The following is a 57,671-nucleotide window of genomic DNA, read 5'->3' on the forward strand; positions in this document are numbered from 1 at the left end:
TTCCCACATTCCCACACTTCTTGAAAATCTAAATAGGGATTTTCAGGTGTGGAAATATGGAAAACTCACGCCCTTCCTGTATACTTGACCTCAAACCATTCCTGTCCTAAAGATTGGGGAATGCTCATTTGTTTTCTTCAGCGATCTCAGCTTTGTCACAGGAGCATTCCAATTCTTGTGAATATGCCTGAAAGGACATTGAAATTAGTGTGAATATAAAAATTGCTGATTTCATTGAAAATGTAATTGGAAGCAGATTTGACCTCCACATTTCATACTTAGTATAAATTCTTTCTGTTGTAACGCTTCGGAATTGCAAATTCCGAAGAGCGGTGAGTAGTTGATAAATGGCTAAAGCCATTGACGAGATCGAATCGCCATGAATAGCCCCCGGCTTAAGCCGGGGGCTATTCATGGTTCGGATTTAAAATTCCAAGACCCCTAGTTCGGAATTGCAATCCCGAAGAGCGGGTACCTCAAAATCAGGCTTTGCCAATCTCAAATCTCAAATCTCAAATCCCCCTCACTTATAAATCAAATACTTCTCCCGCCTCATCTTGTACTGATCCAGTCCGGCCTTCCAGCTTTCGCGGATTTCGGACTCGGTCTTTCCGGCAAGGATCTGCTTTTTAAGTTCGTCGGTGCCGACTAGGGTGTTGAAGTAGTTGTTAAAAAACTTCTCCTTCATGCCTGACTTCGTGTACGCATCCAGGAGATAGCTCAAGGTGAAGTGATGATCCATGGATTCTCCCCTCAGATCCACGCCATAGCAGAGCTTGTCCTGAAGGGGCGGGGTCTTGGACATGCCGTCTATGCTGACGGGGGTAAAGGTGAAGTCGCCGAATTTGGGATCGGGATAGCCATAGACCTGGAAGGGGAAGTAAGTGCCTCTGCCCAGCGACACCACCGTGCCCTCAAAAAGGCAGGTGCTGGGATAGAGCTTGATCGCCAAGTCACTGGGCAGGTTGGGGGAAGGCTTTACGGGAAGGTTGTAGGGAGTCTGGTGCGTCCAGCCCGAGACCGGAATCACGGTGAGATCGGCCATGATGCCTCCCTTGAGCCATTTTTCTCCGTTGATCATCTGCGCCAGTTCGCCCACGGTCAGTCCATGGACGATGGGGATGTTGTGCATTCCGACGAAGGATTCGAACCCCTTCTTCAGCATGGGGCCATCGATGTAGTTGCCGTTTGGATTGGGGCGGTCGAAGATGATGACCTTTTTGCCCTGCTCGGCACAGGCCTCCATCACATAGTGCATGGTGGAGATGTAGGTGAAAAAGCGCGTTCCCACATCCTGGAGGTCAAAGATGAGCACGTCGAGATCGGCGATTTGGGCGGCGCTGGGTTTCTTGTTGTTGCCGTAAAGAGAGACTATCGGAAGCCCGGTCTTCTGGTCGATGCTGTTGTCCACCTTTTCGCCCGCATCCGCCGTGCCACGGAAACCGTGCTCGGGTACAAAGACCTTTTTCACCGCAATGCCTTTCTCCAGCAGAAAATCCACGACGTGCTTGTTGGCGGACTGGGGCAGGATGCTGGTTTGGTTGCCGACTAGGCCTACCTTTTTGCCCTCCAGCATAGGAAGGTACAGGTCTGGGCGCTCCGATCCGGTCAGAACGGTCTGTTGGGAAAAGGAGACACCCGTCGTGCAAAGTGTCAATGAGAAAGCCAAAAAGTAAATCAGGAATAAGTTTTTCATTTGCTTCATGCTATTTTGCGGGAAGATTTTGGAAGACGGGAGACAGAAGCCGCTACCGCCCCGGGAATCCCATTGACGCAAATTACTAGGATTATCCGATCCATTGCCACAAAGAGCGGTGTTAGTTGATGGGAGGTTGTGCCTTCGGCTTCGCGACTCTCGTCGCTCAGGTGCTCAGGCTGACATAGCGAGCGATCCTCAGTGGACTGTCGACCGTGGACCGTTGACCAAATTTATTGTCCTCAAAAAGTAAAAACATAAACGAAACAAAGCCCTTTTGAACCTTTCCTATTTCATCGCCAAGCGCATCAGTTTCAAGCAGGCCGGAGGGTTTTCGGGTACCATCCACCGCATCGCGGTCTGGAGCCTCGCCCTCGGGCTGGGAGTTTCCATCCTGGCATTCATGGTGTTGGGAGGCTTTCAAAACACCGTTTCCGAGCGGGTTTTTGGTTTCACGGGGCACTACCAAGTGCAGCGATTCCAGATGAGCAACGCCTTTGAAGAGGCGCCTTTTTCGCTCAACTCGGACTTTTTCCAAAACTCCCAGCAGCTCGACTTCATCACCAAAACCCAGTCCTTTGCACACAAGGCCGCACTGCTCAAGGGCGACGAGGAGGTCGAGGGCATCCTCATGAAGGGGGTGGGCCGGGATTTTGACACGCTCGCCTTTTCCAAATACCTCGTCGAGGGACGCATGCTCCACCTGCCGGACTCCGGCACGAGCAACGAAGTCGTCCTCAGCCGCGTGATCGCCAACAAGCTCCTGCTCAACGTGGGCGACAAGGTGACGGTGTATTTCGTGCAGAATCCGCCGAGATTCAGAAGGGTAGAGGTCGTGGGAATCTTTGAGACGTACTTGGAAAATTTTGACGAAAAGATCGTCATCGGCGAGCTCCAGACCATCCGAAACCTCAACGGCTGGACGGCCGACCAGATCGGAGGCCTGGAGGTCTTCGTGGACGATCCCAAGCAGACCGAGGCCTATTTCCCCCAAATCGAAAACGCCCTCGACTTTGACCTGAAGCTGGTCGAGAGCCGAGGCCGCTTTTTGGAGATCTTTGACTGGCTCACGCTGCTGGATACCAACGTCGTGGTCTTCATCTCCCTGATCGGCTTCGTCGCGATCTTCAATATGGGCGCGATCCTTTTCATCCTCATCATGGAGCGCACGCAGATGATAGGCCTGCTCAAGGCCCTAGGCACGAGAAATGCCCAGATCCGCCGCATCTTCTTCTGGAACGGGATGAAGATCCTCGGCCGGGGATTGATCCTCGGCAATGCGATCGGGATAGGGATTGGTTTTCTGCAGGACCGATTCAAACTCGTGCCACTGGACGCTGCCAGCTACTACATGAGCTATGTGCCGATAGAGTGGAACTGGCCGGTGTTTGTTTGGTTGAATATCGGGATCACCATCCTCACCGCCCTGGTGCTTTGGATTCCCGTGCTGGTGATCTCCCGCGTCGATCCGATCAAGTCAATCCGCTTCGATTGAGCTTGTAGGGGGAAAAAATACTTTTGATTTTCATCCAGATTACGCCGAGCACGGCTTCCTTGAAGATCTTGGGGCTCATCTTGGACGTCCCCTTGGTGCGGTCGGTGAAGATGATCGGCACCTCGATGATCTTGAATCCCAGCTTCCAGGTAGTGAATTTCATCTCGATCTGAAAGGCATAGCCGATGAACTTGATCTCATCCAGCTTGATCCCCTCCAGTACGGAACGGTGGTAGCACTTGAAGCCTGCGGTGGCGTCCTTCACCGGCAGTCCCGTGATGAAGTCCACGTACACGCTGGCAAAGTAGGACATCAGCACGCGTCCCATGGGCCAGTTGACCACATTCACGCCCGTGATGTAGCGAGAGCCGATGGCGAGGTCAAAGGCTCGGTCCTTCACGGCCTCGTAGAGCCGGATGAGGTCTTTGGGATCGTGGGAAAAGTCGCAGTCCATCTCGAAGATGAAGTCGTAGCTGCGCTCCAGGGCCCACTTGAAGCCGGCGATGTAGGCGGTGCCCAGGCCGAGTTTTCCCTCGCGCTCCATGAGGTGAAGGCGCTGGGGGTAGGAGGTTTGGAGGGATTTGACGATGGCTCCGGTGCCGTCGGGCGACCCGTCATCGATGATCAGGAGCTCAAAATCACCGGCCAGTCCCATCACCGCCTGCACCATGTCGCTGATGTTTTCCAGCTCATTGTAGGTAGGGATGATGACGAGTTTGCGGTGGCTCATGGCGGGTTTAAAGGCCAAAAGTAAGGTTTTGGGGCAATTTTTTAAGAGCGGTCTCTGTGAATTTTGCTTAAAAGCTAGTTTTGTGCAAAAAACGCCTATGTCCCTGCATGTCGCCATTGTCAGCTACCATTCCGTCGGTGCCTACGACACCGGCACGGTCAACGAAGACAAGATCCTTTCGTCCATCCTGAGCGGATTGGGTATCTCCCACGAGGTCACCGTCTGGTCGGACAGGGACTTGGACTGGAGCCGTTTTTCCCATCTGCTGATCAAGTCGCCCTGGGATTACTTTGACTACTACGTGGACTTTTTGCTTTGGATAGCCAAAATCAGGGCGCTCGGCATCCCCGTGCTCAACGATCTCGATACCATCCAATGGAACTCAAGCAAGGAATACCTGCTCGAAATTGCCTCCAAGGGCTTTCCAGTGGTCTCCGGACTCATCCTGGAGAAAGGCAGCCAGCCGGACTTAGCCCGGATCCAGGAGCAGGTCAAGGGCGACACCATCGTGGTCAAGCCCCTGGTCAGCGGTGGGGCAAAGAACACGCTGAGGATCCCCGTCTCCGACTGGGAAAATCAGTCGGCAAGGGTAGCCGAGCTTCTGCAAGCCGAGGACTTCCTTGCCCAGCCCTACATCCCCGAGGTGGCCGAGGTGGGGGAATATTCCGTGTTGTTTTTCAACGGGCAGTTTTCCCATGCCGTGCTGAAGACCCCGGCCAAGGCCGACTTCCGCGTCCAGCACTACTTTGGGGGGACTATCCAGGAGATACAGCCCAGCGCGGCGATGCTGGATTCCTGCCAGCGGCTTATGGATACCTTCGGAAAAGACACCCTCTACGGACGTGGGGACGGAGTGGAAATCGAAGGGGTCTTCCACCTGATGGAACTGGAACTGATCGAGCCTTACCTCTTTTTGGCTTTGTCTGAAAAAGCGATTCCGAACTACAGAGAGGCGCTGCGCAAGCGCTTGCTGGAGTAGGAGACGGGGAAGTGGGAAGTCGGGGAGTAGGAAGTACGGAAGTAGGAAGTCAGTTTGTTTTGGAGTAATTCTTCGAAAGCGGTTAGTCCAAAAGAACGAGCTTTTGGTTGGTGAGGGGATTTTCGCTAGGTGCTCATGACTGCGTCTAGCTGGAGGTGTTCTTTTGGTTTTTTTTCAACCAGATTTTAGAAGGGGAACTGGGTGGCGTGGACGAAATGGTTAATTTGGGAATGAAAAAAAGCGGGGAAGAAATCCTTCTTCCCCATAAACACGACACAGAGTAGGGAGCGGGACAAATACGAGGGTTATGGGCAAGATTTAAAATGACAGACGAACAGCAACGAACAGAAGAAAGAAATCTGCCCACAAAATCGTATAAAAGCAAAACTCTGGAGAGTGATGTGACAAACAGCAGTACTAGTGATAGAAGTTGGTTTTGGTGGAAAAGATTGTGGTCATAGATCCTTCACAAGCCCTATGCAAAGCCGCTTTTGAGGGATTAAAAAGAAAGACAATGAAGTACAAGAACTATAAATCAGCAATTCATAATTTTACTCACTCCTTCATTAGTGTTGATTATACGAGAAGTGGATGTCTAGCTGTGAATGTTTTAATTGATTTGTATAATCTTGGCCTTGACACTAAGTCAACTTTTGACTTTATAAGTAAGACAATTCTACCTAGACAAGCAGAGTCAGAAGAAAGTAATCAATTACTAAATGATTACTTGGAATGGCTACTAGATCATTTTGAATCACACAATTGCGACTTGAGTCAATTGGAAATATTAGAAGTAAGTATTTGGACTGACTTTGACAGGGCTATTTTTCCGACAGGAATGAATGACACAGGTGAATTTAAAATCAATGCTTTGACAAAATGGAAACCGCACGGACGAGAAGAAGAAACTATTGAGATTTCCCAGATTGAGTTAATTAAGAAGGATTTTTTGAAATTGAGAATTCCTGAGATGAAATATCGTGGCTAAAATATTTACGATTAGAAATATTTTGATTGGATTAGCTATAGCAATCTTCGATTTGATAGTCTATTTCGTTCTTGGTTTGTTGCTGATGAACTATGATGATTTTTATGATGCTAGTAAGGGCGAATATTGGAGTATGGAGAGTATGATCTTTTGGCAAAAAGTAAATTATATCGGTTTCAATCTTTGGATTTTCATTAACATTGTTGTAATTGGAATAGTGATCTATAGGGTTGTAAAAATAGTACAGAAAAGTGCCTTGCAACAATAATTGATACAGTAGATCCTGTACGGGATACGCACCATTTAAACGTTGATAGTAGTACTTCAGGACAATGACGATAGCTAGCATAGAGGAAAGACGACTGCCTTTTATGGTTATTACCAAAGCGATTAGGAGTGGTAACGAGCTTGGTTGGCGACAAAATGACGTCCTTGCCACAATTGAGGCCGCACGAAAATTGAAATTGGCAGTCACCGGTGGCCAAGTGCAATTGTTTTACCCGAGGGAACCTTTGAGCTGTATTGGTTGACATATGACCCGGACGAGAGACGAAAAGGAGAGAAATGGATTGATTACTGCAACAGGACAGCGGACGAGATGACAACTGGGTTTAAGACACTGGTCGCAAAAATAGACTTCGAAAAGGAAGCATTGGCTTCGTTCGACTTCCTCAGGGGTAAAAAAATGAAAGGAGCTAACATTGAGGATTACAGGGTTTTCATAATATACTTTGACGACATGGAGTCTGACTTGTGGTGTGGTGAATGAAGCACTTCTATCAACAACAGGCTATAACTTATTCGGCTGGACGGCTAACAGCAAACTTTTGTCTCCGTGTCCACTTTTGGTTTCGGTGGATAGGAAATTGATTCGATACTGACCTGAACTCAAAGCCCGAAACCGTCCACAGTAACTTTAAAAAACAAAAAAGATGAAAGTAACTCTCACAAGCATTCCAGTGCAAGACCAGGAAAAAGCATTGAGGTTTTATACCGAGAAACTGGGCTTTCTTAAAAAGAAGGACGAACCCTTAGGGGGTGGCAATAGATGGCTAACCTTGTTTGCGAAAGATTGGCAGGATGGGCCGGAACTCTTGTTGGAGCCTGGCCCCAACCATTTTGAACCATTGAAAGTTTTTCAAAACGCGCTGAAAGAAGCGGGGATTCCTTGGACGCAGTTTGACGTGGACAATGTGGATGCTGAATATGAGAGATTGACCGCGCTTGGTGTGGAATTTACCGTAAAGCCGACCGAAGAGGGAAAGGTAAAATATGCCATTATCAACGATACCTGCGGAAATTATATTCAATTAGTACAGGAATTGTAAAATCACCACTGCGAAAAAGGGCTATTCGTTATCGTCGAATGAACGTGCTTTTCTTCAGGAAATCCAAACATTTTTTTCCAAATTCGATTGATTACGAAACAGCTCTACAGATGAAAAAACTACTCTGCCTCCTTTTTTGGGTTCCCTTTCTTTCTTTTGGCCAAGACCAGATCCCTGCACAAAACGGGTCCATCGCCATACAGCCCATCCTACACGGGACTCTGGTGGTGTCCTATCAAGGGCTTACCCTCTACGTAGATCCTTATGGTGGTGCTAAAGGCTTCGAAGGACAGCAAGCTGCGGACCTAGTACTGATCACGGACATCCACGGGGATCACCACAATCAGGAGACGCTGGATGGATTGGAGCTGAGCCAAGCGACGATCATCGCTCCGCAGGCGGTCGCCGAGAAGCTTCCCAAGGACAAATACAAAGCCGTGGTCGTTTTGGCCAATGGCGCTTCCACCGACTTCTCCGGGGCTAAGATCACTGCCCTCCCCATGTACAATCTGCCCGAGACGGCCGACAGCCGCCATCCCAAGGGTAGGGGAAATGGCTATGTGGTGGAAATGGGCGGAAAGAAGCTCTACTTCTCGGGAGACACCGAAGACATTGCTGAAATGCGGGCTTTGAAGGGGATCGATGTGGCCTTTGTCTGCATGAACCTGCCCTATACCATGGATGTGGAGCAGGCGGCAAGTGCCGTGTCCGACTTCAAGCCCAAGGTGGTCTATCCTTACCACTATCGGGGAACAGAAGGCCTGAGCGATGTGGAAAAGTTCAAAACCTTGGTGAATGCCGCTGCGCCGGAGGTAGAGGTCAGACTGAGAAACTGGTATCCGGAAAATTGAGGGATCGTCCCTTCGACCAGCTCAGGGACCGTCTTTTCGATAGGTTTGGGGATCAGCTCGCCTTTTTACAGGCAATACTTCTCCAAGTGGCTTTCGGCGTAGTCGCTTCCTTTTTTGGCGGCTTCCTGGATCATCTGACAGCCTTCAGGGTTGCCCATGCGGGCGAGACAGATGCCTTTTTTGCCTAGGGCTTCGATGTGGTCTGGCTGGTTTTTCAGCACAAAGTCAAAGTCCTCTAGCGCCCAGGGCAGGTAGCCGATCTTCATCATGGCAAAGCCTCGGTTGTACCTGGCGACCAGGTTGTTGGGTTCTTTTTTCAGATAGGTATTGAAGGAAGCCGCGGCACCGTAGATATCCCCACGGCTGGCGCGGGCCATTCCGGTGTAGTAGTAGATCGGCGCAAACTCGGGATCCATCTTTTCGGCCTGCTTGAAGAAGAGCTCGGCGCGTTCCCAGTTTTGGATCATGAGCTGGCTGCGGCCGGTGAGGTAGATGATTTCGAAGTCCTCGGGATCCAGGCTAGCCGCCCTAAGGATGTGCAGTTCGGCCTCCCGGTACATTTCTTTTTCGAAAAGGATCTTGCCGATGGCTGCATGGGCTTGGGCATAGTTGGGGTCGATGTCCAGAATACTGCGGTAGTCGTCCATGGCCTCGCGTATCTCTCCCAGTTCCTCAAAGCAGCGGGCGCGGATGTGCAGGGACTTGACGTCGTTCACATGGAAAAAGAGCCGTCGATTGATGGCTGAGATGGCCCGTTCATAGCTTCCGTTTTGGTACATGGCCTCGATCTGGGCGGGGTCGGCAGCGCAGGAGAAAAGCAGCAGCGCGCATGAGATGATCGTAGCTATATTTAAAAATCGTTCCATGACTAAATAAACAAAAATGGAATCGAAATATAAAGTGGAGTGGGTTAAAAAATGTTCACTTCGACAAGCTCAGTGACAGGTTTGGAAGCAAGGAGGCAGGAGGTCGGGAAGTTGGAAGTCTATTACTTGGGGTTGCAAATTCCGAAGAGCGCAAAAAGCAAAAACACCTTCCCGATTTCAAGTCCGGAAGGTGTTTTTCTATCCATGTAGCCTCCTTTGCGAAGCTATGGGCTATGGACTAAAACAGCTATCAACCAGTCAAAGCACCCCCTTGGTGCTGGGAAGCTGGTTGATGTTTCGCGGATCGCGCATCACGGCCATCTTGATGGCTCGGGCGAGTCCTTTGAAAGTCGCCTCGATCTTGTGGTGCTCGTTGTCGCCTTCCACCTTGATATTCAGGTTGCACTTGGCCGTGTCGGAAAAGGACTTGAAGAAGTGGTAAAAGAGCTCTGTGGGCATGTCGCCGACTTTTTCCCGCTTAAACTCCGCGTCCCAAACCAGCCAAGGCCTTCCACCAAAGTCAATTGCCACGTTGGCCAGGGAATCATCCATTGCCAGGAGAAAGCCGTAGCGGTAGATGCCCTTTTTGTCTCCCAGTGCTTTCAGATAGGCCTCGCCCAGCGCCAAAGCCGTGTCCTCGATGGTGTGGTGCTCGTCGATGTGCAGGTCGCCCTTGACCTGGATCTCCAGATCGGTGCTGCCATGCTTGCCCAGCTGCTCCAGCATGTGGTCGAAGAAATGCAGGCCGGTGGAGATCTTACAGTTGCCGCTGCCGTCCAGATTGAGCTTGATGTAGATATCGGTCTCGGAAGTGGTGCGCTTCACCTCGGCCGCGCGGGGAGGCATTTTTAGAAAGTCGTAGATCGCATCCCAATCCGTGGTGGACAGTGCCGCATCCGGATTCGCGTCGCCGATGAAGATGGCTTTTGCGCCGAGGTTTTTTGCCAGCTGTACGTCTGTCGCCCGGTCGCCGATCACGTAGGAATTGGCGAGGTCGTAGTCCTCGGAGAAGTATTCGGTGAGCAGGCCGGTTCTCGGCTTGCGCGTTGGCGCATTTTCATGCTCAAAGGTCTTATCGACGTGGATGGCGGCAAAGGTGATATTTTCCTGTTCCAGCGTCTTGAGCATCTTGTATTGGGCTGGCCAGAAGTCTTTTTCGGGAAAAGAGTCGGTACCCAAACCGTCTTGGTTGGTCACCATGACCAGTTCGTAGTCGGTTTCCTCCGCGATCTTGCGAAGGTTGGAGATGGCCTTGGGCAGGAATTCCAGCTTTTCCAGGCTGTCAACTTGGTAGTCGGTGGGCGGTTCCTTGATGATGGTGCCGTCCCGGTCTATGAAGAGAACTCGTTTTTTCATGGTTGTATTTTTTGTCAACGGTCGACGGACTACAGTCCACGGCCGGCTAGTTAATTTTTTATGCTGCAAAGCGGTCGACTGTGGACTGTCGACTTTTCAACTATTTTTCAATTTTCAAATTCACCTTCACGAGCGCCTTGATGAGTACCTCGTTTTCTTCCCTCGTCCCAACCGTAATCCGCAGGCAATCCTCACAGAGCAGGACTTTGGCGCGGTTTCTCACGATCACTTTTTCCCCAATGAGGTCGTCATATACCTGCGTGGCATTTGGGATTTTCACCAAAAGGAAGTTGGCGTGGGAGGGATGGATCTTCTGCACAAAAGGCTGCTTTTCCAGCTCGCCTTGCAGAAACTCCCGCTCGTCGAGTATCTCACGGATCATGCGCTCCACTTTGCCTTTGTCCGCGATGGCCGCCAAAACAGTGTCTTGGGTAAGCCCAGAGATGTTGTAGGGAGGCTTGATCTTGTTCAGGATTCGGATGATCTCCTCGCTGGCAAAAGCCATCCCGAGACGCAGGGAAGCCAATCCCCAGGCCTTGGAGAAGGTCTGCATCACGAGCAGGTTTGGAAACTTGTCCAGCTCCGTAGTGAAGCTAGGCTCGTCGCTGAAGTCTATATAGGCCTCGTCCACCACGACCAATCCTTTGAAGTTTTGGAGAAGGAAAAGCACGTCTTCGCGCTTGGCCTTGTTGGCCGAAGGGTTGTTTGGAGAACAGATGAAAAGGATCTTGGAGTTTGCATCGGCGGCTTTCAATATCTCTTCAGGACGAAGTTGAAAATCTTCCGTCAGCGCTACTTTTCGGATCTCCACATCATTGATGCTGGCACTCACCTCGTACATCCCATAGGTGGGAGGCAGGAGGATGACGTTGTCTTTGCCGGGATTGCAAAAGGCGCGGTACAGCAGGTCAATCGCCTCGTCAGAACCGTTGCCCAAGAAGATTTGGCTGCTGCGAACTTCTTTGATCTTGGCGATCTCTGCCTTCAAGGCGCTTTGATACGGATCTGGGTAGCGGTTGAAATCCTGCTCGGTGATGGAGCCAAAAGGGTTTTCGTTGGCATCCAAAAAGACCCCTTCCTTGCCGGTGTACTCGTCACGGGCGGAGGTATAGGGCTGGAGTTTTGCGATGTGGGGACGCAAAAGTGAATTCAGGTCAAAGCTCATTTCTTTTTGCCTTTCAGGGAGTTGAGACGGATGGTGACGGCATTTTTGTGGGCTTGCAGCAGCTCATTTTCAGCCATGATTTCGACCACTGGGCCGATCTTTTTCAGGCCCTCCGCGGTGATTTTTTGGTAGGTGATCTTTTTCACAAAAGAGTCCAAAGACACGCCGCTGTAGTTGCGGGCGTAGCCGTAGGTGGGCAGGGTATGGTTGGTCCCGCTGGCGTAGTCACCGGCGGACTCGGGGGTGTAGTTGCCGATGAAAACCGAGCCTGCATTGACGATCCTGTCAACGACCTCTTCTGCGTCTTCTACGGCGATGATCAGGTGCTCGGGAGCATATTGGTTGATCAGGGCGATGGCGCTGTTGCGATCCTCCATGACCACTGCAGTGGAGTTGGCCAGGGCCTTGTAGGCGATGTCCTTGCGGGGCAAGTCCTCCAGTTGCTCGTTGATTTCCTTCAGGACTTTCTTGGCAAATTTCTCCGAAGGAGTCACCAAGACCACCTGGGAGTCGATGCCGTGCTCTGCCTGGGAAAGGAGATCCGCCGCGACAAAGGCCGGAACAGCCGTCTCATCCGCATAGACCAAGACCTCGGAAGGTCCGGCTGGCATATCGATGGCTACGCCGTAGCGCGTCACGAGCTGTTTGGCGGCGGTCACGTATTGGTTTCCGGGGCCAAAGATCTTGTCCACCTGCGGCACGCTGTCTGTGCCAAAGGTCATCGCGGCGATGGCCTGTGCGCCACCTACTTTGACGATTTTGGTAATGCCGATCAGATCAGCCGTAAACAGGATCGCTGGGTGGATTTTTCCCTCGCGGTTTGGCGGGGTGCAGAGCACGATCTCGGGGCATCCGGCCAGCTTGGCGGGGACGCCGAGCATCAGCACGGTGCTGAACAGGGGAGCAGTGCCTCCCGGAATGTACAGGCCTACGCGCTGGATTGCGACGCTTTTTCTCCGGCAAACCACCCCTGGCATCACTTCCTCCACCAGTTCGGGCGTGGCTTGCGCGGCGTGAAAGCGCTCGATGTTTTGCTTGGCAGCGACGATGGCTTCCTTGAGGTCCTTGCTCACCAAGTCTTTGGCGGATTGGATTTCCTGCTCGGAGACCAGGAGCGTTTCCAGGTGCACATGGTCGTATTCCTGGGCGAATTTCCGCAGGGCTTTGTCGCCGCTTTTCTCCACCTTTTTCAGGATGGGCTTGACGATCTTGTTGATCTGCTTGGTTTTATGTACTGGCCGGGCCAGGTTCTTTTTACACTTTTCGGGCGATGGGTTGACCAAGAGTTGCATAGGGTGTGGAAAATTTAAACTGTCCATATTTCTGTCAAAAATCCAAATTCCCAGAATTGGGGAAGGGGGATGGAAGACCGGAGACCGAAGACGGAAGTGTTGCGGAAATTGGGGTTTTCAGGTAGCCTTTTGTGGACTGTTGACTAGTATCAAATAACCATTTTTTCGATGGGAACGACCAAGATGCCTTCTGCGCCGGCGGCGCGGAGCTCCTCGATGTTTTCCCAAAACTGATCCTCGCTCAGTACGGAGTGGATGGACGACCAGCCTTCCTGTGCCAGTGGCAGGATGGTGGGGCTTCTCATGCCCGGGATGAGCTCGATGATGCGCTGGATGGATTCATTTGGCGCGTTCATCAGGACGTACTTGTTGCTTTTGCCTGTCTGGACGGCGTTGATGCGGAAGAGGAGCTTGTCCAGGATGGCCTTTTTCCAATCCGCGAGGTTCTTGTTTCCGATCAGTACCGCCTCGGACTTGAATACTTCCTCGACTTCCTTGAGTCCGTTCATCATGAGGGTAGAGCCGGAGCTGACGATGTCAAAGATCCCCTCGGCCAGGCCAATGCTGGGAGCGATCTCCACAGAGCCGCTGATTTCGTGGATTTCGGCGGATATGTTTTGGGCTTTCAGGTAGTCGCCAAGGATTTTGGGGTAGGAAGTGGCGATGTTTTTTCCCTCAAAATAGTGGATGCCGGAATAGTCTTGTCCTTTGGGGATGGCCAGGGAAAGCCGACACTTGGAGAAGCCGAGCTTCTTGAGGGTGTCCACGTCCTTGTCTTTTTCGACCAACTCATTTTGGCCGACGATGCCCAGGTCAGCCACGCCATCAGCGACGTAGCCGGGGATGTCGTCATCCCGGAGGAAAAGAAACTCAGCGGGGAAATTGGTGGAGGTGGACTTGAGTTTGCCCGTGCCGTTGTAAAATTTGATGCCGCACTCTTTGATCAGGCTGAGTGAGTCATCGGAAAGTCTGCCGCTTTTCTGCACGGCAATGCGGATAATCTGTTCCATGGGGACAAGTTACGCTAGGAAAGTTTTGGTTTCAGTAAAATTTTGGTGGAGTGCCGAATCCCTGTCATCAGCATCACCGGGTGGGTGTATAAAAGTCTTCCTCAGGAGGAATGATGGAAGTGATGCAGCAGGTAGGCGTGCTGTGCATTTGCTAAAAATCCAATATTTCTATTGTTGTTTTCCATTTCGGTTGGCAAAGTTAGCCGAGGATTGAAAAGAAGCAAGTTTTGCGGGGAAATTGTTGCGGAGGTTTGGAGTTAGGAAGTGGGAGGCGGGCCAGGTTTCTGAAAGGTTTTCTGAATTTGGCGCTGCTCTTTCTCGTGAAAAAATCTGTATTTTCAGATATGCAGCGGGTTCTTTCGATCGGCCAAGTTTTGATTCGTGTGCCGGACGAGCGTTGGGAGCATATTGGTTTGGGACATCCAGAAATGCTGAAACTTAGGGCGGAAGTGATGGAGACACTGAGCTTTCCGGACTTTGTGTATGAGGGAAACAGCCAAGAAAAGATCGCTGTAAAGGATTATTTGAGCAACTTGGGGACGTTTATCGTTGTTGTTTACAGGGAAACGAGTCAAGATGATGGATTTCTGATTACCTCATTTTTGGTATCGAAACTTGATCGACTTAAAAAGAAAAGATTGCTATGGAAGCGATAGAATACATGGATATCAAAGTGGTTTTGCCCTATTTTCTAAAACACAAAAATGTGTGGACTAGCTACGACGAACAGGCGGATGTTCTCTACGTGCGCTTTAAGGAAAACGCTGTTTCAGACGATTCGGAAATGACCGACGACGACCTGATCATTAGGTATGAGGATGGAGAAGTCGTGGGCATTACCGTTCTAAATGCCAGTAAGAGAAAGTAGGTGCGAGAGAAAGAAATGCGAAGCACGAGCTACGGCGGACGGGCTGCGGAGAGTCGTTTGCATTCCCGATTACCTCGTGTTTCGTACTTCGTAAATCGTAGAATCTTGCTATTAGATACCAAATACTTGCTACTTCGCTTGCAGCTGATAGTGCCGAATTGGCTTTTCTCCCATCAAGTGCTCGATGAAGTAGTCCCAGCGCTTTTTGGTGAAATAATCGCCCGGAGGCCGTCCAAAGCTATGGTTTCGGCTGGGCCAGATGAAAAGGTCAAAGTCCTTTCCAGCTTTGATGAGATTTTCCGCCAGCTTAAAGGTGGCCGAGGGGTTGACGTTTTCGTCCACGCCGCCATGTGCCAAGAGCAAATGTCCCTTCAGGTTGGCCGCATTGGTGATGTTGGATTGCTCGTGGTAGTAGTCGCCGACCGGATAGCCCATGTACATCTCCGGCCACCAGGCTTTTTCCATACGGAAATCATGGTCTCCTGCGGAAGCCACGCCGACCTTGTAAAAGTCCGGGTGCAGCAGCATCGCACGCCCAGCATCGTATCCTCCCGCGGAGTGGCCAAAGATGCCGACTCGGTCGATGTCGATGAACTTCTCTTTTTTCGCCAGCTGCTGTATCGCCACGACATGGTCCGTGGTGCCGTCACCGAGGTTGCGGTAGGATACATCCGCAAAGGCCTTAGACCTTCCCGCACCGCCCAGCCCGTCCACGGTCACCACAACAAAGCCAATCTCGGCTGTGGCCTGCTGGTGGCCTAGAATGGCTGATTTGAAGGTTTTTGGCGCGGTGGAGGTATGCGGGCCCGTGTAGGTGTAGTCGATGACGGGATATTTCTTTTTGGCGCTGAAGGTAGTCGGGAGGAAATACACCCCCTGGATCTCGGTCTTGCCATCCTTGGCTGTGGCGGTGAAGGGCACCGGCAACTTATAGCCTCGCTTGGTCAGGTTGCTGATGTCGGCCTCGGAGATTTGATGGATGGGTTCGCCCGTCTTCAGGTCGATCAGGACAGACTTGGTCGGCTGATTCGCTGCGGAATAGTTGTCCACGGCAAACTTCCCGTCGGGGGAAATGTAGAGCTCGTGGTAGGCGTTTTCAGGCGTGAGCAGCTGCAGATCCGAGCCGTCCAGATTGACCCGGTAGAGATGGTTGAAGTAGGGATTTTCTCCCGCCTCTTTGCCCGACGCTTCGAAATAGACCAGGCCATTCTTCTCGTCCAGGTAGCTTAGCTTGTTTACCACAAAGTCCCCCGAGGTGATGGGGTGGACTTCCTTGCCGCTGTTCCAGTCGTGGAGGTAGAGCTGGTTCCAGCCGGATTTTTCGGAGCTGATGATGAACTGTCCGTTTTCCAGCCTTCGAAAGGCGTTTTCCCGGTTGATGTGCGTGGGAGAGGACTCGGAGTAGATCTGCCGGCTTTCAAGGCTTTCGCTGTCGATCTCCAGCAGTTGGAACTCCTTGAAGCCTCTGGGGAAATGGAAGCCGTTCAGCTTTTTGCTGTCTTCTGACCAGCGCAGGCTGACACCGATGAAGTGGGGGGAAGCATACGCGGGCAGTTTTTTCTCGGTCTTTTTCTCCAGGTCAAAAACCACCGGAATGTACATCACCACCGTACTGTCGCCGGGAGAGCCCCGATAGTAGGATAGCAGCTCGGGACGGAACTTTTCGTCCTTGCTGAAGTCCAGCAGGTACATCTTTTCCGCCAGGCGCAGGTCCACGATCTGCGTATGGATTTTTTTGGAGTCGGGTGACCAGTTGACGTTGAAGTGGGCGGGCCTTTCCCCGTTTTCCCCGATCATGAGATCGCTCCAGCCGTAGTAGGAGGCGTATTCGAAGTTCTTTCTCCCGTCAAAGCTCAGCTGCGTTTCCTCGCCGGTGGCGAGGTTTTTCACAAACAGGTTGTAGTCGCGGGTGAAAGCTTTCCACTTTTTGTCGGGAGAAAAGGACTCCATCTCGTTGCGCTCGGACATGGGAATGGCTTCCAGGGAGTCGTTGTCCGTGTTCCAGATCCAGTTGTGGCTCCTCCAGACAAAGGTGACTTTGCTGCCGTTGCTCATCGATACCCGCTCGATGGGCAAGTCCCGGGGATCGATGGTTTCGCCGGTTTTGGCGCTGAGTAGATTGGCGAGTTTTTCGTGGTCAAAAGCCACTTTGGTTTCCGGTGTTTGGGTGTTGGTCCGGAAAAAGCGCTTGCCCTCGGCGGTGTAGGCCGAATGGACGAAGGCCCGGCTTCCCTCTGTCCAGGAGGGGACGACTTCCAGGTGATAGACCTCTTTTTTGATGGAATTGAGCAGGAAATACTCCGCGCGGTGGTAGGTGTCTTCGGTGATTTGGGCGCTGGTTTTTTGGGAAAAAGCCAGGGTCATCATCAGGGCGAGGAAGGAAAACAAGTGGCGGAATCTCAGGCTGTTCATGAAGTCGTGGGTCAGGCTCAAGCGATGAAAATAAGCAAAAAGAAAAAGGGCCTGCGCTGTTTTTGTACAAGGCGGCCCTTTTTCGTGTAGAAGGGAAATTGCTGCTACCCCACGGCATCGTAGGCTTTTTGGAGCCAGTCCAGCAGTTCGGGATGGATCTGTTCTTCGTGGTTGATGACCACCTTGTGGCTGCACATGGCGTTGGATTTGGTCTCCAGTTCGAGGATTCCCTCGGAGGGATGGCCCTTGAGGTTGATGCCGATTTCGTAGCGGGTTTTGGTCGCGGGTACGAGCATGGCAAACTGCTTTTTGCGCTTTACGCTCACGTAGGCGTTTTTTGGGACAAAATCCACGTCTTTTCCCAGGGCGGCGATTTCCTTCCTCAGCTTTTCGTAGATCGGCCAGAAGGATTCCTTGCCCACATACTGCTTTTTCACGAGCTCGTCCTGATCGTCGGCAGAGCCCGCATCGGACTTGAGGGCTTTGTGGGCGACGAGATTGGCAAAGCCATGGGTGAAGGCATGTTTTTCCTTGAGGAATTTGAGAATTTCGCCATGCTTCTGGAGCTTTTCCTGGGCTACGACAGCGATCCACTCATCGAGGGTTTTCCCGGTGTTTTTGTGGAGGTTGTCGATCATGGTTTGGGTGGCTTGGTCCATGGTTTTTGTCGATTGAAAGATGGTTACATTTTGGAAGAATCGCCCGCCAGTGTGCCGGTAAGGCAATTCCGCTTTTCAGGCTCTTGATTCTAGTTACTTGATACTAGATACTACAATATCTCTATTTCCGCCAAAATAGGGTAGTGGTCGGAAGCTTGGATCAGGGGACTTTTTAGGCTTTGGATGAGGGGATCGTCTTTTTCCAAAAATGGATTCCAAACTTGCCCCTTACGCACGTTGATCCCCCTGCTCACCAGGATATGGTCGATGAGGACGTTAAACTGGTCGCCGGTGATGCGGTCTCTGTATTTTCCCGAGTAGGGAGTCCAACCGTAGGCGTTCAGCTTGGGCTTGGGGAGTACGGAGCGAAGGATCCACTCGGGCTGCCAGGCATCGCCGAGGAGTATTTCCACGGCGCTCTTGGAAAATCGGTTTTCGTAGAAATCCAGTTCAAACCCGTCATTGATGTCGCCCATCACGATCACGTTTTGTCCCTTAGACAGGTAGTGGTCGCAGCGCTCCCGGATGTGCATGCATTCGCCGAAAAGCTTGAGCCGGTCGCGCTGGGATATCTGTTCGAAGCGTGCGTAGTCCACCTTGTCAAAGATGCCCTTGGACTTGGTATGTGCGATGATGACCCTGGAGATCAGCTGGTCGTCCATTCCCAGGATGCTGAGCTCGAGGGGAGGCCGGTAGTGTCGGTATTGCTCTTTGATCAGACGGTTGGTCGTGTCCATGAGGAAGGGCTCGTTGAAGCGTTCCCCTTCTTTGGTCTCGGGAGTGAAGAGCACCTTCAGCTTGGTGCTGTCGTAGAGAGCGGCGAGCTCCTGTTGCCCGGAGGATGGGAAGCCGTGTACGGCTGAAAAAGAATGGCCGGGGATAAACTCGTCCGCCCAGGCGATGAGCTGGCCGGAGCTGGTCTTGGCTCCACTGACGAGCGTGTCCGGCCCTTCTACGACTCCCAGAAAGTCGATTTGCAGGGCTTGGACGATGTCCGCCAGCATTTTGCTGCGCTTGCCGTCCGCGCCGGTAGTTTTGGGTGATCCGTCGGTTTCGAAGAGGTTTCGCATCCACTCCATGTTGTAAACGGCGATTCTGAGAAGCATAGAAAAAGGCTTTTGAGGTAAAACAGTAGTTTAATTTACCATTTTACCCCAAAAGCCTTCCGGTTAGCGGGCGATTTTATGCTAAAGTTTGATGTAGATCTTTTTGCGGTCCATCCACCAGCCGATCAGCCAGATCAGCACCATGTAGGTCAGGGCGAAGAGAAAAGAGGCGTTTTTGGGACTCAGCCAGGAGGTGTAGGCGCTGTCGTAAACGAGGGCGCGCAGACTGCTTTCCCCCACGGGGATCATGGAAAGGATGTCCATAATGATCCATGCCAGGACGTAGAGCATGAGCGGATTTCGCCCAAAGACCACAAAGAAGTAAGTCCATCCCTTGCTGCCTTTCACCTCGACGAAGAAGACCAGCCCCGCCAGAATCAAAAGGTCCCAGCCTACGGTCAGCAGCACGTAGGAGCTGGTCCAAAGCTTTTTGTTGATCGGGAAGGCGAGGTCCCAGGCGTAGGCCCCTGCGATCAGGACCACCCCGGCGATGAGCAGGATCTGCACGGTGTGGACGGTGTTGCCTTTGCGCTGGATCATCTTGCCCACGAGGTAGCCCGCGATCACGTTGACGATGGAGGTGAGGGTGCTGAGAAGGCCCTCGGGGTCAAAGGGAAGGCCTTCGCCCATGTAGAGCCTTTCGGCGCCGATGACGATGAGGTCAAATTTTGTCGCCGCGTTAGTGGTCAGTGAGTAGGGGTCGCCCGCGTCGCCAAAGAAATACAGGATAGGCCAATAGAGCAGCAGGGCCGCAATGCTGAATATCCAGCCAAGTTTTTCCCCGCCCCAATACAGGATCAATGCCGCAAAAAAGTAACATAGCGCGATCCGCTGCAGCACACCCAGGAGGCGCACTTCGAGGAGGTTTTTCCAGATCACCTCGCCATCCGGGCCCAGGTCGTAGAAGGGAAAGGCGTTGAGCAACCAGCCGACCAGGAAGATCAGCAGGGTGCGCTTGATGACTTTTCGGTAAAATTGCCCCGAGGGCATTTCATTGAGCTTTTTCATGGCAAAGCTCATGGCGTTGCCGACTACAAAAAGGAAGGTGGGAAACACCAGGTCAGTGGGGGTGAAGCCATGCCAGGCGGCGTGGGCTAGGGGTGCGTAGAGCGCGTTCCAGCTGCCGGGCGTGTTTACGATGATCATAAAAGCGAGGGTCATTCCCCGAAAAACATCCAGAGCAAGATATCGGTTGCTCAGGACTTTGGCTTGTTGGTCGATGGACATAGGTGGTTTTTTTGGTAACACGTCGAACTCAAGATACAGCGATCAGCAAGATATCAAGGAACAATACCTATAAAGGGGCGAAATGCGGGAAAAGGACTATCGGGAAGTTGGAAAAAATGCGGCTTGCAGAAATTACTAAAATTTCCTTTGGGGAAGGATTCAGGTGGAAGGCCGGTTTTTGCTAAATTAAATAGATTTTAACGTATTGATTTTTAACTGTTTAAATTTTTATGCCATGAAAAATGTATTGATACTGATTGTTTTGATGGGGCTTTTTTCCTGCAAGGTCTCCAGCCCCCAAGCCACCATCAACGAGGTCAACAAAGCAGAAGAAAGCCTGATTGCCGGGAGCTACATCGTCGAGTTGAGGGAAGATATTTTTGTGCCTATTCTGTCAGAGGAGCAATATATCAACGCCGAGGAAAAAGAGGAGGAAATATTGTACGCATTGGAAATCAAGAAGAAGGAAAAGATCCGGAATTTCGCGTCCGAGTATGGGATTGAGATTAAGCCGGGGGATTTTCTTCTGTACGCTTCCTCGGGATTTTATGCGGAGAATTTGACTGCGGAGACTGTGGGAAGGCTGGCTAGGGACACGGCAAACGTCCTGTCAATCCAGCAAGATTTCACCCTACAGGACATACGGGCAAGGATGCAGGAGACGGGCCCCTTTCCAGAAGACATACGGGCGCGAATGCAGGCGTCTTGGGGATATGACACCATCGGCTTCACAAGCAAGGCAGTCAAGTATGTGGGAGGTGGGGCAAATCCGGTGAGCACCCTCCGGAAGATCTGGATCATAGACTCCGGTATAGATGCCAGCCATCAGGACTTGAAGACCCAGTTTGCTTCTGGCCTGGACTCGTCCTGGGTGTCTTCTAGTGTGGAAGAACGAAACCCCAAGATAGACTTCATAGGACATGGCACACACTGCGCGGGTTTGGCGGCTGGAAAGGCCTTCAACCAAAACCAACCCAATAACCAGAATCTGATCGGAATGAACGGAGTGTCTCCCGGCGCCCAGTTGGTGTCGCTCAAAGTGTTTGCAAATGACAGGACGGCAAAGTGGAATTGGATCAAAAAATCACTGGACTACGTCGCCAAGTATTCTGGAAAAAAAGATGTCGTGTCCCTTAGCTTGGGCGACTTCGTCAGTAATTGCAACAGTCATGGTATCCGGCCTGTGCTGGAGAAGCTGAAAGGGAAAGGGGTGTTTGTCGTGATGGCCGCGGGCAATGGGAATGGAGGCATAGGACAAGACGGCGGTGACTTTCTGCCGGGATGCATCTTTGGGATCGACGGAGTCTTCACTATTGGCTCCATGAGGATTGATTTTGACTTTCCGACCATTCCCAATTCCTTTTCCATCTTTTCAAATTTCGGGGCGAATGTCGCCTTTGTTGCTCCTGGCGAGATGATTTTTTCGACCTTCCCCAATGACACCTACTCTGTCGCCTCTGGCACCTCGGCCGCTACAGCGATAGTGGCGGGGATCATCCATGCCAACGGTGGGATTCCTGGGCAGATGACCGAGAAAGTCCTTGGACCTCCCGGCACGACCTCCTATCCCATCCCCAAGCGGAATCCTTAGGGCCGGAGGCTGTTTGATAGAGATAGCGCAATTCGCGGAAATGCGGCGGGAGCGGCTTCAGGACTATTTTTCCCGCTCGAGGGAACTGGGCTGGAGCGCCGACCTAGTCTCGTCGAGCTCAGCCCGGATTTTTCCCAAGATCTTTTTGTAGCGTTCGTCGTCTCTAAGTTCTTGGAAAATGGGGTTGTGCTCCGTAAAGAAATGATCTCTCCAGCCGCGCTCAAAGGCGATCTCCAGGTACTTCATGGATTCGGAAGGTCGGGCTCTGACCGCATAGATCGTGGCTAGATCCAAGGCGAGGTAATAGTCTTCATAGCCGAGGCTGATGGCTTCGGTTTTCACCTGGGTGATTTCATTCAATATCGAATCGGCAAGCTTGTGGTTCCCAGCCTGCTCCAGAAGGTAGGAATAGGCGATCGGGACGGAGGTGTATTTGGGATAGTGATGTCCATCGTATTCAGCCAAAACTCGCCGGAAATAGTGTAGGGCAGAGTCTTTTTGGTCGAGATAAAAATAGATGTAGCCCAGTTCTTTGTCCCCGTAGTCGAGGCCGGAGATTTTCTTGGCCCGCTGCAGCGCCTTTTCTCTGTTGCCCTCTTCCAGGTAGGCGATGGCACTCAGCTCGTAGGTGGTCGGGTTTCGGTTTTGTTCGAGTGATTTTTCAAACCAGAAATGTGCCTGCTCAAAATCGCCCAAGATTTTGTAGATCCAGCCGAGGTTCTGATAGGGGAGGTAAGATTTTGGGCCGAGCTGGATGGATTTTTTCTGAAGTTCTATCGCGTCCAATAGTCTGCCCTGCGCAAAGTGGATGGAGGCCAAGTTGCCTATCGCCTCGCTGAAATTTGGATTGTAGGAGGTGGCAATGTCGAAGGCGTTTGCCGCTCTGGAGATTTCACCCAAGTCGTAGTAGGCTGCTCCCCGCGCGCTAAATCCCTCGGCAAGTTTGGGTTCCAGCTGCAGCGCCTTTTCACTCATTGCTAGACTGCGGTCATACCAGGAGCTGTCGGGGTGGTTGAAGCCCATTTGGTAGTAGGTCTTGGCCAGCCAAGTGTAGGCCAAGGCATAGTTCTGGTCTAGTCGGATGGCCTCTTTGAGCAGTGCCTCGGTGGCCAGTAGGCTGGAGTCGTCGTAGTGGCGGTAGAGCTCTTTGGCCTTCAGCAGCAAATCATAGGCCTCAGGATTGGCAGTCTCGCCCTTGCCGATCTGCGTGGCTTCCTCTGCAGTAAGCCTGGCGTCGAGCACGCGGGCGATTTCTCGGGCGATGTCGTTTTGAAATTGCGGGATTCCCTCACCCTCTCGAATGTAAGTCTCCGTCCAGATGTTTTTGTTGTTTTCCACGTCCACGAGCTGCAGGTTGATCCTCACTCCGGTGGCGAGCTTCTCTACTGAGCCTCGCAGGATTGTGCTGACTTTCGTCACCCCCGCCACCGAGTCCAGCGGAATGTCGGGATCCGAAAAGGACTTCATCGTGGCATAGGAGATTGTCTTGATCGAGCTGACTTTGGCGATTTGGTCGATGAGGTTTTCCGTCAGCGCATTGGGGAAATATCCGAAATCTTCGCCACCCAGGTTTCGGAAAGGAAGGACAGCCACAGACTTGTCTTTTTCCCAGGTCCCCTCACCCGAAAACACAGAAAACATCAAGGCTCCGAAGAGCAGTACAATCGCCGCAATCCCAATTCTGTACTTCCAGGGATTTCTTTTCTGATAGCGGATATTGCCCAGGATGTCGGAGCGCTTGGGTATTTCCAAGGGGGCGTTGGCTAGGGCATAGAGTTCAAGGCTGTGGTCTACGTTTTTGAGGTCAAATCCGCCCAGCTTGACGGTCTGGAAGCCTCGCTCTTTGGATATCTCCCCGCACACGCGCTCGGAGAAGACCACGCTGCCGGGTATGCAGACACTCTGGATACGGGAGGCGACGTTGACCGCGTCCCCGAACACGTCCCCATGGTCAAAAATGACCTCGCCGGATTGCAGACCGATCCGCAGCTGGTAGTGGGCAGCTTCTTTGCAGCGCTTTTGGATTTCCAGGCTGGCGTTTACCGCATCGATGGACGATTGAAAGACTGCCAGTATTCCGTCGCCAAGCTCCTTGATCAGCTTCCCCTTGTAGAGGGCCAGAATCTCCTGATGCAGCCGCAGGTTTTCCTTCATGAGGGCAAAGGCCGCATTCTCGTCTTTGCCCATCAGCCGGGTGTAGCCGACGATGTCGGAAAAATATACCGTAGAGGGTCTGCGGTTTAGTTCAGCCTGCATAAAAGTGGTTGCCTAATACGAAATAATATCTGTCATCCGCTCTATAAGCTAGTGATTTTTAGCATACTATAAAAAATGGAAAGGAGGTTGGCTAGCCCATTTTTGCCGCTTTGGGGTATTTTCTGTAAGCTTTATGTGCTTCTATCTGGTTTTGTCCCACTGCCCTTGATGAAAAAAACGCTACTCTCCACCTTTCTTCTGCTGATCTCCTTCGGGTTTTCGCAGGCTCAGGTTTCCGCTTCCTGGAAGCTGCTCGAAAACCACTTTACCGAAGCTCCGCACCACTGGGCGGAACTTGTGCTCAAAAATACTTCCGGCAAAAAGATCGACTCAGGCTGGAAGCTGTACTTCAACACCGTTTTCCTCTCGGTGAATGCCGAGGTGAAAAATCCCGGACTTGGCATCACCCATCTTCAGGGAGACTTCTTTGTCTTGGAAGGACAATCCCCCGCCTTGGCAGCGGGAGAGGAAGTGAGGATTGAGTATCGGTCTGCGGAGCCCTATTTGAAAAACTCCTACGCGCCTGAGGCTTTGGTTTTCCTGCGGTCGGATGGAAGCCATTTTGAAGTGAAAGATTATCAGGTGCAGGAGATCAGTAGCGACGGATTGGCAGAGATGGCCAAAGACACGCCCCTGCCCATTCCCACGGGAGAACTCACCTATGAAAGGAACGAGGGGCTGAGCCTGCTTCCCGAGGACGCGCTTCCCCCGTTTTTGCCCAGTCCAAAGTCTTGGCGGTACACCGGCGACCCATTGCGCATCAAAAATGCGGCTTTGGCGGTATCCGATATCCCCGAGTTTGCCAAAGAGTCCAAGTTTCTCCTGGAGGCCCTCGGCAAGGGCTACCATCCTCGCATAGATGCCGCTGAAGCGCCGGTTCAGATCCAGCTAGAGAAGGTGTCCGGCCTGCCAGACGAGGGCTACCGCCTGAGTATCCGGGATAGAAAAGTGCTGATCTCGGCCTCCCAACCCCAAGGCGCTTTCTATGGCGTGCAGTCGTTTTTGGCCATGATGCCCGGGGAATTTTGGAAAGAAGCCAGTGGGCAGCTCATACTACCGCAGGTAGAGATCGAAGATGCGCCCGCCTTTGGCTATCGGGGCTTCTTCCTGGATGTAGCCCGGAATTTTCAGCCTAAAACCCAAATCCTAAAAATCCTCGACATGATGGCTTTTTACAAGCTGAATGTCTTCCACTTCAACCTTGCCAACGACGAAGGCTGGAGGCTGGAGATCCCCGGACTACCCGAACTGACGGAGTTTGGTGGACGCAGGGGCTTTTCCACCGACGAGGCGGAGTTTCTGTGGCCGTACTACGGTTCTGGTGCAGATCCATCCAAGAGTCCCTCCGGCACGGGCTTTTATACCATCTCGGAGTTTCAGGAGATTCTCCGGTACGCGCAGGCCAGGCATATCGAGGTCATTCCCGAGTTTGGCGTTCCCGCCCATTCCCGGGCTGCCATCCGGGCGATGGAAAAGCGCTACCGGGCTCTGATGGGCGAAGGGAGAGAAGAAGAAGCTTTGCAATACCGACTGGCCGAGGACGATGACCAGAGCAAGTACCTCTCTGCGCAAAACTTCAAGGGGAACACTGTGTGCGTGTGCCAGGAGTCGGTATATACTTTTTATGAAAAGCTCGTGACCGAGGTACAGGGCATGTTCCGAGACGCGGGAGTGGATTTGAAAAACTGGCACACCGGAGGCGACGAGGTCCCTCGTGGCGTGTGGACGGCCTCGCCGGTCTGCAACGAATTCATAGCTGAAAACCCGGACATCCAGCAGCAAGACCTGAACGACTACTTTAGAAGCCGGGCGGCGGAAATCCTGAAGAAACATGGTCTGCAAATGGGGGGCTGGGAGGAAATCGGCCAAAGCCATCAAGGGGAGACCGTGGTACCCAACCCGAAATTTGCCGATCAAAACTGGAGGCTCTATGCCTGGAATGCCGTAGCTGGCTGGGGTGGGGAGGACATGGCCTACAAGCTGGCCAATGCGGGCTATCCCGTGGTCATCTGCTCCAGCGCCAACTTTTACTTTGACCTGGCCTATGACTGGGATCCCGATGAGCGCGGCCATACCTGGAGCGGAGTGACGGACCTGTATCAGTCTTGGAAGACGGTCCCCGGGAAGCTCTACCTCTCTCACGACCTCACCATAGAGGGCAAGGATTGGGATTGGACTGCGGTCGGCAGCAACTTTACCCGTCTGACGGCGGAGGGACGCGCCAATATCCTGGGCGTGTCGGGGCAGGTATGGACGGAGACCATCAAGGGCACCGAGATGCTGGAGTACTATATTTTTCCAAAAATGCTGGGCTATATCGAGCGGGCTTGGGCTGGCGACCCGGCCTGGTCAGACGCGGACACGGAGGCTGGGATGAGGGCAGCCAGAGAAAGCGAGTGGAATGTGTTTGCGAACGCCGTAGGCCAGAAAGAACTCCCCAAGCTTGAAGGCATGTTTGGGGGATTCGCCCATCGGGTTCCCAAGCCGGGCGTGGCGGTCCGTGACGGGATGATCTTTGCCAACGTGCAGACGCCGGGACTGATCATCCGCTATACACAAGACGGCTCTGACCCGACCGCCAGCTCGCCGATCTACACCCAGCCCATTCCCAAAAAAGGCGGGGAGAAGTTTCGCGTTTTCACCCGCTCAGGAGCCCACGGAGGGCTGCTGGAGCTGGATCGGGAGCAAAAGACCATTGACGGAAGGGAACTGGAGTAGTGAGCGCCGTTGCGTTTGGACTGGGAAATGGGTGCAAAAGGATTTGCACCCATTTTTTTGTCCCACCCGAAATTTCAGCACGGGCCAATTGGGATGGGGAGGAGCCGTAGAAATGCGTAACTTCAGAGGAATTTTGATCCTTTTAAACTTAACCCTACAGAAATGACACTTTTGATCATTGGAGTATTCGTCCTTCTGATAGTTTTTTACGCCATCGGCATCTACAACAAGCTGGTAAAACTCAGAACTCTCGTCGAGGAGGCCTGGAGTGGGATAGACGTGCAGCTCAAAAAGCGGTACAACCTGATTCCCAACTTGGTCGAGACGGTGAAAGGCTACGCCAAACACGAGCAGGAGACGCTGGAAAAAGTCATCCAAGCCCGAAACATCGCCCAATCGGCCAACAGTGTCGAGTCCCAGCAGGCTGCCGAAAACCAGCTCAACAAGGCCTTGGTCAATCTGTTTGCGCTCTCCGAGCGATACCCCGAGCTAAAGGCCAACCAGAATTTTCTCCAGCTCCAGGAGGAGCTCTCGGTCATAGAGCAGGACATCGAGAAGTCCAGAAGGTACTACAATGGCACCGTCCGCGAGAAGAACATCCTGGTAGAGTCCTTTCCGAGCAGTCTGGTGGCCAATGCCTTCGGATTTGTCAAATCCAAGTTTTTCGAACTGGACAGCGAGGCCGAGCGTGCCCTTCCACAGGTTAAGTTTTAGATGAAGAGCCTGTTTGCAATACTTTTGGGCCTCTTGCTGCCCTTTTCGGTTTTGGCACAGGAGGAAAAGCTCGAGGAGTTTTCGTCCACCCTCCTGATAGACGCCTCAGGCTTGGTCACCGTCTCGGAGACCATCGTCTATTCCACCCAGCTTAGCGGAAAGCGCGGCATTATCCGCTCCCTGCCTCTGGAGCGGGTTGATGATTTGGGAGATGCGGTCAAAAACGAGTTTACCATCCTCTCGGTGAAGCGCGATGGGCTCGAGTCTCCCTATCACACTGAGCGGGAAAATGGACACTTGGCGATCTACGTCGGCGAGTCCTCCGTCCTTCTGGAGCCGGGTGAGTATGAATATGAAATCACCTACACCATTCCCGCGCAGATCCGGTTTTTCGAGGGCTACGACGAGCTGTATTGGAATGTGAACGGAACGCAATGGCCCTTCACGGTCGGTAAGATCCGGGCGGAAATCTTCCTCCCGCAGGGAGCCGAGCTGATCCAGCAGGCCTGCTACACCGGTCAGTACGGAAGTACGGAAAACAACTGCCAAAGCTCCGCGGAGGGAAACTTGGTCACCTTTGAAGCGGGTCCTTTGCAGCCTTACGAAAACCTGAGCGTAGCCGTGGGTTTTGGAAAAGGGATTGTCGCCGCTCCCCCTCCGCCGGGTTTTTGGCAGCGCTATGGCTTCCAAGTCCTGACGCTCGGCATGGGCCTGCTACTGCTGATCTACTACCTGGCCACATGGATCAAGTTTGGGATCGATCCTCCCAAGCCAACCGTGATCCCGCTTTTCGACCCTCCTTCAGGGCTGTCTCCGGCATCGGTCGGGATGGTGAGCAAGGGTTTCTTTTGGCAGGATTTTGTGACGGCTTCGCTGGTAAGTCTCGCATCCAAGGGCTTTCTCAGGATCGAGGAAAAGACGAAGGAGTCGCTTTTTGGGCTTTTCAAGCAAAAAGAATTTGAGCTCATCCGGGAAAAAACCGCCGACCAGAGCCTGCCCAAGGAAGAGGCCGAGCTGCTTCGGAGCCTTTTTTCTACCCAATCTAGGATCAGCCTGAGCGGAAAATATGACCCGGCGGTGGAGCGCGCCGTCAAGGACTTCCAGTCCAGTCTCAGTTCACAGTGGAATGCCCTGATCTACAAAGGTTTTCATCTGAAGTTTTGGATTTTCCCCATCCTGCTGATGGGCGCATACATCGGGGCTCTGGTGATGTGGGAGGACTATTTTGTGTACCGGGACAAAGGCCTGATGCTGATTGGCTTTCTGGTCATGAATGTCGTCCTTTTCCTGCTCTACCAGTGGCTCATCCGCAAGCCGGCGGAGCGGAAGCTCAAGCTGCGCTCGGAAATAGAGGGCTTCAAGATGTATTTGGCTGCCGCGGAGGAACGCATGCTTCAGTTTAGCAACCCGCCGGAAATGACCCCGGAGAAGTTTGAGGCGCTGCTGCCCTATGCCATGGTCCTGGATGTGGAGGAGATCTGGGGCGAAAAGTTTCAAAACAAGCTAAAATCAAGCAGCCAGCGCCAAGACTACCATCCCGGCTGGTATAGCGGCGGGATGATCCAGAGGGCGAGTTTTGCCCATATGCTCAATTCCAGCCTGTCCAATAGCCTCAGCACATCCAGCCATAAGCCATCGAGTAGTGGAGGAGGGTCTGGCGGCGGAGGCTTCTCCGGAGGCGGAGGTGGCGGAGGCGGTGGCGGCAGCTGGTAGTTTTGCCCATTTTTTTGCCAAAAAACCAAACCCAATCTACAATGGCGGATTTCAAACCCAAGGGATACAATTCCCTATCTCCCTATTTCATCTTGGCGGATGCGCCGAGGTTTGTACAGCTGATGAAGGAGCTCTTCGACGCCGAGGAATTGCGGCGCTACGAGCTGCCTAGCGGCCGGATCATGCACTTGGAGCTGCGCTTGGACGACTCCGTGATCATGCTGAGCGAGGCCAGCGACGAATACCCGGCCAACGAGTTTCTCATGCATCTCTACGTGCGGGACTCCGTGGCTACGTACAGAAAAGCTCTAGAGCTGGGCTGCAAAGGCATTCAGGAGCCAATCCAAAAAGGAGACCCCGACCTGAGGGGGATGTTTCGGGACTTCAACGGAAACGTCTGGTCTGTGTCAACCCAGATGGAGTAGGCTCTACAGCGGCTTGGCGAGGATCACGATCTGCCCGAGATGGTAGGCCTCATGCTGGAGTATGCCCAGGATATGCTCGTAGTAGCTCAGCTGGTTGGGAGGGTAGATGCTGTCGTAGGATGTGGTGTCGAGTCTTTGCAGCCGGTCTAGCCATTGCTTTTGCACGGTGTCAAACCTCCCCAGTGTCTCTTGCCAGGCGGACTCACTGCTGTCCTGCACCGGGTAGATGTAGTTGTGGGCTGGAGTTTGGAGTACTTTTCCGTCCAGCCGCTGCATGACGTTGGTTTTCCATTCGATGAGATGGTTCACGATTTCCCAGATTGTGTTGCAGTTGGGAAGGGTACGCCTGTTGGCAAGTTCCGCCGAAATAGCCGTAAGCGTCCCTTTTACGGGTACATCGATCCAGGAGTGCCCGTCGTACAGCTGCTTAAAAAGCCTGATGATGCGATCTTTCTCTTCCATCTTGTTCGGATTTAGACCTTGGTCTTGAGGTATTCTTCGAGGTTGTTCAGTCCCATGGTAAAGCCCTCTTTGAAGCCCATCTCGATGATTTTCTCCAGGCCTTCGAGGTTGTCGAAAGTCAGCTCGATGTCGACCAAGGTACTTCGGCCGTCCAGTCTGCTGAACTGGTTCAGCCACTTGACAATCGGTTTGGAGTCGTCGGCGACGGCATTTTCGTCACAGAAGGCATCTTGGCCGGAGAAGCTTGCCTTTGGATTGATCGACTTGAAGTCAAAAAAACACCAGTGCCGCTCGCCAGCTGGACTGACCATGCAGTAGTGCCAGCGCCCACCTTCGCGTAGGTCGAGTGACTTGGTTTCCGCCCTCCAAGGCTTGGGAGCCCACCATTGATCCAGAATGTCAGCTTCTGTCCAGGCAGTCCATACCAAATCCAACGGGGCGTCAAAGCTTCTTTTTACTGTGATCTTCTCGTTTTGTCGATCTACGACAAAGTCAAGCAAGGCTGTCTTTTTCATTTTTTTGCTGTTTTAGTTGGGTCAATACCTGGTCTAGCTGATCAAAGCGCCTGGCGACCAATTCCCTGAACTGGTCTAGCCATTGCTCCATTTCGGCCATTTTATCGGTTTGTAGATGGTAATAGATTTCCCGTCCCTGCTGGTCTTGGCTCAGGAGCTCGCACTCGGTCATCACGCGGATGTGCTTGGACACCGCCTGACGGGTGATGTCAAACTGCTCCGCGATGGCCTTGGGCGTCATGGGCTGGGCCGCCAGCATCAGGATGATCGCTCGTCGGGTGGGGTCGGCCAAGGCTTGGAAAATGTCCCTTCTCATGGGTTGGATCTGGTGTTAAAGGCAATTGGAAACCTGATGGGATAAATGAAACCAATCGGTTGCTAATATAAAAGTGAAACCGATTGGTTGCAACGATTTCAGGCTTTTTTTGGGGTTTGACCAGCGGAATTGAAAAGCTTTTCGATAAAATCGACTGGAAACCAGTTTTATAGACTAGATTTGACGCGGCAAAAGCCACTAATCATTTCAAGTTTACACATGAATACTGGAACAGTAAAATTCTTCAACGAAACCAAGGGATTTGGTTTCATCATCGACAATTCCTCCAGAGAGGAGATTTTTGTCCACGTAAGTGGCCTGATCGACAAGATCCGAGAAGGCGACACGGTAACTTTTGACACCGAGCGTGGCAAAAAAGGAATGAATGCAGTGAATGTCAAGATCGCTTAAGATCGTCGACATTTTGAAAATAGGATTTTCGGACCTTGAGCAGGCCGGTTTTTTCTAAGTTCAATTTCACCGGTTTGCTCCGGATTACCATGAGTCCATAGTGCAAGGCTATGGACTTTTTTGTTTTTATGGCATGGGCGACCGGCCTTTATTCCGGCCTTGCTTTTGTTTTTTGACTGATTAAGAGTAGCTTATACCGGTTTTTTCAGATGTACTTTTAAATCTGCTTCTATGCAACTCACCAAGAATTTTCCGCTTCGCGAGCTTTTGCGAAGCCAGACCGCAACCCGAAACGACATTCTCGAACAGTTTGACCCAAGTCCGGAAGTGGTCGAAAACCTGCGGCAACTCTGCGTCCATGTGCTCCAGCCTCTGAGGGACAGCCTGGGCCGCGCGATTTTTGTCAACAGCGGCTATCGCTGCGCCCGCGTCAACTCCCTGGTGGGAGGGGCGACCTCCAGCCAACACCTAAGCGGGCAAGCCGCGGACATAGAGGCTGGCCATATTTCCATAGAGCAGCTATATCAGCGGATCAAAAATTCGGACTTGCCCTTTGACCAACTCATCCAGGAGTTTAACCAATGGGTGCATGTGTCCTACAATCCTGCCGGCAACCGGCGCATGTGCCTGCGGGCGATGAAAGACAACGGAAAAACAATATACGTTCCCGAGTAGTGTCGGAACTCGGACACTCAGCCCAGCAATTAACCTAAACCCCCGCTTATGGATTTCTTTTTCGACTCCCATTTACACCTTACGATGAAAAACCAGTTTTCCAAAGAAGGGAATGCCACTTCCCCTTGGAAAGCGATCACGAGAAACGACCTGAAGGATGGCCTGAAGATTTTGGAGAAGCTTTTTGGCCTCAACACCTTGGACAAGACCTTTTCTTCCCAGTCCTGCCCCGACCAGCTGATTCCGGCCAACTACAAGCTGGTAGTAGCCCCTTTGTTTGCTCCTGATATCGACCTGGTAAAGGCGATCAACAGCAAAAAGAGCTTTGTTCGCCTGCTAAAAAAGCGGGAAAACAAACCTTTTGGAGTCATCTTGAACTTCGAGCGGTACCTGAAGCTACAGTCCACCCAGAATGCCTTTTCCATCGTGGAGAATGACTTCAAGCTGCTGGAGAAGGCCGATACCATGGAGCCTGCGCGCTCCTTGAGCTTTATCAAAAGCAAGTCGGATTTTGAGGAAGCGATACCCAATCGGCTGTCTGTGGTGTTTTCCGTGGAGGGCTTGCACAGCCTCAGGTCAGACCTGAAAGAGATCGATGAGGACCTGATCCTGGAGGACATCGAGTCCAATCTGGATAAGCTGGTGGCCAAGGGCGCCACCGTCCTCATGGCCAACCTAACCCATATCGACAACTCCAACCGCATGATCTGCAATCAAGCCTACGCGATGGACGGCATGAGGGCCAATGGTTTTGGTGATACGGAGCTGCGTCCCAAAGGGCACGGACTGACCGCGTTGGGCAAGAGCTTGGTGGAGCGGCTCGATAGCCGCAATATCGCGGTGGACCTGAAGCACATGAGCGTGCTGGCCCGGAGGGACCTGTACGCCTTTCGCCGGGAAAAGGGGATCACCTCGCCTTTGGTGTCCTCGCATTCGGGGATTGCCGGGATACCCTTTGATGGGGACTCGGAGGGATACAGAGATTTTGTTTTTGATACAAGAAAGCTCGGAGACGTCCATAAGGTCAGGGTCGCCAAGGTGGTCAAGTACGATTTTTCGGGCCTTTTTCCCAAGGTAGGCTTCAATGCCTCTTCGATCAGCCTCTTTGACGAGGATATCCGGGAAATCTACGATTCCAATGGGCTGCTGGGCATATCCATGGACGAGCGGGTCTTGGGATATACCCGGGCGAGAAAGCTCGAGCCAGACAGCTTTACCGACAATGTGGGCCTGACCGAGGATGGATTCGGAAACAGAAAGCGCGTGATGCTGGACTGGGACTTTGTCTCCGATTCGGAATTTGAAGCACTGGGGCTGGCCTCTGCCGCCAAGGGAAGCAAGCTCCGGACAAGCGTGGACGCGGAGGAACTGATCGACATGATCCGGGGCAACTCCGCCAATCTGCCCCCTTACCAGTTTTTCCACTTTTTGAACCATGTTCTTCACTGCGTCGCTTTGGGCGAGCAGTTTGACGGGGCGGCCGGTGTGGAAAAAATGCTGACCAAGATCATCTGCGTGGGCTCGGACTTTGACGGCCTCATAGACGCGATGGACTGGTGCGTCAACTGCAGCCACACCAGGGACATCAAAAACCGGTTTAAGGAACAGTTTCCCCAAGTTTTGCAAAAAAACAGCCTCCGGCTGCCCAGCGGACTGAGTATGGAAAGGGTGGCAGACCGGCTCTTTTTTGAAAATGGACGGGATTTCGTGCTGGGAAGACTGGCCTAGGGCTTAGGCTGGGCAATCGTACAGGCTTGTCTTTGTGAAAGCAGGCAGTGGCGTGGGACGGGAATCGGTGTCAAACTGGCGTTTGCGGCCAATGAATGCCTAGACGGGACATTTTAGACTTTGACTTTGGCGAAAATCAGGCTGGGATTTCTATCTTTGATGCTTTCCATAGCAAGAGAAGGCCTGTCTGGGCTTTCCAGAAGAAAATCAAACCTAAAAAACTATGAAATTCAAGCCTGGAGTTAAATACGGGGAAGAGCTCAAAGACCTTTACGCGTACGCCAAAGAGAATGAATTTGCCTACCCTGCGGTCAACGTAATCGGCACCAACTCGGTCAATGCCGTATTGGAGACCGCCAAAAAGGTCAATTCTCCCGTGATCATTCAGTTTTCAAACGGTGGAGCCCAGTTTTTTGCTGGCAAAAGCCTTCCCAACGATAAGCAGCAGGCGAGCATCGCCGGGGGTATCTCCGGTGCGCAGCACGTGCACCAGATGGCCGAAGCCTATGGCGTTCCGGTGATCCTGCATACTGACCATGCCGCGCTGAAGTTGCTTCCTTGGATCGATGGACTGCTGGAGGCTGGCAAAGCCTACTACGCAGCGCACAAGAAGCCGCTTTTCAGCTCGCACATGCTGGATCTTTCAGAAGAGCCGCTTCACGAGAATATCGAGATTTCCACCAAATACTTTGCTGAGTTTACCAAGCTGGAAATGGCCATCGAGATCGAGCTCGGTGTGACCGGAGGTGAGGAAGACGGCGTGGACAATTCCGACGTCGACTCCTCTAAGCTCTATACCCAGCCGGAGGAAGTAGCCTATGCCTACGAGCACCTGAAGCAAGTGGGTGAGCTCTTCACCATCGCGGCGGCCTTTGGCAACGTGCACGGCGTATACAAGCCAGGCAACGTAAGCTTGAAGCCTGTCATCCTGAAAAACTCCCAAGACTTCATCAACGCCAAGTATGGCACGAGCGGCAAGCCGCTGAGCTTCGTATTCCATGGCGGTTCCGGTTCCTCAGTAGAGGAGATCCGCGAGGCAAACAGCTACGGATCCATCAAGATGAACATCGATACCGACATGCAGTGGGCAATGTGGGAAGGCATCCTCAACTTCTACAAGAAGAACGAAGGCTACCTGCAAAGCCAGCTGGGCAACCCAGAAGGCATTGACAGCCCTAACAAGAAATACTACGATCCCCGCAACTGGCTGAGAAAAGGAGAGGAGAACTTTGTGAAGCGTCTCGAACTCGCCTTTGACATGCTGAATGCAGTGGGCAGAAACTAATCGGAACGTCCATTTGACCTAAAAGCCACCCCAACCGGTGGCTTTTTTGCTTTTCTGCCTGCTCTGAAAGATGACGGGGAAGTCTGCTGGGTGCAGAAAGCGGACAATTGAGAGATTTGCCGTAGATTGATGACAAAGTCTTTCCCATGAAAAAGTCTCTGTTGATCGCCTCTGCCATGTCCCTTGCTGTCTTTTCCTCCTGTGAAAAAAGCGCTCCAGAAATGGAAAGCCCCAAAAACTACTGGCCTGCTGCGGGAGTCACCTATGAGATTTTTGTACAGTCCTTCTATGACTCCGACGGAGACAGCATCGGTGACTTCAATGGAGTGGCGCAGAAGCTGGACTATGTGAAGGAGCTGGGAACCAATGCAATATGGTTTATGCCGATCATGCCTTCGCCTACCTATCACAAGTACGACGTGACTGACTACAAGGCCGTCCATCCCGACTACGGGACGATGGAGGATTTCAAAAACCTGCTTGCCGAAGCACATCGGCGGGACATCAAGATCGTGATCGACCTGATCATCAACCACACCAGCAGCGAGCATCCCTGGTTTTTGGAGTCCAAGTCCGGTCGCGACAGTCCTTTTCGCGACTATTATGTCTGGGCTCAAAAAGATACCATTGCCGATTTTTTGGACAAAAAGAAAGTGACACTCGACTCCGACAACATTCGCCAGTGGCATGACCCCGGTATGGGGCAGGACTTTTATTACGGTTTTTTCTGGGGCGGCATGCCCGACCTGAACTTTGACAATCCCAAAGTGAGGGAGGAGATCTATGAGATCGGGCGGTTTTGGCTGGAGGAGGTAGGCGTGGACGGGTTTCGTCTGGACGCCGCCAAGCATATTTTTCCAGATGACCGGCCGCTGGACAACCATGAGTTTTGGAAGGAGTTTAGGGCAAAAATGGAAGCCATCAAGCCAGACGTCTACCTCGTAGGGGAAGTGTATGACAAGAAGGATGTGGTGGCTCCCTACTTGCCGGGGCTGCCGGCATTGTTCAATTTTGATTTTCACTACACCCTACTCAAGGCCATGAACGAGGGAGAAGGGATGCTGCTGCCGCGCTTGCAAAAGGAGATTTTGGACTACTATCAGGCGATCACGCCGACCTTCATCGACGCGACGATCTCCTCCAACCATGACCAGCCCCGATTGCTCAATGAGCTGGGGTCGGATCCGGCAAAATACAAGCAGGCCATAGCGGTGCTGCTGACCATGCCCGGAGCGCCTTACCTATACTACGGCGAGGAGATCGGCATGCTGGGCATGAAACCCGACGAGCACATCCGGGAGCCTTTTCTCTGGGATGAACTGGCGAAAGACCAAGGCCGAGCCAAGTGGATTGAAGCCAAATACAGCACGGACGCGACGGTCACCCCCTTGGAGTTGCAGCGGAAGGATCCCGACAGCTACTTCAACCACTACAAGAGGCTGATCGCCCTGCGTCATTCTTTTCCGGCGCTGGCAGTGGGCAATCTCGATCTTCCCGAGGGAGAGCTGCCAAAATCTGCAATGGCCTACTTCAGAAACTCCGGCGGCCAGCAGGTTTTTGTCGTTCACAACCTGGGCGAAGAAGCCATCGAAGTTACCTTGCCGGAAGGCTTTGAGACGGAGATTTTCAGCCTTGGAGAAGCAGCCCTTTCGTCTGGAAAGTTGAGCCTCGGAAGTCAGGCAAGCCGGGTCTTCTTGAAGGACTAGAATCCTGCGATTGCCGCTTGGCGGATTTAGTTTCCGGATCGGAAGGATGAAGCAGCCGGCGGGGAAATGATCTTTGGCTTTTTCCATTGGCGGCTTTTTGATCTGGGTTTTTGAGGGGGTGAAAGCCTGTTTTTGCCTCGCCAAAGGCAAAAAACTCCATTTTTTCGTATTGCATCCCACCGAATAACTTTCTAGATTTAATTGTTTGTGAATCTTTCACTTCCCTGCCTGCGAGTTCGGGTGTTTTTGGTTGGGCTGGCGGGCACGGCGTTTTTTTCCACCTTTTCAAAGAATCTTTTACATCATGTCAACTTTCAAAATCCGCCTTCGCGGGCAGGAATTGCCCAAGGAGATTTCCCAAGCCGAGGACCAGGCCATGGGCTATTACAACATCAGCCGAACATTCACCGTGGAGAGCTCCACGCGCAGCGATGTGCCGGAGCAGGTCGTGGAGCTCGGCGAAGACGAGGTTTTGGAGTTGAACTTTGAGGACAACTCGGTATGGCTGGGAGATGCGGACTCCATCAAGCAGATTTTTGCCAAAGAGCTCAAGCGGGGAGGGGACGGAGACGAAGTGTATCTCTCGGGCCAGATAGAGACCGATGAGCAGGACAGAAGCCTCGTGCAGACCGTGGTGATCAAGGCGGCCAAGGTTTTCGTCAAAAACCAGGTCATCCGTCCGGGTATCCGCCAGCTTGCTACCAAGGCGGAGAACTCCGCGCTGAAGTTTGGAGGCAAGACCTTTGAAGACGAGGGGGCGGCTGCCCTGCTGGCAGTGGGTGAGGACTTTGAGCTGACGCGGGCAGACTTGTCCAAGGCGGAGGAGGGAGAGAAATACCTGATGTTCGTCCATGGCACAGGCTCTTCCACCTTGGGGTCTTTTGCCGAGATGAAGGATACGGCGGAGTGGAAGACGATGGTGGAAGCCTACGGCAAAGACCATCTACTGGCGCTCCAGCACCGGACGCTTACCTGTAGCCCATTGGAGAACGTCCTCGCCGGACTGGAGGAGCTGCCGGTAGGCATCACGCTGGACTTGGTCACGCATTCCCGAGGGGGCCTGGTCGGCGATCTGCTGGCAAGGTTTGCCTCCCATGCCAAGGGCTTTGGAGAGGCGGAAATGAAAGTGCTGAAAGACAGCGAGCGTGAAGCTGACCTGAACGCTATTCAGAAGATCGCCGAGCTGATCGCCAAGAAAAAGATCAAGGTTGATCGGGTCGTCCGGGTCGCCTGTCCAGCCAACGGGACGACGCTGGCTTCCAAGCGCCTGGATATGTTTCTCAATGTCGTTTTGAATCTGCTTGGCACGGCCATAGGAAGCGTGTCCAATCCCATATTCGCCACGATGAAGGAATTGGTCCTGGCCTCGATTGAGACCAAGGACGACGTGGGCGTACTGCCCGGGCTCGAATCGATGAATCCCGAGTCGCCTTTCATCAAGGTCCTCAATTTCCAGGGGACGGAGCTTGAGGTGGACTCCAAGCTCATCGTCATTGCGGGAAGCAGTGAGATCAGCATCTCCCTGAAGAGTCTGGTCGTGCTGGTGGGCAAGTTCTTTTTCCGGGGCAAAAATGACCTCGTGGTGGATACGGCCAGCATGGAGTTTGGAGCGAAACGCAAAGCCGGCAATGTGTTCCTCTACATGGAGGAGACCGGCGAGATCGACCACATCAAGTATTTCAAGACTCCCCGCGTCAGGAAAATGATCCAGACCGGCCTGATCGGAAAGCCGGAGGAGTTTGTGGGTAAGAGCCGAACTGACGGCATTACCTTCCTGAGAGGCGAGGATCGCGGCGACCTGAGGGGAGGCTTGTTTCTGGATGGCGGTGTCTATTCTGGCACAAAGGAGATCAGCGGCAAAAAGCCTATTCTGATCCTGCTTCCCGGAATCATGGGGTCAAACCTTCGGGACAAGGAAGACTTGCTTTGGATCAAATACACCCGCTTCCTTTTGGGACATCTGAAATATCTGATGCCCTCGGACAGCGACGGGATTTCCGCCGATTCGCTGATCAAGACTTCGTATAAGCGACTGGGCGAGCATTTGGAGAAAACCTACGATGTGGTTGCGTTTCCTTTTGACTGGAGACTGGGAATGAAGGACAACGCTGCCAAGCTCAACAAGAAAATCCGGGAGTTCATCGACATGGGTCAACCCATCAAGATGGTAGGACATAGCATGGGCGGAGTGCTGATCCGGGATTTCATACTTTACCACAGCGATACTTTCAAGGAGCTCAATAGCCGACCTGGCTTCAAGATCCTGTTCTTGGGATCGCCACTTGGCGGCTCCTACCGGATTCCCTACGTGCTTTTTGGCAGGGACGGGATCATCAAGCTGTTGGGAAAGATCGACATCACCAACACGTCCAAAGATCTCATGGGCGTCTTTGTCAATTTTCCGGGCATACTTGCCCTGCTGCCGATCAACAAGTCCGGCAAGCATGATTTTTCCGACAGGAAGTTTTGGGAGAAGCTGCGAAAAGCCTCGGGAGACGAGTCTTGGCCCATCCCAAGCGAGCACGATCTGAAAGCTTTTGGGGAATACCAAAAGTTGATCTTGGAGAAGGAGAAAGATATCAGCTACGAAAACATCTACTACATCGCCGGTCAGAGCCGCAAGAAAAAATCCACGATCTCCGACTTGGAGATTCGCGATGGCAAGCTGTATTTCGACGCGACTAACCAAGGCGACGAAAGCGTCACTTGGGAAAGTGGCATTCCCAAGGCGATCATCGCAGCCAAGCATCTGTACTACGCCAATGTCACCCACGGGGCGCTGTCGGCGGAGAAGAAGATTTTTGGTGCCATCGAGGACATTTTGACACAGGGGAAAACAGGACGCCTCCAAAATGCCCTGCCCATTGGACGTGGAGACGAAAAGAGCTTTCCTGCCAAAGAGGAAGAGGTCTTTGACATCAGTGAGGAAAACATGGTCAAGACGCTCTTGGGAATAGCTTCCGAGGGTGAGGAGCGGGAGCATGAGGCACCGATCCAGGTCAAAGTCAGTCATGGCGACCTGTCCTATGCCGACTATCCGGTGTTGGCGGGCCACTTCCAGTTTGACGCCATTCTCACTACCGAGCGTGCGATTGACAGGAAGCTGCAGGGAGAGCTGTCCCGGCTGCTTAGTTTGGGCCTTTACCCCGGTCCGGTGGGAACCCATCAGGTCGTGTTGACCCAAGACCTCACGACAGACGAAAAGAATTTCAAGGGCACCGTGGTCGTGGGTTTTGGCGTACCTGGGGAACTGACGCCTTACCAGATGATGGTGACGGTGTCCAAGGGCGTAGCGCGATACCTGACTATCCGCAATATCCGGGAGGACGAGCCCGAGACGTCCGATAAAGGCGAAGCACCGAAGAAGAAGGAATTGCTGGGCATTTCCATCTTGGCCTTGGCGACTTCCTATGGAGGCTTTTCCAGCGATACTTCCATCCGGTCTATCATTTTGGGAATCCAAGAGGCCAACCGCAGCATACGCAAAACCTATCAAAACAAAGTCAAGGTGATCGAGGAAATAGAGATCATCGAGCTCTATCAGGACCGTGCGCTGGGAATACTCCGAACCGTAAAAAACCTGGAGCAGGACGAAAGCAGGGAGTTCAACATCAGTGTGCCGAGCCTATGTCTCAACCAAAAAATAGGACGGCTGTCCCGCATTCCGCATGACAACACCTCCGACTGGTGGACTCGCATCAAGGTGACTGAGGAGATGGTGGACGAAGCTTCCAAAACAGGGTTTGGCAGGACCATCCGCATGGCGCTGGCGACCACCGGGGCCAGCGAAAAGGAAGTGCCGCTGCTGACCAATACCAGAAACATCGAAACGCTGCTGGTGGACATGACCCGGCGAAACCAATACGAACCGGAGATCGCCAAAACGATGTTTGAGCAGCTGATCCCATTTGATTTCAAAGAGGATCTGAAGCGCCAGAACAACATCACTTGGGTGCTGGACAAGAGGACGGCCAATTTTCCCTGGGAAATGCTGCAGGAGGACTTGAACGGAATGCCGCTCTGCATCCACTCGGGGATGGTCAGGCAGCTGGCTACGACCGATTTCCGGAGGATTTCGACCACTGTTCAAGACAAAAGGGCCTACGTGGTGGGCGATCCAGACCTGAAGGGCTTCATGGGGCAGCTGAAAGGCGCAGAACGGGAAGCCAACCATGTGGCGGAAAAGCTCAAGGACGCGGGCTTTGCTTCGGAGGTGTTGATCAACAGCTCTGCCCCGCAGATCATTCTCAAGCTTTTCTCCCAAAACTACAAGATCATCCACTTGGCTGGGCATGGCGTGTTCAACGCGGATCCCAAAAAGCCCACCGGCATGGTCATCGGGGACGGCTACTTTTTGACGCCGAGCGACATTTCCCAGCTGAGCAAGGTGCCGGAGTTCGTCTTTGTCAACTGCTGCTACTTGGGCCACACCGACGCGGGCTCGGAGGAAATGACCCAAAACCGGAACAAGCTGGCGGCCAACATCGGTACCCAGCTGATCGAGATTGGCGTCAAAGCCGTGATCGTTGCCGGTTGGGCAGTGGACGACAGCGCAGCCTTTGATTTCTGCAGGAAATTCTACGAGTGTTTCCTTGGCGGCGTCTCCTTTGGGGAGGCGGTGAAGGCTGCTAGAAAGTACGTGTACGAGCAACATCAGGCACGCACCAATACTTGGGGAGCTTACCAGTGCTATGGAGATCCGTTTTACAAAATCGACGGACCGCTCTCGGGCAGCAAGTCAGGCAGCGGATTCTATCTTCAGGAGGAAGTGGAGATCGAGCTGTTCAACCTCTGTTTTCAACTGGAGTCAAAAAGTGTCGAGCCTGATGAAGCAGGAAAGAGAATCTGTGACCTGGAGGAGGGCTTGCTGCAAGCCAACCTTCTCAGTCCTAAAATCCTGGAATACAAGGCGGATGTCTACGCCAAACTGGGCGACTATCTGAATTCCAAAAAAGCCTACGAGCAGCTCTTTGAGAACGAAAAGGCAGGGTTTAGCTTCAAGGCCATCGAGCAGTATTGCAACATCGCCGGAAAGTACCTGGTCGAGCAAAACGCAAGAGGGGACGCGAAGGGCAAAAAAGCTGAACTGCTGACAGCCATGGATGATGTCATCCAAAAGCTGCATGGTCTGCTGGCGATAGGCAAAACATCCGAGCGCTACAGCCTCCTGGGAAGTGCCTACAAGCGAAAGCTGATGCTGCTGCCGGAGAAGGAAAAGGCGCTCTTTACCGAAACGCTGCTGCAATCCGCCAATGCCTACTACGAGGCGGCAAAAATCAAGGGCCTTTCGGATTCCTACGCCATCAACAACTGCGTGCAACTCGGGAGAATCCATGAGCTGCTGGGAGGGCCGGAGTTGGTCTTCGAGGATGGCAAGGCGAAGTTGAGTTTGGCCAAGCTGCTCTCCCGATTCAAGCAGTCGGTCAATTCGGTTGCCGGATCCAAAAAGGATTTTTGGGACTATGCGGCCGAGTCCAACTTGCTCTTGTCCGGCCTGATGCTGTCGTCCAGCGACCACAAGGTCGACCAGGTCAAGACGTCCTATGAAGGACTTTGGAAGACAGCCGGCAGTCCTTCCAACAAGAAGGCAGAGCTGGAGCATCTGGATATTTTGCTGAAGGGACTGGCACTCTCAAGCGACGAGAAAGGGAAATCCTTGCATCAGGAGCTGAATAAACTGAGAGGAAGTCTCAACATTTCCTGACCATTTTGGAGGAGGCTGTGAAAAAGCCTTCGGATCTGGTAGGCAATTTTTATCTTTCGCCAGTCGATCGCAATGACCTCCGACTTGCAAGAGCCCGCTATCAGGGATCTTGTGCAAAGGCGGTTTTGACCCGACTCCGCGGCGCTGGGTGACAATAGTCACCTCGACACTGCCTTGAAGTATCGACTTTTGGCAACACTCGAAAAACTATGACCCCTGAACTATTACGGGAAGCCTTTCCCCACTTTACCGATCCCCACCTGATCCAAGCGATTCTCAAGCAGGGCCAGCTGATGAATCTGCCGGCAGGCAAGGTGCTGATGGAGCCTGGACAGTTTATCAAGGCAGTCCCACTGGTGGTGTCAGGCTCGGTGAAAATCCTCAGGATGGATGAAGAGGGAAAAGAGCTTTTTCTGTACTACCTGGATCCCGGCGAGACCTGCGCTCTCTCCCTTACTTGCTGCTCCGCTTCCAAGCCCAGCGAGATCAAGGCTGTGGTGGAGGAGGACGCGCAGATGATTTTCATTCCGATCCAGACCCACGAGCGTTTTTCCGATGAGTACAAGCAATGGAAGGATTTTGTCTCCACGACCTACCAATATCGATTCCAAGAACTCTTGGTCGCGCTGGATGCGGTGGCCTTCAAGCGTATGGATGAGCGGCTGATGCGCTATCTGGTGACCAAAATGAAGCAGCACAAGGCCAATGAGCTCCACACCACCCATCAGGAAATCGCCAATGAACTGGGTACGTCTAGGGAGGTCGTGTCGCGGCTCCTCAAGCAGCTGGAAAAGAAAAAGTGGATCGAACTCGGTAGGAACATCATCTACATTCGCGATGATTTTGAGGAATTGATCAGTAGGTAGCGCTAGTTCATGATCAGCAGCGGTACGTGGGTGTGGTAGGCCATCTCGATGGACTGGCTTTTTTGGAAAATCTGATCCCAAAGGTTTTGATGCTGATGGCACATGACCAAGATGATGTTGTCATGCTCTTCCAGATAGAGCTCCAGTCCCTGTGAGGCACTGGCGGCGTAGAAGGTGTGGATCCTCACCGCCTTGCCGGGATATTTTTTCTGTAGATAGCCTTCCAGTCCCATTACTGCCAGTCCTTCTTTGAAATCGGCGTTGGTCTGCACATGCAGCACCTCCAGCGCCAGATCCCATCTTCCGCTCATTTCGACGATCCAGTCTATGAAGCGCTCCTCATGGTTGGCAAATTCCAGGGCCAGGGTGACCTTCCTGATGTTGGTAAGCTGGGCCCCTGCAGGCACGACGAGAACCGGGCAGCCAGCCTCTCTGACGACACTCACAGTGGTAGAGCCGATCAGGGCTTTTTTGATCCCGCTGGCACCCTGGGTACCCATTACGATCAGGGTGGCCTCGCGCTCTTCGGCTATTCGGGCAATATTGATCGAAGGGTTTCCCTCCAAAATCTCATAGTCCATATCCAGGGTGGCTTCATGCTCCTTCACGGTTTTTTTCAGAAGTTTTTCCCCATCGGTGTACATCGAAGCCAGAGCCGAGGCAGTCTGGGCGGCAAAGTCGTAGGCGACATTGACTACGTGGACAAGGGTGATTTTACCGTTTCTTTTGTCCGCGACGGAAATTGCAAACTCCAGCGCCCGGAGGGAGTTTTCGGAAAAGTCCAGTGGAACGATGATGGTCATGGATAGTTGATTTTCACTAAGTTAAGGTTTTATCTCCGTGAAGGAAACTCTAAAGGACGCATTATCAAGGCCTCTTTTGCCGCTCAGCGGCTGCACCGATGTTTGCGGTTTTTTTCCGATTGTAACATTTGTTACCGCATGGTGCCGGTGGCAGGACTTACTTTTGTCAGAGAATCAGAATTAAAGAAAATGGACATAGTAACCTTGTTGGGCTTTGCCGCAGCTGTGATGATCGGAGTCAGTTTGGGACTGATAGGAGGGGGAGGGTCTATCCTTACAGTGCCGGTGTTGGTGTACATTCTGGGCGTCGATCCGGTTTTGGCCACTGCCTATTCCCTCTTTGTGGTCGGATCCACCTCGCTGGTCGGTGCCGGGACCTTTATGAAAAAAGGCCTTGTCGACTATCGGACTGCGGTGGTCTTTGCGATTCCCTCTTTTGTCGCCGTGTTTTTGACCAGGAAGTTCCTCGTTCCCGCACTCCCTGATCCTCTTTTTTCACTGGGAGAAAACCACGTGACCAAGAGCGTGGGAATCATGGTCTTTTTCGCCCTCATCATGCTGGCGGCCTCGATTTCCATGATCCGCAACAAGGAATGTGTGGATTGCGATGAAAATGAGAAGGTACGGTTCAATTTCCCGATGATTGCGCTGGAAGGCTCGGTGGTGGGACTGATCACGGGTATCGTCGGCGCAGGCGGAGGCTTTCTGATCATCCCGGCCTTGGTGCTGCTGGCTAGATTGCCGATGAAGATGGCCGTGGGAACCTCGCTTTTGATCATTGCCGCCAAGTCCCTGATCGGATTTTTGGGTGACGTGGCTACCCAGTCCATTGATTGGAACATGCTGCTGATCTTCACTGGGCTCTCCATTGCGGGAATATTCATCGGCAGCTCCCTTTCCAAAAAAATAGACGAGAAGGCCCTTAAAAAGGGATTTGGTTGGTTTGTGCTGATCATGGGGATCTACATCATAGGAAAGGAACTGATGTCATTGTAAGGGGATGGGAAATAGGAAGTTCGTGTCGTTTTTGAATGATCTATGAAGAAAATTCGTCCGTCGTATTGCTTCAGCATAGAATCAACGCCGGAAAATCCTCCAAATCAGCCCGCAGGAATTGCGGGCTTTTTTTTGTCCCAGCTCGATCCGATCTGGATTTCTACTTCGTAGATGGCCAAAGAACAAACTTTGCGTCCATGAAAAACTTAAAATTCTTTCCACTTGCGGCGGCTTTGCTGGCCTCCGCTTTTCTGTTTTCCTGCAACGAGGACGACGACATGCCAATGATGGACAGTCCTGAGATGACTCCGGAGGTCAATTTTACTGCCTTGGCAGAGGGAAATCTGCTGCTCTATTTTGAGGGTGGCAACCTCAGCACTCCCTCCAAGACCGTCAACATCACCGGCCTTGCCTCTGGGGAGTCCATCATTTCGGTTGATTATCGGCCTGCCACTGGGCAATTGTACGGCTTGAGCTCCGGAAGTAGGATCTACTTTATCAACGAAAACTCTGGAGCGGCGACCGCCTTGGGAGCGGCGGCGTTTTCGCCAGCAGTGGAGGGAGACCGGGCATCTATCGACTTCAATCCCACGGTGGATAGGCTAAGACTCGTCACGGAAAGTGGACAAAATCTCCGCCTTCATCCCGAAACGGGCGTCGTAGTGGCGACAGACGGTAGGATCAATGGGGGCACGAGTCCGAAAATCGGCGCTGTAGCTTATACCAACAGTATGTCGGGTGCCACCTCGACAGTTCTTTTTGATATAGATCTTTCCAGCGACAAGCTGTATCAGCAAGTGCCTCCCAACGATGGAGGACTGGTGGAAGTAGGGGATCTGGGCATCGATATGGAGGGATCGGTTGATCTGGATATCCTGCCGGACAATTCCCTGGCCTTGGCGGTAAACCGATCTGACATGGACACTCGTCTGTATTCCATCGATCTGGCCAGCGGCAAGGCTACTTGGGTAGGGGTCTTTTCCCAGCCTGTGATCAGCTTGGCTTTCAAAACCAACCCGATCGCCTATGCGGCTGATGCCGGGGGAATGTTCTACCGGTTCAATCCGACCAGTTCCCAGTCTACCTCGGTGGCATTTCAGGGCTTGGCAACGGGTGAAAAAATCGTCGGTCTCGACTATCGCCCTGCCAATGGACAGTTGCTTGCCATTTCGTCCAGAAGCCAGCTGTATGCCGTCAATCCTTCGAATGGCATGCTGACTGCTATCGGCAGCCCGCTCGCTCCGCTGATGGAAGGGGATATTGCCGGATTTGACTTCAATCCCACCGTGGATAGGATCAGGCTGGTGACCAGCACTGGCCAAAACCTACGCCTTCATCCCGATCTGGGAACCGTGGTAGCGACCGACGGAAGGCTGAATCCCGGTACTCCCATGGTCTCTGCGGCTGCCTATGCAAACAATATCGCTGGAGCTGCCACGACTACCCTTTTCGTGATTGACCATTTCACGGGCACACTCTTTACGCAGATTCCACCAAATGACGGCGTTTTGGTGCCAGTAGGCTCCCTAGGATTGAGTATCAGCTCCCAAAACGGCTTTGATATTGGCGGGACTTCGGGAAGCGCATTTGCGGTCTTGAATTCCGGCACTGCTGCTGGGGTTTACGGGATCAATTTGACGACTGGTGCGGCCACCAAAATTTCTGACTTGAACTTCTCCCCAGTTGCGATGACTGTCGGACTGGGCTTTTGATATATTGTTGGGTTAGTGGGTTCCAAAGGCTGGGTCGTGTGACCCAGCCTTTTTTTGTTGGCTAGGAAAAAATTGGCCTTTTTGCCTACTCGGTTTAGCGATAGGCTCCGATGTAGAATGCCAGCCAAAGAAAGAGCGGGACAAAGTAGGCAATCAAGACTACCAGGGTGCTTTCCTCCAAGCTTCTCCTACTGATCGCATGGTAGCCCAATACCCAAAAAACACCGTAGATGAGTTCAAACAGGTTCAGCACCGAAAGGGGATAGTGGTATTTGACGTCCACATTGCTTGGGCCGACGATCCAGAGGGCTGAGAGCGGCTCAAAATTCTGGATGTCAAAATAGGTCACGCTCCCGGAAGGATTCATGTAGACCAAAAGGCGGAGGAGTTCGGGGAAAATAAAGACCAGTTCCGCCACCAGTGCAAATTGCCAAAGAGACTTGAAGTTGGCCTTGTAGCCGATCATCAGGCCTATGGACCAAAAAAGAAACGCGATGACGGTGAATTTCCAAAGCAGCGCGAAAGGCGTCCATAAATAATTGAGCACGTTGAAGATATGGAAAAACATCAGGCCGCCCTGCTGGTCGATGCTCTCGTAGTCGGGTATGGACTCCAGGACGAGCACGTTGGTCAAATATCTGATTACCAAAAAAATAAGTACAAGAGTGAAAAAATACACGCGTTTGTCGAAATCAATCAGTTCCTCCAGACGTTGTGCAATCGGTGAAGCAGGTTTTGCCATATTCCTTTGTTAAAGTAACCAAATCTAAATGTTTGTTTGGATTTCGCCTTAATTTTGGATTCCAAACGAAAACAAAGTAATGAGTAAGCGAATAAGGTTAGCTGTCTGTACTCTGATGATGATCGCCGCGGTGGGCCGTGTTTTTGCGCAAGCCGGTGATCCGGTGGTGCCCGAAAATCCCTCTGGCTACCTGCTGCTCGACAAGGGGCTGCAGTATCGCATTACCAAGGCCATCAATGCGATGTACAACTTTGATTTCGCTACCGCGGAGCATGATTTCACGGTGATCATGTACCAGTACCCAGATCATCCCTTGCCGGATTTTTTGATGGCTTTGGGATACTGGTGGAGGATAGAGGTGGACGTGACCAATACCCGCTACGACAACATCTTCATCCAATATCTTGACCGGGCCAATGAGAAAGCCGAAAGGATGTTTGACGAGAACCCAAAAAACAAGGAGGCAGCGTTTTTCTTGGCGGCAGGCTATGGATTCCAGGGGAGGCTGTACAGCGAACGTAAAAGCTGGACCAAAGCTGCCTGGGCAGGAAAAAATGCCTTGAAATACATGGAGCTCAGCCGAGGTGAGGAGGAATTCAACCCCGAGCTTTTGTTGGGCGACGCCCTCTTCAATTATTTCTCCGTTTGGATTCCTGAGAACTATCCGCTTTTGAAACCGGTGATGGCGCTTTTTCCGAAGGGGAATAAGGCGCTGGGCCTGCAGCAGCTGGAGACCGTGGCTTCAAATGCCTTCTACACCCGGGTGGAAGCCCAGTATTTTCTCTTCAGGCTCTATGCCTCGGAGGAAAAACGTCCCTACGATGCACTCAGAATCTCGGAGTATCTGCATGGCAAGTTTCCAAACAATCCCTATTTCCACCGATCCTACGCCCGCCATCTGTATTCCGTAGGCCGGTGGATGGAGTCGGTGGAGCAGTCGGAGCAGATTTTGGCGCGGATAGATGCCAAGCAGTTTGGCTATGAATCCAACAGCGGGCGCTATGCGGCGTTTTACATCGCGGAGTATTATTACCGCGTCGGTGACCGCGCCCTGGCCAAACAGTACTACCTGAAGACAGTCGCCTATGGGGAGGAATCCGAGTCCCAAGAGAGTGGCTACTATCTCCATTCCCTGATCCAACTTGGAAAAATCGAAACTGCATCGAACAACAAGGCCCAGGCAAGGAAATATTTTGACCGGGTGAAGAAGTACGCAAAGCGCAAACACCCCGCCCATAAAGAAGCCCGAGATTTTATAAAAAAGAATAAACTTTAATCGATTTCCCTTCGTTGTACCTTTTTATAACAGGAGATAATTTGAATTTTTTTAAGACAACAAATGGTTTTGGGGGGATTCTTTCATCAAAACCTTTAAAAGATCAATAAAATTTCGATTTCCGTTCATCAAAAAGCGTTAAATCGATTTAAAACATTCATCAATTATATTAATTTTGCGCAACATAAAATTTTGTAATAACGGAATATCATGGACAATAGCGTAAGAATCAAATTCGATAAAATAGACCGCAGGATCCTGGAAATCCTTCAGGCTAACGCAAAAATCACCAATGCCCAATTGTCAAAAGATATTGGACTTTCCCCAGCGCCTACCCTAGAGCGAGTTAAGAAGCTGGAGCAGTCCGGAATCATCAAGAGCTACCATGCCAAGCTGGACCCCGAGCGAATCGGCCTGGGAGTGAGCACCTTCGTATTGGTCAGCCTCATCGGACACAACAAGGGCAACATCGATGCTTTCATGAGAGAGATCAATGAAATTCCGGAGATCATCGAGTGTCACCACATCACCGGTACCGGCGACTTTATCCTGAAGATCATCGCAAAAGACATTACCGCTTATCAAAAATTGATGCTGGAGAAAGTGTCGGAAATCAAGGAAGTAGATTCCATGCAATCCATGGTAATTCTCTCTACCTTTAAAGACTCAAAAGTGCTCCCGATTCCTGCGTAAGCAAGATTTTACTATCAATCAAGGGCGGCTCAACCGCCCTTTTTTTTTGAACAAAATGACCGAAAACCCCTGGACCACCCGCAAAATCGCGACTATCTACGAGAACCCCTGGATACGGCTGGAGCACCACGATATTCTCAATCCCGCCGGCAAGGAAGGGATCTACGGCAAGGTGCATTTCAAAAACCGGGCGATGGCCATCATCCCCATTGATGAGGAGGGAAACACCTGGCTGGTCGGACAGTACCGCTATGCCCTGGATGAATATGCCTGGGAGCTTCCGATGGGGGGAGGGCCCATTGGGCTAGACCTGCTGGAGTCGGCCAAGCGTGAGCTGCGTGAGGAGACAGGTCTCAGCGCGCAAAAATGGACGGAGATCATGAAGATCCATACCTCCAACTCGGTGACCGATGAATTGGGGATCGTCTATCTCGCAGAGGACCTGAGTCAAGGAGAGACGGAGTTTGAGGAAACGGAAGTTCTCCAGATCCGCAAGCTGCCCTTCTCGGAAGTGATGGAAATGGTGATGAAAGGAGAGATCACCGACAGTATCAGTATCGCGGGCATCCTCAAGGCCGCTCGCATTCTTGGGTTTTAGAACGCATGACCATCAAAAACCATATCCATACGACATTTCATCTCGCCTATCCTGTCATGCTGAGTCAGCTGGGACAGGTGGCCGTCGGCGTAGCTGACAGCATGATGGTGGGCAGACTAGGGGCGCTTCCCTTGGCGGCGGCCTCTTTGGGCAACAGCATTTTCTTCGTGATCATGATGTTTGGGATCGGCGTGTCCATGGGGATCACGCCATTGGTGTCGAGGGCAGACGGCAAGGGGAAATCGAAGCGGATTTCCAGGCTGTTCAGCCACGGACTTTGGATCAATATTGTCACGAGCGTATTGCTGACAGCCATTGTGCTTGGATTGTCCCAGGGTCTACATTTTCTCAACCAGCCCGAGGAGGTCGTGGTGCTGGCAGTGCCCTATCTGCTGATCATCACCGCATCGCTTTTGCCCTTGATGGTGTTCCAAACGTTCAAGCAGATGGCCGAGGGTCTTTCCCAGACCCGCCAGGCGATGTTTATCACCATCTTTGCGAACTTGATCAACGTCTTCCTAAACTGGGTCTTGATCTGGGGAAAATTCGGTTTTCCCGAGATGGGACTGAATGGGGCCGGTGTGGCTACCTTGATTTCACGGGTGCTGATGATGCTGATGATGGGAAGCTACATTCTTTTTTCCGCCAGGTACCAGAAGTACCAGTTTCGCCTTTCCCTTCCCGGGGCGAGCTTTCCGATGTTTTCCAGAATCCTGAAGATCGGCATCCCTACTGGCTTTCAGTTTATTTTTGAAGTGTCTGCCTTCAGCACGGCAGCGATCATGATGGGCTGGATCGGGGTGAATGCTTTGGCAGGACATCAGATTGCCCTGAATTTGGCTTCAGTCTCCTACATGATGGCGACAGGACTGGCTACCGCTGGGATGATCCGGGTCAGCAACCAGGTCGGCCGAGGAGACATGAAGGCGATGCGCGAGGCCGGTTCGGTGGTGTTTGGGATGGTAGTGATCTTTATGCTCGTCAGTGCCTTGGCGTTCTTCGCGTTCCGCTTTTTCCTGCCGACGCTCTATATCGATGATCCCGAGGTCATTTCCTTGGCCGCTTCGCTGCTGGTGATTGCGGGCTTGTTTCAGGTTTCGGACGGGGTACAGGCAGTGGGGCTGGGCGTGCTCAGAGGCCTGGAAGATGTGAAAGTACCGACCTTGGTCACACTGATGGCTTACTGGGCTTTGGGACTTCCCTTGGGCTATGTTTTGGCTTTCCCCCTCGGAATGGGCGCCCACGGAGTTTGGTACGGCTTGCTGATCGGGCTGACTATCACCGCCGGAATGCTCTACTACCGCTTTGTCACCCTGAGCAAAAAACGCATGGGAGAAAAGACGATTCTGTCCGACCAGCCCTCAATTATGTAAGCGGGACTGCGATTTTTCAGCCGAAAAGCTATCTTGGATCCCAATCAACCGGAATCCTATGAAGCTATTTGTACTGTCGCTTTTGGTCGCACTGACCACCTTGTCGGCCTTTTCCCAAGAACCTGCCGTGCTCTCCCAGCGTGAGCAGGCGGAGGTGATCGATTCTTGGCTGGAGGACCGCATCGAGCATCTTCTTCCCAGTCTGATGACCGAGACGGGCATAGACATGTGGATCGTCATGTCTCGGGAGTATAACGAAGACCCGGTCATCCGCACGCTTCTGCCAGCGACATGGCATGCGGCGAGGCGACGTACTATCCTGGTGATGTACCAGCCGAGTCCCAATGCCAAGGTGGAAACTTATGCGATTGCCCGCTATGATGTGGGGAAATCCTTCAAAAGGGCCTGGAATCCAGAAACCCAACCAGACCAATGGAAGGCCTTGATGGAGGTGATTGCCGCAAAAAACCCGAAGAAAATCGGTCTCAACTTTGCCAAAGACTATGGCCATGCAGACGGCCTGACGCATTTCGACCATGAGGAGTTTCTGAAAAACCTGCCACAAGCCCAACGTTCCAAGGTCGTCTCTGCCCAGACGCTGGCTGTCAGATGGCTCGAAACCCGCACTCCAGCCGAGATGGCAACCTACAAGCATATCCAAGAACTCGCCCACTATATCATCGCTGAGGGGCTTTCGGATCGGGTGATCACGCCTGGTGTCACTACTACCGAGGACGTGGTATGGTTTTACCGGGAAAAGATCGCTGAGATGAAGCTGGACACTTGGTTTCATCCCACGGTAGATATCCAGCGTCCGGATCCAGCCTCAACGGAGGCAAACCGTTCTTTTGCCGTCAGGCCCGACGAGCAGGTGATCCTGCCGGGCGATCTGCTGCACATTGATTTCGGCATTAGCTACCTGCGACTCAACACTGACACCCAGGAATTGGCCTATGTGCTGAAGCCCGGCGAGACGGAGGTGCCAGCCTATCTACAGGAAGCCCTGGCCGTGGGGAACCGACTTCAGGATATCCTGACTTCCAACTATGTGGCCGGGAGAACCGGCAACGAAATCCTCAGAGCAGCGAGGGCCCAAATGGATTCCGAAGGTATCAAGGGCAGCATCTACACCCATCCCTTGGGATTTTATGGACATTCGGCCGGCCCGACGATCGGCATGTGGGACAACCAAGGCGATACGCCTGGGGCGGGTGATTTTCCGCTTCATGCCAACACCGGCTATGCCATCGAATTGAACGCCGTGGTTTTTGTCAAAGAGTGGGGCAAGGATGTCCGCGTGATGCTGGAGGAAGGGGCCTTTTTCGATGGCGAAAAGGTCGTGTACTACAATGGACGCCAGAAGTCAATCTTGGCGATCCCACGGGCAAGCAACTATCTGGGCTACTGAGGCGGGAGGTAGGTTTTCCGGTCTCGTTTGATAAAAATCAGGATCAGGAAAGCCAGAAAGGCGACCGATCCGGAAGTAAGGAAGACCAGGCGGAAGTTTGCGGGATCGTTGGCGAAAAGCCAGCCCGAAATTGCCGCCCCGACCCCAATGCCGCTTTCCAGAAAAATATACATGGTGGCCAGCGCCCGTCCGCGAAACTGGTCTAAGGAGCGATCCACGACCCAGGCGGTGGTGGTCGGGCTGTACATTCCCACGGCTGCGCCAAAGAGCACTCCGGACAGGAGCAGGACGGTTTTGCTTTCGGCAAAAGCCACGGAGACCATGGCGCCCATCATGCAGACGACCGCCACCCGCAGCACGACCACACGCCCATAGCGGTCAGAGGTTTTTCCGGCGATCAGCCTGATTCCCAGGGAGGAGATGGTGAAGACCGCGAAAAAGAGGCCTTTGTTTTGGATTCCAAGATGGGTGGAAAAGTCCGGGATGATCGTGAGCACTACCCCGAAGGAAAACACCGACAGGAAGAGGATGATGGAGGGCAGGAGGACTCTTTTCTCGATGATCTCATCCCGCCTGAGCTTGAAAAGCCCAAGGGACAGGGGCTGTTTTTGGGGCAGGGATTCCTTTAGCCTTACCAGTATCAGGATGGAGAATATTGCCGTGAACGCAGCGCAATAGAATACCGTGTCTATTGTCCAGATGCTCGCAATCCAGCCGCCCACTGCAGGTCCTGCGGCCATGCCCAGGGAGCCAAACAGTGACTGTATGCCCATGGCTTCGCCTCTTTTCTCAAAAGGCACGATGTCGGCCACATAGGCCGAGGCACCGGTAGGGGTGAATCCCGCAGAGAACCCGTGGGCAAAACGAAGGAACAAGAATCCTGAGACGAAGGTCAGCACCGGATACAGCAATCCTACCACAAAGCAGACCGAAGCCCCCACCATCATCACGGGAATGCGGCCGATTTTGTCGGCCAGCTTGCCGCTGAAGGGTCTGGAAAGCCCAGCCGATAGCGTAAAGAGCGAGATGATCAGGCCCTTGTACTCCTCGCCGCCCAGGGAGCTGAGGTAGGCGGGTAGCTCCGGGATGATCATGTTGAAGGAGGAAAAAAACAGAAACGAGCTCAGGCAGAGCAGAAAAAAGTCCAGGGTGAAAAAAGAGGGAGTGAACCGCATCTGCCGCAAAAGTCTGAACAAACAGGCGTAAATCCTATTGGCCTCTACTTTTATGGCAAGCTACTTGTGCAAAGTACGAGCCTATGACTAGCTATAAATCAGGCCTAGAATGCTTATTTTAACGTTGAAGTTTCAGGAGTACTAAAACTTGATACGATGAAAACAATCAACCCCCAGTATATCAACGATGCGAACGGAGACAGGGCCTTGGTGGTGTTGTCGATAGATGAATTCGATGCAATAATGGAAAAGCTGGAGGACTTGGAGGATCTTAGGCTATACGACGAAGCAAAGAAAGAGGATTCTGGTCAACGGCTCCCCTTTGATCAATACCTTCAGTCTAGAAAAAAGAGGGATGTCTAGATACAAATTTTGTCAAGACGGGCCGCAAAGGAATTGGATAAGCTCAGCGATTCTACTGCCAAACCGATTCTTTCTGCGATAGCCGGCCTTTCAAACGAGCCTCGGCCCAGAGGTTGTGAAAAATTGAAGGGAAGGGATGGATATCGAATCCGGGTTGGAAGTTATCGTGTGATCTATGACATTTTTGACGGGGAATTGATAGTAGATGTCATTACACTTGGCCATCGCAGGGATATCTACGACTAGGCATGTGTTGAAGCCCCAACGTAAAAAAGAAAGGCCGGAAATTTTTCCGGCCTTTCTGTTAGTCTTTGTTGGCTTCTTCCTCGCTCTGCGCGAGTAGGAAGGCTTTCATAAACTCGTTCAATCCGCCATCCAGCACGCCTTGCGCGTCGGAGGTCTCATGGCCGGTTCGGTTGTCTTTCACCAGCTTGTAGGGGTGAAGGACGTAGTTTCTGATCTGGGAGCCAAAGTCCACACGAAGCTTGGAAGATTCGATCTTGGCGATCTCCGCGTTGCGCTTTTCCAGCTCCATTTGGTAAAGCCGGGACTTCAGCATCTGCATGGCCTTCTCACGGTTGGCCAGCTGGGAGCGCTCGACCTGGCAGACAACCACGATGCCAGTCGGCTTGTGGGTCAGCTGCACTTTGGTTTCCACCTTGTTCACGTTTTGTCCACCTGCACCACCGGATCTGGAGGTGTGGAGCTCCACATCGGCTGGATTGATCTCGATCTCGATGGAGTCGTCCACTTCCGGATAGGCATACACGGATGCAAAGGAAGTGTGTCGTCTTCCGCCCGAGTCAAAGGGCGAAATACGCACGAGGCGGTGTACTCCGGTCTCCGACTTGAGGAATCCGTAAGCCAGCGGGCCTTCAAATTCCAAGGTTGCGGATTTGATCCCGGCAACCTCGCCGTCCTGGACGTCCACTTCACGGACTTTGAAGCCGTTCTTTTCCCCCCACATGATGTACATGCGCATGAGGATAGAAGCCCAGTCGTTGCTTTCCGTTCCACCAGCTCCCGGGTTGATTTCGAGTACGGCGTTGAGTTGGTCTTCCTCGGCAGAGAGCATTTTTTTCAGCTCCAGTTCCTCTACGGCCTCTTTGGCTTTGAGGTACTCGGCTTTCAGCTCTTCCTCGGATACATCACCTGCTCCGTAGAACTCATACAACACCTCCAAGTCCTGGATTTTTTGGTCCAGATCTTCAAAGGAAGTCGTCCAGCCTTTACGGGCCTGGATTTGTTTCATGGTTTTTTCGGCTTCTTCTGGATTGTTCCAAAAGTCAGCCTGGGCCGAAACGGCCTCAAGGTCTTGGATTTCTACTTTCTTCCGATCGTAGTCAAAGATACCTCCTCAAAGCCGAAGTGCGGGCTTTCAAGTCTTTCAGTTGTTCTGAAGTCATCTGTCTAAGTGAAAATTAAGGCTGCAAAACTCCGAAAAAATATCGGGTTTTGCCAGCGTAAAACGATTAATCCATCCGCATTTGGATGATCTGGATGCCGTAGCCGGTGGTGTTTCTGAAGGTTTTGTAGCGAATCGGGAGAAGTGCCAAGCCCGTCCCGATCAAAATCCCCGAGGTGACCGCGACGCCCCCATCGATCTCCAAATCCCTCTGTTGGTAGAGGCTGTTGACGGCTTCCACCGTGAGCAAAATACCGCCTGCTCCCAGAAACAGCGCCGTCAGGTTTCGCAGTGTCCGGTTTCTCGGATCCTTATGACGGATGTCGACCTCGGTGATGTCTGCCGGGGCGAGGATGTTTTCCGTCAGGTAGATGAAGTCATTTTCCAGCTTGACGATCTGGTCGGTGACAAAATAGCCGAGCTTTTTGCTTTTGTAGGTGATCTCCTCGCCAGGATAGTACCTGATTTGGGATTTTTGGTTGCTGCCACGCTTGAGCAGGATAAAATCTCTGGATTGCGCCTGCGCACTGATCACCAAGGACAGAAACAAGGCTGTAGCCAACGCTATTTTCATAGAAGAAAAGTAACAAAAAACAGGAAGTTGCCTCCCTGTCAGAAATTAGATTTTTACGATCCAGCCTCGCGAGTCTTGGATGTCTCCGTATTTGATGCCGTCCAGCTCGTGGAGCACTTTGTACGAAAAAGCGTCGGGAGTCTTTTCGGGAAGTACGTAGTCCTTGCCGTTGACGTTGATCTTGGCAATATGGGCGATGGTAGCTGCGGTACCGGTACCGAAGGCTTCGCGTAGCGAGCCATTTTCCAAGGCTTCCTGAAGTTCGGATACGGTCAGGAAACGCTCTTCCAAGGGTTTGCCCCAGTCTTTGGCCAGTCGGATCACCGAGTCTCTCGTGATCCCCTTGAGGATAGTCCCGGTGTTGGTGGGGGCGGTGATCAGCGTACCGTTGATGTCAAACATGACGTTCATCGTGCCACTTTCCTCGATTTTGCTGTGGGATTTGCCATCGGTCCAGAGCAGCTGGTCGTAGCCGGCACGCTGTGCCTGCAGCGCGGGGAAAAGCGACGCGGCGTAGTTTCCGGCGGTTTTTGCCCCGCCGGTGCCACCTTCGGTCGCACGGGTGAAGTCAGTCTCTACTTTCACCGTCACAGGCTTGCTGTAGTAAGCGCCTACCGGACAGGTGAAAATGATGAATTTATAAGTGTCGGATGGTTTTACCCCGATATAGTTGTCCGTGGCAAACATGTACGGGCGGATGTAGAGGCTTGCGCCTTTGCCGGACGGAATCCAGTTTTTGTCCACCTCCAAAAGTTGCAGCAGGCCCTCCATGAATACTTCCTCGGGAATCTCCGGCATGCACATGCGGACCGCCGACTCGTTCATGCGCTGGGCGTTGGCATCCGCACGAAAGATGAGTATTTCGCCTTTGTCGTTTTTGTAGGCTTTCATGCCCTCAAAGATGGACTGGCCGTAGTGAAGCGCGGCATTGGCTGGATGGAGGTCTAGAGCTCCATAGGGCACGATGCGCAGATCTGTCCACTCGCCGTTTTTGTAATCCGCCACAAACATGTGGTCAGAAATGGTTTTGCCGAAGACCAGGTTGGAAAAGTCCGTTTCGGCAAGTCTGGAATGGGTGGTTTTCTGAACCGGGATAGCAAGTGTGGTTTTCATACGCTTTCTATTAGGAGGCGAAGGTGCCTGGTTTTTCTTTTTGTCGCTTTCCCTGGTTGGGTTTGCTTTCTGGGATGCAATTTATAAAAATGCCGCTGCTTATCTCAATCTTGGAGCCCAAGTCACCTCTTCTACTTCGAGTTCTTGTGCCATTTTTCTGCCCAAAACGAAAAGATAGTCCGAAAGTCGGTTGAGGTACTGGATTACCAGCTCGGCGACGGGTTCGATGGAAGAGAGCTCCACGGCTAGTCTTTCGCCCCGTCGGCAGACTGTCCGCGCCACGTGGCAGAAGGAAACGGAAGGATGTCCCCCCGGAAGGATAAACGC

50 protein-coding genes (1 of these 50 running past the window's edge) are annotated in these 57,671 nt (G+C 52.4%); 28 read left to right on the plus strand and 22 right to left on the minus strand.

What is annotated here, in order from left to right; translation table 11 throughout:
- Positions 1 to 523 precede the first annotated feature (523 nt).
- Positions 524 to 1,705: an exo-beta-N-acetylmuramidase NamZ family protein gene (locus J0A68_RS05685; protein WP_206577230.1), complete on the minus strand. Its 1,182-nt coding sequence runs from the start codon at positions 1,703 to 1,705 to the stop codon at positions 524 to 526.
- A 268-nt stretch (positions 1,706 to 1,973) separates the two neighbouring features.
- On the opposite strand from J0A68_RS05685, the gene J0A68_RS05690 reads away from it, so the two are divergent.
- Complete coding sequence (locus tag J0A68_RS05690) at positions 1,974 to 3,191, plus strand: ABC transporter permease (protein ID WP_206577231.1); 1,218 nt, start codon at positions 1,974 to 1,976, stop codon at positions 3,189 to 3,191.
- Here J0A68_RS05690 and J0A68_RS05695 read toward each other — a convergent pair.
- The gene (locus J0A68_RS05695) at positions 3,169 to 3,921 is read right to left on the minus strand and encodes a polyprenol monophosphomannose synthase (protein ID WP_206577232.1); all 753 of its coding nucleotides are present in this window, start codon (positions 3,919 to 3,921) and stop codon (positions 3,169 to 3,171) included. The genes J0A68_RS05690 and J0A68_RS05695 overlap by 23 nt on opposite strands.
- An 82-nt stretch (positions 3,922 to 4,003) precedes the next feature.
- On the opposite strand from J0A68_RS05695, the gene J0A68_RS05700 reads away from it, so the two are divergent.
- The 4 genes from J0A68_RS05700 to J0A68_RS05715 all read left to right on the plus strand — a co-directional run bounded on the left by J0A68_RS05700 (position 4,004) and on the right by J0A68_RS05715 (position 8,067).
- Positions 4,004 to 4,900 (plus strand): ATP-grasp domain-containing protein, encoded by an 897-nt coding sequence (locus J0A68_RS05700; RefSeq protein ID WP_317195091.1) that lies wholly within the window; start codon positions 4,004 to 4,006, stop codon positions 4,898 to 4,900.
- Positions 4,901 to 5,339: 439 nt separating this feature from the next.
- Positions 5,340 to 5,888, plus strand: a complete 549-nt coding sequence (locus tag J0A68_RS05705; protein WP_206577233.1) for a hypothetical protein — start codon at positions 5,340 to 5,342, stop codon at positions 5,886 to 5,888.
- A 932-nt stretch (positions 5,889 to 6,820) separates the two neighbouring features.
- On the plus strand, positions 6,821 to 7,216 hold the full coding sequence (locus J0A68_RS05710; protein WP_206577234.1) for a VOC family protein: 396 nt from the start codon (positions 6,821 to 6,823) through the stop codon (positions 7,214 to 7,216).
- A gap of 110 nt (positions 7,217 to 7,326) precedes the next feature.
- Complete coding sequence (locus tag J0A68_RS05715; protein ID WP_206577235.1) at positions 7,327 to 8,067, plus strand: MBL fold metallo-hydrolase; 741 nt, start codon at positions 7,327 to 7,329, stop codon at positions 8,065 to 8,067.
- Positions 8,068 to 8,132: 65 nt separating this feature from the next.
- On the opposite strand, the gene J0A68_RS05720 is transcribed toward J0A68_RS05715, so the two are convergent.
- From J0A68_RS05720 to hisG, 5 genes are all read right to left on the minus strand, one after another.
- Positions 8,133 to 8,933, minus strand: coding sequence for a tetratricopeptide repeat protein (locus tag J0A68_RS05720; protein ID WP_206577236.1), 801 nt, complete (start codon positions 8,931 to 8,933; stop codon positions 8,133 to 8,135).
- A gap of 258 nt (positions 8,934 to 9,191) precedes the next feature.
- Complete coding sequence (gene hisB / locus J0A68_RS05725; protein WP_206577237.1) at positions 9,192 to 10,289, minus strand: bifunctional histidinol-phosphatase/imidazoleglycerol-phosphate dehydratase HisB; 1,098 nt, start codon at positions 10,287 to 10,289, stop codon at positions 9,192 to 9,194.
- A gap of 100 nt (positions 10,290 to 10,389) precedes the next feature.
- Positions 10,390 to 11,454 (minus strand): histidinol-phosphate transaminase, encoded by a 1,065-nt coding sequence (hisC, locus tag J0A68_RS05730; RefSeq protein WP_206577238.1) that lies wholly within the window; start codon positions 11,452 to 11,454, stop codon positions 10,390 to 10,392.
- Positions 11,451 to 12,746: a histidinol dehydrogenase gene (hisD, locus tag J0A68_RS05735; protein ID WP_206577239.1), complete on the minus strand. Its 1,296-nt coding sequence runs from the start codon at positions 12,744 to 12,746 to the stop codon at positions 11,451 to 11,453. Before hisD ends, hisC begins: the two co-directional genes overlap by 4 nt.
- A gap of 149 nt (positions 12,747 to 12,895) precedes the next feature.
- Positions 12,896 to 13,756 carry an ATP phosphoribosyltransferase gene (hisG, locus tag J0A68_RS05740; protein ID WP_206577240.1) on the minus strand — a complete coding sequence of 287 codons (861 nt, stop codon included), beginning with the start codon at positions 13,754 to 13,756 and terminating at the stop codon, positions 12,896 to 12,898.
- A 320-nt stretch (positions 13,757 to 14,076) separates the two neighbouring features.
- On the opposite strand from hisG, the gene J0A68_RS05745 reads away from it, so the two are divergent.
- Positions 14,077 to 14,412, plus strand: a complete 336-nt coding sequence (locus tag J0A68_RS05745; RefSeq protein WP_206577241.1) for a hypothetical protein — start codon at positions 14,077 to 14,079, stop codon at positions 14,410 to 14,412.
- Positions 14,400 to 14,624, plus strand: coding sequence for a DUF2283 domain-containing protein (locus J0A68_RS05750; RefSeq protein WP_206577242.1), 225 nt, complete (start codon positions 14,400 to 14,402; stop codon positions 14,622 to 14,624). The genes J0A68_RS05745 and J0A68_RS05750 overlap by 13 nt, the downstream gene beginning before the upstream one ends.
- Before the next feature lie 129 nt (positions 14,625 to 14,753).
- Here the strand turns inward: J0A68_RS05750 and J0A68_RS05755 are convergent, their stop codons facing one another.
- The 4 genes from J0A68_RS05755 to J0A68_RS05770 all read right to left on the minus strand — a co-directional run bounded on the left by J0A68_RS05755 (position 14,754) and on the right by J0A68_RS05770 (position 20,028).
- The gene (locus tag J0A68_RS05755) at positions 14,754 to 17,036 is read right to left on the minus strand and encodes a S9 family peptidase (protein ID WP_206577243.1); all 2,283 of its coding nucleotides are present in this window, start codon (positions 17,034 to 17,036) and stop codon (positions 14,754 to 14,756) included.
- Positions 17,037 to 17,140: 104 nt separating this feature from the next.
- Positions 17,141 to 17,695: a DUF5655 domain-containing protein gene (locus J0A68_RS05760; protein ID WP_206577244.1), complete on the minus strand. Its 555-nt coding sequence runs from the start codon at positions 17,693 to 17,695 to the stop codon at positions 17,141 to 17,143.
- A gap of 110 nt (positions 17,696 to 17,805) precedes the next feature.
- Positions 17,806 to 18,801, minus strand: coding sequence for an endonuclease/exonuclease/phosphatase family protein (locus J0A68_RS05765; protein WP_206577245.1), 996 nt, complete (start codon positions 18,799 to 18,801; stop codon positions 17,806 to 17,808).
- 81 nt (positions 18,802 to 18,882) lie between these two features.
- Positions 18,883 to 20,028: an acyltransferase family protein gene (locus tag J0A68_RS05770; protein ID WP_206577246.1), complete on the minus strand. Its 1,146-nt coding sequence runs from the start codon at positions 20,026 to 20,028 to the stop codon at positions 18,883 to 18,885.
- A gap of 235 nt (positions 20,029 to 20,263) precedes the next feature.
- Between J0A68_RS05770 and J0A68_RS05775 the strand changes: the two genes are divergently transcribed.
- On the plus strand, positions 20,264 to 21,619 hold the full coding sequence (locus tag J0A68_RS05775; protein WP_206577247.1) for a S8 family peptidase: 1,356 nt from the start codon (positions 20,264 to 20,266) through the stop codon (positions 21,617 to 21,619).
- Between the two features lie 63 nt (positions 21,620 to 21,682).
- On the opposite strand, the gene J0A68_RS05780 is transcribed toward J0A68_RS05775, so the two are convergent.
- Positions 21,683 to 23,875, minus strand: a complete 2,193-nt coding sequence (locus J0A68_RS05780; protein ID WP_206577248.1) for an adenylate/guanylate cyclase domain-containing protein — start codon at positions 23,873 to 23,875, stop codon at positions 21,683 to 21,685.
- A 168-nt stretch (positions 23,876 to 24,043) separates the two neighbouring features.
- Here J0A68_RS05780 and J0A68_RS05785 point away from each other — a divergent pair, with 168 nt between their 5' ends.
- From J0A68_RS05785 to J0A68_RS05800, 4 genes are all read left to right on the plus strand, one after another.
- Positions 24,044 to 26,593, plus strand: a complete 2,550-nt coding sequence (locus tag J0A68_RS05785) for a family 20 glycosylhydrolase (RefSeq protein WP_206577249.1) — start codon at positions 24,044 to 24,046, stop codon at positions 26,591 to 26,593.
- A gap of 162 nt (positions 26,594 to 26,755) precedes the next feature.
- On the plus strand, positions 26,756 to 27,307 hold the full coding sequence (locus tag J0A68_RS05790; protein WP_206577250.1) for a LemA family protein: 552 nt from the start codon (positions 26,756 to 26,758) through the stop codon (positions 27,305 to 27,307).
- Positions 27,308 to 29,020 carry a DUF2207 domain-containing protein gene (locus J0A68_RS05795; protein WP_206577251.1) on the plus strand — a complete coding sequence of 571 codons (1,713 nt, stop codon included), beginning with the start codon at positions 27,308 to 27,310 and terminating at the stop codon, positions 29,018 to 29,020.
- 41 nt (positions 29,021 to 29,061) lie between these two features.
- Positions 29,062 to 29,445, plus strand: a complete 384-nt coding sequence (locus J0A68_RS05800; protein ID WP_206577252.1) for a VOC family protein — start codon at positions 29,062 to 29,064, stop codon at positions 29,443 to 29,445.
- Positions 29,446 to 29,448: 3 nt separating this feature from the next.
- Here J0A68_RS05800 and J0A68_RS05805 read toward each other — a convergent pair whose 3' ends face one another.
- Genes J0A68_RS05805 through J0A68_RS05815 form a run of 3 tightly spaced genes read right to left on the minus strand, consistent with a single transcriptional unit; the run spans position 29,449 to position 30,738 of the window.
- On the minus strand, positions 29,449 to 29,907 hold the full coding sequence (locus J0A68_RS05805) for a DinB family protein (RefSeq protein WP_206577253.1): 459 nt from the start codon (positions 29,905 to 29,907) through the stop codon (positions 29,449 to 29,451).
- Positions 29,908 to 29,918: 11 nt separating this feature from the next.
- A complete protein-coding gene (locus tag J0A68_RS05810) occupies positions 29,919 to 30,422 on the minus strand; it encodes an SRPBCC family protein (protein ID WP_206577254.1) in 504 nt (167 codons plus the stop codon).
- Positions 30,400 to 30,738 carry an ArsR/SmtB family transcription factor gene (locus tag J0A68_RS05815; protein WP_206577255.1) on the minus strand — a complete coding sequence of 113 codons (339 nt, stop codon included), beginning with the start codon at positions 30,736 to 30,738 and terminating at the stop codon, positions 30,400 to 30,402. Before J0A68_RS05815 ends, J0A68_RS05810 begins: the two co-directional genes overlap by 23 nt.
- A 219-nt stretch (positions 30,739 to 30,957) precedes the next feature.
- Between J0A68_RS05815 and J0A68_RS05820 the strand changes: the two genes are divergently transcribed.
- The 7 genes from J0A68_RS05820 (at position 30,958) to J0A68_RS05850 (ending at position 43,113) form a co-directional block, all read left to right on the plus strand.
- Positions 30,958 to 31,149, plus strand: a complete 192-nt coding sequence (locus J0A68_RS05820) for a cold-shock protein (protein WP_206577256.1) — start codon at positions 30,958 to 30,960, stop codon at positions 31,147 to 31,149.
- A 231-nt stretch (positions 31,150 to 31,380) separates the two neighbouring features.
- Positions 31,381 to 31,824: a D-Ala-D-Ala carboxypeptidase family metallohydrolase gene (locus tag J0A68_RS05825; protein WP_206577257.1), complete on the plus strand. Its 444-nt coding sequence runs from the start codon at positions 31,381 to 31,383 to the stop codon at positions 31,822 to 31,824.
- Positions 31,825 to 31,872: 48 nt separating this feature from the next.
- On the plus strand, positions 31,873 to 33,552 hold the full coding sequence (locus J0A68_RS05830) for a membrane dipeptidase (protein WP_206577258.1): 1,680 nt from the start codon (positions 31,873 to 31,875) through the stop codon (positions 33,550 to 33,552).
- Positions 33,553 to 33,775: 223 nt separating this feature from the next.
- The gene (gene fbaA, locus J0A68_RS05835; RefSeq protein WP_206577259.1) at positions 33,776 to 34,837 is read left to right on the plus strand and encodes a class II fructose-bisphosphate aldolase; all 1,062 of its coding nucleotides are present in this window, start codon (positions 33,776 to 33,778) and stop codon (positions 34,835 to 34,837) included.
- A 146-nt stretch (positions 34,838 to 34,983) separates the two neighbouring features.
- Positions 34,984 to 36,543 (plus strand): alpha-amylase family glycosyl hydrolase, encoded by a 1,560-nt coding sequence (locus J0A68_RS05840; protein WP_206577260.1) that lies wholly within the window; start codon positions 34,984 to 34,986, stop codon positions 36,541 to 36,543.
- Between the two features lie 304 nt (positions 36,544 to 36,847).
- A complete protein-coding gene (locus J0A68_RS05845) occupies positions 36,848 to 42,247 on the plus strand; it encodes a CHAT domain-containing protein (protein WP_206577261.1) in 5,400 nt (1,799 codons plus the stop codon).
- Positions 42,248 to 42,456: 209 nt separating this feature from the next.
- Positions 42,457 to 43,113 (plus strand): Crp/Fnr family transcriptional regulator, encoded by a 657-nt coding sequence (locus J0A68_RS05850; protein WP_206577262.1) that lies wholly within the window; start codon positions 42,457 to 42,459, stop codon positions 43,111 to 43,113.
- A gap of 2 nt (positions 43,114 to 43,115) precedes the next feature.
- On the opposite strand, the gene J0A68_RS05855 is transcribed toward J0A68_RS05850, so the two are convergent.
- Positions 43,116 to 43,916 carry a universal stress protein gene (locus J0A68_RS05855; protein ID WP_206577263.1) on the minus strand — a complete coding sequence of 267 codons (801 nt, stop codon included), beginning with the start codon at positions 43,914 to 43,916 and terminating at the stop codon, positions 43,116 to 43,118.
- 189 nt (positions 43,917 to 44,105) lie between these two features.
- On the opposite strand from J0A68_RS05855, the gene J0A68_RS05860 reads away from it, so the two are divergent.
- Together J0A68_RS05860 and J0A68_RS05865 are read left to right on the plus strand one after the other, a co-directional pair.
- Entirely contained in the window at positions 44,106 to 44,912 is an 807-nt protein-coding gene (locus tag J0A68_RS05860) for a sulfite exporter TauE/SafE family protein (protein WP_206577264.1), read from the plus strand.
- A gap of 197 nt (positions 44,913 to 45,109) precedes the next feature.
- Positions 45,110 to 46,624: a DUF4394 domain-containing protein gene (locus J0A68_RS05865; RefSeq protein ID WP_206577265.1), complete on the plus strand. Its 1,515-nt coding sequence runs from the start codon at positions 45,110 to 45,112 to the stop codon at positions 46,622 to 46,624.
- 94 nt (positions 46,625 to 46,718) lie between these two features.
- Here J0A68_RS05865 and J0A68_RS05870 read toward each other — a convergent pair whose 3' ends face one another.
- Positions 46,719 to 47,366 (minus strand): sulfate ABC transporter permease, encoded by a 648-nt coding sequence (locus J0A68_RS05870; protein ID WP_206577266.1) that lies wholly within the window; start codon positions 47,364 to 47,366, stop codon positions 46,719 to 46,721.
- A gap of 115 nt (positions 47,367 to 47,481) precedes the next feature.
- Between J0A68_RS05870 and J0A68_RS05875 the strand changes: the two genes are divergently transcribed.
- The 5 genes from J0A68_RS05875 to J0A68_RS05895 all read left to right on the plus strand — a co-directional run bounded on the left by J0A68_RS05875 (position 47,482) and on the right by J0A68_RS05895 (position 52,714).
- A complete protein-coding gene (locus J0A68_RS05875) occupies positions 47,482 to 48,642 on the plus strand; it encodes a tol-pal system protein YbgF (RefSeq protein ID WP_438839567.1) in 1,161 nt (386 codons plus the stop codon).
- A 210-nt stretch (positions 48,643 to 48,852) separates the two neighbouring features.
- Positions 48,853 to 49,335: an Lrp/AsnC family transcriptional regulator gene (locus tag J0A68_RS05880; RefSeq protein WP_026970059.1), complete on the plus strand. Its 483-nt coding sequence runs from the start codon at positions 48,853 to 48,855 to the stop codon at positions 49,333 to 49,335.
- A gap of 55 nt (positions 49,336 to 49,390) precedes the next feature.
- Positions 49,391 to 49,933 (plus strand): NUDIX domain-containing protein, encoded by a 543-nt coding sequence (locus J0A68_RS05885; RefSeq protein ID WP_206577696.1) that lies wholly within the window; start codon positions 49,391 to 49,393, stop codon positions 49,931 to 49,933.
- Between the two features lie 5 nt (positions 49,934 to 49,938).
- A complete protein-coding gene (locus tag J0A68_RS05890; protein WP_206577267.1) occupies positions 49,939 to 51,306 on the plus strand; it encodes an MATE family efflux transporter in 1,368 nt (455 codons plus the stop codon).
- A gap of 58 nt (positions 51,307 to 51,364) precedes the next feature.
- Positions 51,365 to 52,714: a M24 family metallopeptidase gene (locus J0A68_RS05895; protein ID WP_206577268.1), complete on the plus strand. Its 1,350-nt coding sequence runs from the start codon at positions 51,365 to 51,367 to the stop codon at positions 52,712 to 52,714.
- Here J0A68_RS05895 and J0A68_RS05900 read toward each other — a convergent pair.
- Positions 52,708 to 53,889, minus strand: a complete 1,182-nt coding sequence (locus J0A68_RS05900) for an MFS transporter (RefSeq protein ID WP_206577269.1) — start codon at positions 53,887 to 53,889, stop codon at positions 52,708 to 52,710. The genes J0A68_RS05895 and J0A68_RS05900 overlap by 7 nt on opposite strands.
- 156 nt (positions 53,890 to 54,045) lie before the next feature.
- On the opposite strand from J0A68_RS05900, the gene J0A68_RS05905 reads away from it, so the two are divergent.
- Both J0A68_RS05905 and J0A68_RS05910 read left to right on the plus strand, forming a co-directional pair.
- Positions 54,046 to 54,252, plus strand: a complete 207-nt coding sequence (locus J0A68_RS05905; RefSeq protein WP_206577270.1) for a hypothetical protein — start codon at positions 54,046 to 54,048, stop codon at positions 54,250 to 54,252.
- 9 nt (positions 54,253 to 54,261) lie between these two features.
- Positions 54,262 to 54,498, plus strand: a complete 237-nt coding sequence (locus J0A68_RS05910; RefSeq protein WP_262897994.1) for a type II toxin-antitoxin system RelE family toxin — start codon at positions 54,262 to 54,264, stop codon at positions 54,496 to 54,498.
- Between the two features lie 58 nt (positions 54,499 to 54,556).
- Here J0A68_RS05910 and prfB read toward each other — a convergent pair.
- From prfB to J0A68_RS05930, 4 genes are all read right to left on the minus strand, one after another.
- Positions 54,557 to 55,658, minus strand: a protein-coding gene (gene prfB, locus J0A68_RS05915; protein ID WP_206577271.1) for a peptide chain release factor 2 whose coding sequence is annotated in 2 segments (ribosomal slippage) — positions 54,557 to 55,597 and positions 55,599 to 55,658 — 1,101 coding nt in all. Because the reading frame shifts where the segments join, the coding sequence is not laid out codon by codon here.
- A 66-nt stretch (positions 55,659 to 55,724) separates the two neighbouring features.
- Entirely contained in the window at positions 55,725 to 56,231 is a 507-nt protein-coding gene (locus J0A68_RS05920; RefSeq protein ID WP_206577272.1) for a hypothetical protein, read from the minus strand.
- Positions 56,232 to 56,276: 45 nt separating this feature from the next.
- Positions 56,277 to 57,344, minus strand: a complete 1,068-nt coding sequence (locus tag J0A68_RS05925) for a branched-chain amino acid aminotransferase (protein ID WP_206577273.1) — start codon at positions 57,342 to 57,344, stop codon at positions 56,277 to 56,279.
- 99 nt (positions 57,345 to 57,443) lie between these two features.
- Positions 57,444 to 57,671 carry the 3' end of a cob(I)yrinic acid a,c-diamide adenosyltransferase gene (locus J0A68_RS05930; protein ID WP_206577274.1) on the minus strand. The gene runs 324 nt beyond the window's last position, so only the last 228 of its 552 coding nucleotides appear in the window; the start codon falls outside the window, past its right edge; the stop codon is at positions 57,444 to 57,446.

Origin of the sequence: Algoriphagus oliviformis (assembly GCF_017254915.1) — a bacterium.
Lineage (GTDB): Bacteria > Bacteroidota > Bacteroidia > Cytophagales > Cyclobacteriaceae > Algoriphagus > Algoriphagus oliviformis.

Bases quoted from the DNA above. Each gene is read 5' to 3' on its own strand.
- fbaA (WP_206577259.1), top strand. From the start codon at position 33,776: ATGAAATTCAAGCCTGGAGTTAAATACGGGGAAGAGCTCAAAGACCTT.
- J0A68_RS05865 (WP_206577265.1), top strand. From the start codon at position 45,110: ATGAAAAACTTAAAATTCTTTCCACTTGCGGCGGCTTTGCTGGCCTCC.
- J0A68_RS05920 (WP_206577272.1), bottom strand. From the start codon at position 56,231: ATGAAAATAGCGTTGGCTACAGCCTTGTTTCTGTCCTTGGTGATCAGT.
- J0A68_RS05795 (WP_206577251.1), top strand. From the start codon at position 27,308: ATGAAGAGCCTGTTTGCAATACTTTTGGGCCTCTTGCTGCCCTTTTCG.
- J0A68_RS05750 (WP_206577242.1), top strand. From the start codon at position 14,400: ATGGAAGCGATAGAATACATGGATATCAAAGTGGTTTTGCCCTATTTT.
- J0A68_RS05695 (WP_206577232.1), bottom strand. From the start codon at position 3,921: ATGAGCCACCGCAAACTCGTCATCATCCCTACCTACAATGAGCTGGAA.
- J0A68_RS05830 (WP_206577258.1), top strand. From the start codon at position 31,873: ATGGATTTCTTTTTCGACTCCCATTTACACCTTACGATGAAAAACCAG.
- hisB (WP_206577237.1), bottom strand. From the start codon at position 10,289: ATGAAAAAACGAGTTCTCTTCATAGACCGGGACGGCACCATCATCAAG.
- J0A68_RS05780 (WP_206577248.1), bottom strand. From the start codon at position 23,875: ATGCAGGCTGAACTAAACCGCAGACCCTCTACGGTATATTTTTCCGAC.
- J0A68_RS05870 (WP_206577266.1), bottom strand. From the start codon at position 47,366: ATGGCAAAACCTGCTTCACCGATTGCACAACGTCTGGAGGAACTGATT.
- J0A68_RS05880 (WP_026970059.1), top strand. From the start codon at position 48,853: ATGGACAATAGCGTAAGAATCAAATTCGATAAAATAGACCGCAGGATC.
- J0A68_RS05895 (WP_206577268.1), top strand. From the start codon at position 51,365: ATGAAGCTATTTGTACTGTCGCTTTTGGTCGCACTGACCACCTTGTCG.
- J0A68_RS05890 (WP_206577267.1), top strand. From the start codon at position 49,939: ATGACCATCAAAAACCATATCCATACGACATTTCATCTCGCCTATCCT.
- J0A68_RS05800 (WP_206577252.1), top strand. From the start codon at position 29,062: ATGGCGGATTTCAAACCCAAGGGATACAATTCCCTATCTCCCTATTTC.
- J0A68_RS05720 (WP_206577236.1), bottom strand. From the start codon at position 8,933: ATGGAACGATTTTTAAATATAGCTACGATCATCTCATGCGCGCTGCTG.
- J0A68_RS05850 (WP_206577262.1), top strand. From the start codon at position 42,457: ATGACCCCTGAACTATTACGGGAAGCCTTTCCCCACTTTACCGATCCC.
- J0A68_RS05710 (WP_206577234.1), top strand. From the start codon at position 6,821: ATGAAAGTAACTCTCACAAGCATTCCAGTGCAAGACCAGGAAAAAGCA.
- J0A68_RS05820 (WP_206577256.1), top strand. From the start codon at position 30,958: ATGAATACTGGAACAGTAAAATTCTTCAACGAAACCAAGGGATTTGGT.
- hisD (WP_206577239.1), bottom strand. From the start codon at position 12,746: ATGCAACTCTTGGTCAACCCATCGCCCGAAAAGTGTAAAAAGAACCTG.
- hisG (WP_206577240.1), bottom strand. From the start codon at position 13,756: ATGGAACAGATTATCCGCATTGCCGTGCAGAAAAGCGGCAGACTTTCC.
- J0A68_RS05860 (WP_206577264.1), top strand. From the start codon at position 44,106: ATGGACATAGTAACCTTGTTGGGCTTTGCCGCAGCTGTGATGATCGGA.
- J0A68_RS05925 (WP_206577273.1), bottom strand. From the start codon at position 57,344: ATGAAAACCACACTTGCTATCCCGGTTCAGAAAACCACCCATTCCAGA.
- J0A68_RS05905 (WP_206577270.1), top strand. From the start codon at position 54,046: ATGAAAACAATCAACCCCCAGTATATCAACGATGCGAACGGAGACAGG.
- J0A68_RS05755 (WP_206577243.1), bottom strand. From the start codon at position 17,036: ATGAACAGCCTGAGATTCCGCCACTTGTTTTCCTTCCTCGCCCTGATG.
- J0A68_RS05685 (WP_206577230.1), bottom strand. From the start codon at position 1,705: ATGAAGCAAATGAAAAACTTATTCCTGATTTACTTTTTGGCTTTCTCA.
- J0A68_RS05805 (WP_206577253.1), bottom strand. From the start codon at position 29,907: ATGGAAGAGAAAGATCGCATCATCAGGCTTTTTAAGCAGCTGTACGAC.
- hisC (WP_206577238.1), bottom strand. From the start codon at position 11,454: ATGAGCTTTGACCTGAATTCACTTTTGCGTCCCCACATCGCAAAACTC.
- J0A68_RS05760 (WP_206577244.1), bottom strand. From the start codon at position 17,695: ATGGACCAAGCCACCCAAACCATGATCGACAACCTCCACAAAAACACC.
- J0A68_RS05810 (WP_206577254.1), bottom strand. From the start codon at position 30,422: ATGAAAAAGACAGCCTTGCTTGACTTTGTCGTAGATCGACAAAACGAG.
- J0A68_RS05785 (WP_206577249.1), top strand. From the start codon at position 24,044: ATGAAAAAAACGCTACTCTCCACCTTTCTTCTGCTGATCTCCTTCGGG.
- J0A68_RS05875 (WP_438839567.1), top strand. From the start codon at position 47,482: ATGATGATCGCCGCGGTGGGCCGTGTTTTTGCGCAAGCCGGTGATCCG.
- J0A68_RS05770 (WP_206577246.1), bottom strand. From the start codon at position 20,028: ATGTCCATCGACCAACAAGCCAAAGTCCTGAGCAACCGATATCTTGCT.
- J0A68_RS05715 (WP_206577235.1), top strand. From the start codon at position 7,327: ATGAAAAAACTACTCTGCCTCCTTTTTTGGGTTCCCTTTCTTTCTTTT.
- J0A68_RS05790 (WP_206577250.1), top strand. From the start codon at position 26,756: ATGACACTTTTGATCATTGGAGTATTCGTCCTTCTGATAGTTTTTTAC.
- J0A68_RS05855 (WP_206577263.1), bottom strand. From the start codon at position 43,916: ATGACCATCATCGTTCCACTGGACTTTTCCGAAAACTCCCTCCGGGCG.
- J0A68_RS05775 (WP_206577247.1), top strand. From the start codon at position 20,264: ATGAAAAATGTATTGATACTGATTGTTTTGATGGGGCTTTTTTCCTGC.
- J0A68_RS05815 (WP_206577255.1), bottom strand. From the start codon at position 30,738: ATGAGAAGGGACATTTTCCAAGCCTTGGCCGACCCCACCCGACGAGCG.
- J0A68_RS05840 (WP_206577260.1), top strand. From the start codon at position 34,984: ATGAAAAAGTCTCTGTTGATCGCCTCTGCCATGTCCCTTGCTGTCTTT.
- J0A68_RS05825 (WP_206577257.1), top strand. From the start codon at position 31,381: ATGCAACTCACCAAGAATTTTCCGCTTCGCGAGCTTTTGCGAAGCCAG.
- J0A68_RS05885 (WP_206577696.1), top strand. From the start codon at position 49,391: ATGACCGAAAACCCCTGGACCACCCGCAAAATCGCGACTATCTACGAG.
- J0A68_RS05845 (WP_206577261.1), top strand. From the start codon at position 36,848: ATGTCAACTTTCAAAATCCGCCTTCGCGGGCAGGAATTGCCCAAGGAG.
- J0A68_RS05765 (WP_206577245.1), bottom strand. From the start codon at position 18,801: ATGCTTCTCAGAATCGCCGTTTACAACATGGAGTGGATGCGAAACCTC.
- J0A68_RS05900 (WP_206577269.1), bottom strand. From the start codon at position 53,889: ATGCGGTTCACTCCCTCTTTTTTCACCCTGGACTTTTTTCTGCTCTGC.